General features: G+C 67.8%; 50 protein-coding genes and 1 pseudogene (2 of these 51 running past the window's edge). 12 read left to right on the plus strand and 39 right to left on the minus strand.

The genetic code is table 11. The annotated features are described in order from the left end of the window. Positions 1-179, minus strand: partial view of a primosomal protein N' gene (locus tag AC5Y7D_RS07020; protein ID WP_499922711.1) — the 5' end (the start) only. Its footprint begins 1,765 nt before the window's first position; only the first 179 of its 1,944 coding nucleotides appear in the window; it begins with the start codon at positions 177-179; the stop codon falls past the left edge of the window. Positions 180-298: 119 nt separating this feature from the next. Then, entirely contained in the window at positions 299-1,024 is a 726-nt protein-coding gene (locus AC5Y7D_RS07025) for a lysoplasmalogenase (protein WP_499922578.1), read from the minus strand. Between AC5Y7D_RS07025 and lipI the strand changes: the two genes are divergently transcribed. The 5 genes from lipI (at position 1,023) to AC5Y7D_RS07050 (ending at position 7,469) form a co-directional block, all read left to right on the plus strand. Next, the gene (gene lipI, locus AC5Y7D_RS07030) at positions 1,023-1,988 is read left to right on the plus strand and encodes an esterase LipI (protein WP_499922579.1); all 966 of its coding nucleotides are present in this window, start codon (positions 1,023-1,025) and stop codon (positions 1,986-1,988) included. The two genes, AC5Y7D_RS07025 and lipI, sit on opposite strands and share 2 nt — an antisense overlap. Before the next feature lie 25 nt (positions 1,989-2,013). Next, positions 2,014-2,970 carry an alpha/beta hydrolase gene (locus AC5Y7D_RS07035; RefSeq protein WP_499922580.1) on the plus strand — a complete coding sequence of 319 codons (957 nt, stop codon included), beginning with the start codon at positions 2,014-2,016 and terminating at the stop codon, positions 2,968-2,970. Between the two features lie 114 nt (positions 2,971-3,084). Beyond that, positions 3,085-4,788, plus strand: coding sequence for a PE family protein (locus AC5Y7D_RS07040; RefSeq protein ID WP_499922581.1), 1,704 nt, complete (start codon positions 3,085-3,087; stop codon positions 4,786-4,788). 272 nt (positions 4,789-5,060) lie between these two features. Beyond that, positions 5,061-6,545: a flavin-containing monooxygenase gene (locus tag AC5Y7D_RS07045; protein WP_499922582.1), complete on the plus strand. Its 1,485-nt coding sequence runs from the start codon at positions 5,061-5,063 to the stop codon at positions 6,543-6,545. A gap of 357 nt (positions 6,546-6,902) precedes the next feature. Then, on the plus strand, positions 6,903-7,469 hold the full coding sequence (locus AC5Y7D_RS07050; protein WP_499922583.1) for a pyridoxamine 5'-phosphate oxidase family protein: 567 nt from the start codon (positions 6,903-6,905) through the stop codon (positions 7,467-7,469). A gap of 70 nt (positions 7,470-7,539) precedes the next feature. Here AC5Y7D_RS07050 and metK read toward each other — a convergent pair whose 3' ends face one another. The 14 genes from metK to AC5Y7D_RS07120 all read right to left on the minus strand — a co-directional run bounded on the left by metK (position 7,540) and on the right by AC5Y7D_RS07120 (position 23,474). Continuing rightward, positions 7,540-8,751: a methionine adenosyltransferase gene (gene metK / locus AC5Y7D_RS07055; protein WP_499922584.1), complete on the minus strand. Its 1,212-nt coding sequence runs from the start codon at positions 8,749-8,751 to the stop codon at positions 7,540-7,542. A 138-nt stretch (positions 8,752-8,889) separates the two neighbouring features. Continuing rightward, entirely contained in the window at positions 8,890-10,170 is a 1,281-nt protein-coding gene (gene coaBC / locus AC5Y7D_RS07060) for a bifunctional phosphopantothenoylcysteine decarboxylase/phosphopantothenate--cysteine ligase CoaBC (RefSeq protein WP_499922585.1), read from the minus strand. A gap of 17 nt (positions 10,171-10,187) precedes the next feature. Further along, positions 10,188-10,511: a DNA-directed RNA polymerase subunit omega gene (gene rpoZ, locus AC5Y7D_RS07065; protein ID WP_499922586.1), complete on the minus strand. Its 324-nt coding sequence runs from the start codon at positions 10,509-10,511 to the stop codon at positions 10,188-10,190. Positions 10,512-10,599: 88 nt separating this feature from the next. Further along, on the minus strand, positions 10,600-11,193 hold the full coding sequence (gene gmk, locus AC5Y7D_RS07070) for a guanylate kinase (protein WP_499922587.1): 594 nt from the start codon (positions 11,191-11,193) through the stop codon (positions 10,600-10,602). Between the two features lie 25 nt (positions 11,194-11,218). Beyond that, on the minus strand, positions 11,219-11,533 hold the full coding sequence (gene mihF / locus AC5Y7D_RS07075) for an integration host factor, actinobacterial type (protein WP_036355303.1): 315 nt from the start codon (positions 11,531-11,533) through the stop codon (positions 11,219-11,221). A gap of 407 nt (positions 11,534-11,940) precedes the next feature. After that, positions 11,941-12,759 carry an orotidine-5'-phosphate decarboxylase gene (pyrF, locus tag AC5Y7D_RS07080; RefSeq protein WP_499922588.1) on the minus strand — a complete coding sequence of 273 codons (819 nt, stop codon included), beginning with the start codon at positions 12,757-12,759 and terminating at the stop codon, positions 11,941-11,943. Then, positions 12,756-16,100, minus strand: coding sequence for a carbamoyl-phosphate synthase large subunit (carB, locus tag AC5Y7D_RS07085; protein WP_499922589.1), 3,345 nt, complete (start codon positions 16,098-16,100; stop codon positions 12,756-12,758). The genes pyrF and carB overlap by 4 nt, the downstream gene beginning before the upstream one ends. Beyond that, a complete protein-coding gene (gene carA, locus AC5Y7D_RS07090; RefSeq protein ID WP_499922590.1) occupies positions 16,100-17,218 on the minus strand; it encodes a glutamine-hydrolyzing carbamoyl-phosphate synthase small subunit in 1,119 nt (372 codons plus the stop codon). The genes carB and carA overlap by 1 nt, the downstream gene beginning before the upstream one ends. Positions 17,219-17,230: 12 nt before the next feature. Further along, positions 17,231-17,731: a PH-like domain-containing protein gene (locus AC5Y7D_RS07095; RefSeq protein WP_499922591.1), complete on the minus strand. Its 501-nt coding sequence runs from the start codon at positions 17,729-17,731 to the stop codon at positions 17,231-17,233. Further along, complete coding sequence (locus tag AC5Y7D_RS07100; protein WP_499922592.1) at positions 17,728-19,020, minus strand: dihydroorotase; 1,293 nt, start codon at positions 19,018-19,020, stop codon at positions 17,728-17,730. The genes AC5Y7D_RS07095 and AC5Y7D_RS07100 overlap by 4 nt, the downstream gene beginning before the upstream one ends. Continuing rightward, positions 19,017-19,964 carry an aspartate carbamoyltransferase catalytic subunit gene (locus AC5Y7D_RS07105; RefSeq protein WP_499922593.1) on the minus strand — a complete coding sequence of 316 codons (948 nt, stop codon included), beginning with the start codon at positions 19,962-19,964 and terminating at the stop codon, positions 19,017-19,019. Before AC5Y7D_RS07105 ends, AC5Y7D_RS07100 begins: the two co-directional genes overlap by 4 nt. Then, positions 19,961-20,512: a bifunctional pyr operon transcriptional regulator/uracil phosphoribosyltransferase PyrR gene (gene pyrR, locus AC5Y7D_RS07110; protein ID WP_499922594.1), complete on the minus strand. Its 552-nt coding sequence runs from the start codon at positions 20,510-20,512 to the stop codon at positions 19,961-19,963. The genes AC5Y7D_RS07105 and pyrR overlap by 4 nt, the downstream gene beginning before the upstream one ends. Before the next feature lie 125 nt (positions 20,513-20,637). Then, the gene (locus AC5Y7D_RS07115) at positions 20,638-22,008 is read right to left on the minus strand and encodes a PPE family protein (RefSeq protein ID WP_499922595.1); all 1,371 of its coding nucleotides are present in this window, start codon (positions 22,006-22,008) and stop codon (positions 20,638-20,640) included. A gap of 50 nt (positions 22,009-22,058) precedes the next feature. Further along, positions 22,059-23,474 (minus strand): PPE family protein, SVP subgroup, encoded by a 1,416-nt coding sequence (locus AC5Y7D_RS07120; protein WP_499922596.1) that lies wholly within the window; start codon positions 23,472-23,474, stop codon positions 22,059-22,061. A 286-nt stretch (positions 23,475-23,760) separates the two neighbouring features. On the opposite strand from AC5Y7D_RS07120, the gene AC5Y7D_RS07125 reads away from it, so the two are divergent. After that, a complete protein-coding gene (locus tag AC5Y7D_RS07125; RefSeq protein WP_499922597.1) occupies positions 23,761-24,423 on the plus strand; it encodes a class I SAM-dependent methyltransferase in 663 nt (220 codons plus the stop codon). Here the strand turns inward: AC5Y7D_RS07125 and AC5Y7D_RS07130 are convergent. The 5 genes from AC5Y7D_RS07130 to AC5Y7D_RS07150 form a co-directional block, all read right to left on the minus strand. Continuing rightward, on the minus strand, positions 24,412-26,688 hold the full coding sequence (locus tag AC5Y7D_RS07130; RefSeq protein ID WP_499922598.1) for a PE family protein: 2,277 nt from the start codon (positions 26,686-26,688) through the stop codon (positions 24,412-24,414). The genes AC5Y7D_RS07125 and AC5Y7D_RS07130 overlap by 12 nt on opposite strands. A gap of 306 nt (positions 26,689-26,994) precedes the next feature. Next, complete coding sequence (locus AC5Y7D_RS07135) at positions 26,995-27,936, minus strand: sulfotransferase domain-containing protein (protein ID WP_499922599.1); 942 nt, start codon at positions 27,934-27,936, stop codon at positions 26,995-26,997. A 26-nt stretch (positions 27,937-27,962) separates the two neighbouring features. Beyond that, complete coding sequence (locus AC5Y7D_RS07140; protein WP_499922600.1) at positions 27,963-29,150, minus strand: type III polyketide synthase; 1,188 nt, start codon at positions 29,148-29,150, stop codon at positions 27,963-27,965. After that, complete coding sequence (locus AC5Y7D_RS07145; RefSeq protein ID WP_499922601.1) at positions 29,147-30,628, minus strand: fatty acid desaturase; 1,482 nt, start codon at positions 30,626-30,628, stop codon at positions 29,147-29,149. Before AC5Y7D_RS07145 ends, AC5Y7D_RS07140 begins: the two co-directional genes overlap by 4 nt. Positions 30,629-30,956: 328 nt before the next feature. Continuing rightward, positions 30,957-31,817, minus strand: coding sequence for an LppX_LprAFG lipoprotein (locus AC5Y7D_RS07150; protein WP_499922713.1), 861 nt, complete (start codon positions 31,815-31,817; stop codon positions 30,957-30,959). Positions 31,818-32,207: 390 nt separating this feature from the next. On the opposite strand from AC5Y7D_RS07150, the gene AC5Y7D_RS07155 reads away from it, so the two are divergent. Both AC5Y7D_RS07155 and AC5Y7D_RS07160 read left to right on the plus strand, forming a co-directional pair. Continuing rightward, positions 32,208-33,413 (plus strand): serine hydrolase domain-containing protein, encoded by a 1,206-nt coding sequence (locus AC5Y7D_RS07155; RefSeq protein WP_499922602.1) that lies wholly within the window; start codon positions 32,208-32,210, stop codon positions 33,411-33,413. Beyond that, positions 33,413-33,964, plus strand: coding sequence for a GNAT family N-acetyltransferase (locus AC5Y7D_RS07160; RefSeq protein ID WP_499922715.1), 552 nt, complete (start codon positions 33,413-33,415; stop codon positions 33,962-33,964). Before AC5Y7D_RS07155 ends, AC5Y7D_RS07160 begins: the two co-directional genes overlap by 1 nt. A gap of 152 nt (positions 33,965-34,116) precedes the next feature. On the opposite strand, the gene AC5Y7D_RS07165 is transcribed toward AC5Y7D_RS07160, so the two are convergent. From AC5Y7D_RS07165 to AC5Y7D_RS07195, 7 genes and pseudogenes are all read right to left on the minus strand, one after another. Continuing rightward, the gene (locus AC5Y7D_RS07165) at positions 34,117-35,457 is read right to left on the minus strand and encodes a DUF3592 domain-containing protein (RefSeq protein WP_499922603.1); all 1,341 of its coding nucleotides are present in this window, start codon (positions 35,455-35,457) and stop codon (positions 34,117-34,119) included. 125 nt (positions 35,458-35,582) lie between these two features. Further along, positions 35,583-38,321, minus strand: a pseudogene (locus AC5Y7D_RS07170) (aminotransferase class I/II-fold pyridoxal phosphate-dependent enzyme); the annotation flags it as partial. A gap of 17 nt (positions 38,322-38,338) precedes the next feature. Next, positions 38,339-38,776, minus strand: a complete 438-nt coding sequence (locus AC5Y7D_RS07175; protein ID WP_499922604.1) for a DUF6636 domain-containing protein — start codon at positions 38,774-38,776, stop codon at positions 38,339-38,341. Between the two features lie 106 nt (positions 38,777-38,882). After that, entirely contained in the window at positions 38,883-39,287 is a 405-nt protein-coding gene (locus AC5Y7D_RS07180) for an antitermination protein NusB (RefSeq protein WP_499922605.1), read from the minus strand. Beyond that, positions 39,284-39,817: a transcription antitermination factor NusB gene (nusB, locus tag AC5Y7D_RS07185; protein WP_499922606.1), complete on the minus strand. Its 534-nt coding sequence runs from the start codon at positions 39,815-39,817 to the stop codon at positions 39,284-39,286. Before nusB ends, AC5Y7D_RS07180 begins: the two co-directional genes overlap by 4 nt. A 2-nt stretch (positions 39,818-39,819) precedes the next feature. Further along, complete coding sequence (gene efp, locus AC5Y7D_RS07190; RefSeq protein WP_205877699.1) at positions 39,820-40,383, minus strand: elongation factor P; 564 nt, start codon at positions 40,381-40,383, stop codon at positions 39,820-39,822. Positions 40,384-40,397: 14 nt separating this feature from the next. Beyond that, positions 40,398-41,516, minus strand: a complete 1,119-nt coding sequence (locus AC5Y7D_RS07195; protein ID WP_499922607.1) for a M24 family metallopeptidase — start codon at positions 41,514-41,516, stop codon at positions 40,398-40,400. Positions 41,517-41,549: 33 nt separating this feature from the next. Between AC5Y7D_RS07195 and AC5Y7D_RS07200 the strand changes: the two genes are divergently transcribed. Next, positions 41,550-42,323 carry a B-4DMT family transporter gene (locus AC5Y7D_RS07200; RefSeq protein WP_499922608.1) on the plus strand — a complete coding sequence of 258 codons (774 nt, stop codon included), beginning with the start codon at positions 41,550-41,552 and terminating at the stop codon, positions 42,321-42,323. Here the strand turns inward: AC5Y7D_RS07200 and aroQ are convergent. The 10 genes from aroQ to AC5Y7D_RS07250 form a co-directional block, all read right to left on the minus strand. Next, complete coding sequence (gene aroQ / locus AC5Y7D_RS07205; RefSeq protein WP_499922609.1) at positions 42,313-42,741, minus strand: type II 3-dehydroquinate dehydratase; 429 nt, start codon at positions 42,739-42,741, stop codon at positions 42,313-42,315. The genes AC5Y7D_RS07200 and aroQ overlap by 11 nt on opposite strands. Next, positions 42,738-43,823 carry a 3-dehydroquinate synthase gene (gene aroB, locus AC5Y7D_RS07210; RefSeq protein WP_499922610.1) on the minus strand — a complete coding sequence of 362 codons (1,086 nt, stop codon included), beginning with the start codon at positions 43,821-43,823 and terminating at the stop codon, positions 42,738-42,740. The genes aroQ and aroB overlap by 4 nt, the downstream gene beginning before the upstream one ends. Then, positions 43,820-44,344 carry a shikimate kinase gene (locus AC5Y7D_RS07215; protein WP_499922611.1) on the minus strand — a complete coding sequence of 175 codons (525 nt, stop codon included), beginning with the start codon at positions 44,342-44,344 and terminating at the stop codon, positions 43,820-43,822. The genes aroB and AC5Y7D_RS07215 overlap by 4 nt, the downstream gene beginning before the upstream one ends. A gap of 2 nt (positions 44,345-44,346) precedes the next feature. Beyond that, entirely contained in the window at positions 44,347-45,555 is a 1,209-nt protein-coding gene (gene aroC, locus AC5Y7D_RS07220; RefSeq protein WP_499922612.1) for a chorismate synthase, read from the minus strand. 118 nt (positions 45,556-45,673) lie between these two features. Then, on the minus strand, positions 45,674-46,081 hold the full coding sequence (locus AC5Y7D_RS07225; protein ID WP_499922613.1) for a prepilin peptidase: 408 nt from the start codon (positions 46,079-46,081) through the stop codon (positions 45,674-45,676). A 10-nt stretch (positions 46,082-46,091) separates the two neighbouring features. Then, a complete protein-coding gene (locus tag AC5Y7D_RS07230; RefSeq protein WP_499922614.1) occupies positions 46,092-46,898 on the minus strand; it encodes a shikimate dehydrogenase in 807 nt (268 codons plus the stop codon). Then, positions 46,895-48,130 carry an endolytic transglycosylase MltG gene (gene mltG, locus AC5Y7D_RS07235; protein WP_499922615.1) on the minus strand — a complete coding sequence of 412 codons (1,236 nt, stop codon included), beginning with the start codon at positions 48,128-48,130 and terminating at the stop codon, positions 46,895-46,897. The genes AC5Y7D_RS07230 and mltG overlap by 4 nt, the downstream gene beginning before the upstream one ends. Beyond that, the gene (gene ruvX, locus AC5Y7D_RS07240) at positions 48,123-48,635 is read right to left on the minus strand and encodes a Holliday junction resolvase RuvX (protein ID WP_499922616.1); all 513 of its coding nucleotides are present in this window, start codon (positions 48,633-48,635) and stop codon (positions 48,123-48,125) included. Before ruvX ends, mltG begins: the two co-directional genes overlap by 8 nt. Beyond that, positions 48,636-51,350 carry an alanine--tRNA ligase gene (gene alaS / locus AC5Y7D_RS07245; RefSeq protein ID WP_499922617.1) on the minus strand — a complete coding sequence of 905 codons (2,715 nt, stop codon included), beginning with the start codon at positions 51,348-51,350 and terminating at the stop codon, positions 48,636-48,638. A gap of 119 nt (positions 51,351-51,469) precedes the next feature. Then, positions 51,470-51,859 (minus strand): secondary thiamine-phosphate synthase enzyme YjbQ, encoded by a 390-nt coding sequence (locus tag AC5Y7D_RS07250; RefSeq protein ID WP_499922717.1) that lies wholly within the window; start codon positions 51,857-51,859, stop codon positions 51,470-51,472. A gap of 122 nt (positions 51,860-51,981) precedes the next feature. On the opposite strand from AC5Y7D_RS07250, the gene AC5Y7D_RS07255 reads away from it, so the two are divergent. Further along, positions 51,982-52,602: an antibiotic biosynthesis monooxygenase gene (locus AC5Y7D_RS07255; RefSeq protein WP_499922618.1), complete on the plus strand. Its 621-nt coding sequence runs from the start codon at positions 51,982-51,984 to the stop codon at positions 52,600-52,602. 127 nt (positions 52,603-52,729) lie between these two features. Here AC5Y7D_RS07255 and AC5Y7D_RS07260 read toward each other — a convergent pair whose 3' ends face one another. Further along, a complete protein-coding gene (locus tag AC5Y7D_RS07260) occupies positions 52,730-54,085 on the minus strand; it encodes a replication-associated recombination protein A (protein WP_499922619.1) in 1,356 nt (451 codons plus the stop codon). Between the two features lie 159 nt (positions 54,086-54,244). Between AC5Y7D_RS07260 and AC5Y7D_RS07265 the strand changes: the two genes are divergently transcribed. Both AC5Y7D_RS07265 and AC5Y7D_RS07270 read left to right on the plus strand, forming a co-directional pair. Continuing rightward, on the plus strand, positions 54,245-55,375 hold the full coding sequence (locus AC5Y7D_RS07265) for a hypothetical protein (RefSeq protein WP_499922620.1): 1,131 nt from the start codon (positions 54,245-54,247) through the stop codon (positions 55,373-55,375). A gap of 170 nt (positions 55,376-55,545) precedes the next feature. Continuing rightward, positions 55,546-57,671, plus strand: the 5' portion of a protein-coding gene (locus AC5Y7D_RS07270; protein WP_499922621.1) for a transglutaminase family protein. It continues 1,192 nt past the right edge of the window; 2,126 of the gene's 3,318 nt are visible here — the first part of the coding sequence; the start codon lies at positions 55,546-55,548; the stop codon falls past the right edge of the window.

Consider the following 57,671-nt stretch of genomic DNA (forward strand, 5'->3'; position numbering starts at 1 on the left):
CGGTCCAGCCAGCCGAGCTTGCCGTGATGATCGGTTTCGTTGCGCCGCTCCAGCACGAACGCATCGACCAGGCGGCCGTGGAAGCGCACCCGCACCCGCACTCCGGGCTGGGCGTCGTCGGACTGCTCCGGTGACACCAGATAGTCGAACTCGCGATCCAGGTGTGGCACCGACAGCATCGGGAGCACCCGGGCGATGGGTTCCACCTCGGCGACCGGGCCGGCGGAGGCGCGAGAGACGTTGCCGGGCAGACTGTTTGTTGTCACGGTGAGTACACCGTAACCAGGGACAGCGACAACTAGCTCCGGGCGGGCGCGGTCACGTCGGTGCGACCGAAGAAGAATCCGGCCGTGATCAGGATCTCGGCCGCGGCATAGGACCACCAGATCGGCACCGCCAGCGACTCGTTGCCCAGGATGAACCGGCTGATCGCGATCATCGAATCGGACGCCGCGAAGCACACCGCGCCCACCGCGGTCCAGATGGTGGGCAATTTGGCCAGCAGCGCCGTGCACACCATCGCCGACAGCACGGTGATATAGACCGTCACCGGGACGGTCAGGTTCTCGTTGCCGTTGTTCAAGTGGGGCCAGAACCAGATGAGCATCGACACCGACGCCACCACCATCACCGCGGCGGCGGCGATGCGTTGCCGCGACGGTGCGACGTGGGGTACCAGCGCACCCAGAAAACATAGGTGCGCCAATAGAAATGAGCCCAGGCCAAGGACAAACGACATGGTCCACCACGGGATCGCCAATAACCAGTCCCCCCCGGCGGAGAACAGCAGCGCCGGCACCAGCCAGCGCCGCTCGCGCGCGACCGGGTGCGCGAACGCCGCGACCATCAGCAGCAGGGCCATCGACGCCTTGAACGGCGGCTGCAGAATCCAATGCCCCGTCAGTTCACTGCCGGGCTGCAGGCGCAGCGCGATGACCGTCAGATAGATGCCGTAGGCGGTTCCCGCCCAACCGGCCGCCACCCAGGCGCCGACCATCACGCGGGATGCGTACGGTACCTCCATGCCGAATTTCGACAACACCGCCTTGGATCGGGGTAACGAGAAGCCCGGAGTCGATCCCATCCTGCTGAAGGTACTGGATGCGGTTCCCTTTCGGCTATCGACCGAGGACGGGATCGATGCGGTGCGACAGCGGCTCCGCGACCTGCCGCGCCGGGCGGTACACCCTGAACTGCGGGTGGAAGACCGTACGATCGATGGGCCGGGCGGCCCCATAGCCATCCGAATCTATTGGCCCCCATCGGGATCCGGTGTACCGGTGGTGCTGTTCTTCCACGGCGGCGGCTTTGTGATGGGCGACTTGGACACGCATGACGGCACTTCGCGGCAGCATGCCGTCGGTGCCGGTGCCATCGTCGTGTCGGTCGACTACCGTCTGGCGCCTGAGCACCCCTACCCCGCCGCCGTCGAGGATGCTTGGGCCGCAACGCGATGGGTCGCCGAGTTCGGGTCTGCGCTCGGCGCCGACACCGGCCGGATCGCCGTCGCCGGCGACTCGGCGGGCGGCACCATTGCCGCCGCCGTGGCCCAGCGGGCCCGCGACGAAGGCGCCCCCGCCATCGCCTTTCAATTGCTGTGGTACCCGTCCACCATGTGGGACCCGGCGCTGCCGTCCTTCACCGAGAACGCCGACGCGCTGATCCTGGATGCGAAGGCCATCGCGGACTTCTCCCGTTGGTACGCAGGCGAAGTCGACATGTCGAACCCGCCGGCGGCCATGGCCCCGGGACGGGCGGACAACCTCGCAGGCCTGCCGGCCGCCTATATCGCCGTCGCAGGTTTCGACCCGCTGCGCGACGATGGCATCCGATACGGCGAGCGGCTCGCCGAGGCGGGTGTCCCCACCGAGGTGCACAACGCCGAGACGATGGTGCACGGCTACGTCGGCTACGCCGGCGTGGTGCCCGCTGCCACCGACGCCATGGACCGGGGGCTGAACGCACTGCGCAATGCTTTGCATGGGTAGCCGTCGAAATGCATACCCTGGTTCCATGACGAGCGATGCCCGACCGGAAATCGATCCGCTGCTGAAGATGTTGCTCGACGCCATACCGCTGACCTTCAAAGCGGAGGACGGCGTGGAGGTTGCCCGTGCGCAACTCGCCGCGCTGAAGGTGCCCCCGGAGTTGCTGCCGGATCTGCGCATCGAGGACCGCAGAGTCGGCTACGGCGAACTGAGCGACATCCCGGTGCGGATCTACTGGCCCCCCACCGCCGCGCAGGACAACCTGCCGGTGGTCGTCTTCTACCACGGTGGTGGGTGGGCGCTCGGGAATCTGGACACCCATGACCATGTCGCACGCGCCCACGCGGTCGGAGCCGACGCCATCGTGGTGTCGGTGGACTACCGGCTGGCGCCCGAACATCCACACCCGGCCGCGGTCGAGGACAGCTGGGCGGCCTTGCAGTGGGTGGGCGAGAACGCCGCTGAGCTCGGGGGTGACCCGAACCGGATCGCCGTCGCCGGCGATTCCGCGGGCGGCAACATCTCGGCCATCATGGCCCATCTGGCCCGTGACCAGGGCGCACCGAACCTGGCCTTCCAGTTGCTGTGGTACCCGTCGTGCATCGGCGACCGGACGCTGCCGTCGTTCATCGAGAACGCCAACGCGCACATCCTCGACGACGACGTGATCGACGCGTTCCTGAGCTGGTATGTCCCGCACATCGACGTCAGTGACTACACCACCCTGCCGATCAGCCTAGCCCCGGGCAACGGCGTCCTGACCGACCTGCCGCCGGCGTTCATCGGCACGGCCCATCACGATCCGCTGCGCGACGACGGAGCGCGGTATGCGGAGTTACTCCGCGAGGCCGGCGTTTCGGTGGAGTTGGTCAACGAGCCGAACATGGTGCACGGCTACGTCAGTTTCGGCCTGGTGGTGCCGGCCGCCGCCGAGGCGACCAACCGCGGTCTGACAGCGTTGAGGAAGTCGTTGTACCCGTGAGAGTTGCTCTCTGACAGTCTCTTCCGCGGATTGCGCGGAAGAGCCCACCCTAACGCGGCGCTGGCAATACGATTGTCCGATCGGGCTTGACGCTACCTGTCGGGAGGTACGCAAATGTCGTATGTGATCGCGGCGCCGGAGTGGGTAACGGCCGCGGCTTCGGACCTGGCCGGCATCGGGTCGACGCTCAGCGCGGCCAACGCCGCCGCAGTGTTGCCCACCAGTTCAGTGCTGGCGGCCGGCGCTGACGAAGTGTCTGTGCTCATCGCCGCGATGTTCGGCGGCCACGCGCAGGCCTACCAAGCGTTGAGCGCGCGGGCATCGGCCTTCCACGCGCAGTTCATCGAGTTGATGAGCGGCGGTGCCGGCGCGTATGCGGCCGCTGAAGCAGCCAATGTCGAGCAGACCCTGCTCAATGCCGTTAACACTCCCACTCAGCTCGTGCTCGGGCGCCCGCTGATCGGCAACGGCGCAGACGGCGCCACGCCCGGGGCGGCCGGCGGGGCCGGCGGACTGCTGTATGGCAATGGCGGCAACGGCGCGGCCGGAGTGAACGCCGGGGTGGCCGGAGGCGCGGGCGGGGCAGCGGGGCTGATCGGCAACGGCGGGGCCGGCGGAGTCGGCGGTGTCGGGGCGGCAGGTGGCGCGGGCGGCAATGGCGGTTGGCTGTACGGCAGCGGCGGGGCCGGTGGTGCCGGCGGGGTGGGCGCGACCGTCACGACCGGGCCCGGCGGTCCCGGCGGCATGGGTGGAGCCGGCGGTGCCGGCGGACTGTTCGGCAATGGTGGGGTCGGTGGACAAGGCGGCCAGGGTGGAACCAATCCGAGCGACGTCACATTGGGTGGCCCCGGTGGCATCGGCGGGGCAGGTGGATCCGCTTTCTTCGGCAATGGTGGGACCGGTGGGTCAGGTGGGCTAGGTGGCGTCGGTCTCGGTGGCGGTGGTCTCAGCGGCGCGGGCGGCGAGGGCGGTTCGGTACAACTCGTCGGCCACGGCGGCACCGGGGGGACCGGCGGGAACGCCGTCGGTGGCGGCGGTGGCGGCGGTGCGGGTGGTGCCGGCGGTTCGGTTGGCCTGTTCGGCGACGGCGGCATGGGTGGTGCCGGCGGAACCGGCTGGTCCAGCAACGGCGGCAGCGGCGGTAACGGCGGCGTCGGCGGCCTGCTGTATGGCGGCGGAGGCGGCGGCGGGTCCGGTGGATCGATCGTCGACACCAGCAGCTATAGGGGCGGCGACGGCGGTGCCGGCGGCGGAGCCCGGCTATTTGGTAACGGCGGGACCGGCGGCGCGGGCGGCAACGGCAACGGCGGGGGTGGTCACGGCGGTGCGGGCGGCGTCGCGGGCCAGTTCGGAAACGGCGGGGCCGGCGGAAACGCCGGGAGCGCAGCCGGCGGACGCGAGGCCGGCGGCATCGGCGGCGCCGGTGGGTCCGCCAAGCTCTTCGGCAACGGCGGGGCCGGTGGCGCCGGTGGGACCAGCGGCTTCGACCCGTGGGTCCTCGCCGGCATCAAGGGCGGGACGGGTGGTGCCGGCGGAACGGCCGGCTTGATCGGCGCGGGTGGGTCAGGCGGTGCTGGGGGTGCCGGAGGAAGTGGCGGCATGTTCATCAATGCCGACGGTGGTACTGGCGGGACGGGTGGCGTTGGCGGGGCCGCCGGGCTGCTGGGCAACGGTGGCGACGGCGGCAACGGCGGTCCGGGTGGGGCCCCGGGGGCTGGAGGCAACGGCGGCGGCGGTGGGGCCGGCGGCAACGCCGGAGCGCGCGGGCAACTGCTGGGCGGCTCCGGCGCCACCGGGCTCCCGGGTACCCCCGGCTGAAACGGACATGGCCAGCGTCAACGTGGATACCCCCTCGGGGTAACGCCATACCAGCGTTTGACCCCGTGCGAAGGTAGAGACTCCGGATCGTCAAGACCCACCGGCGCGCGGTTGGATCCCGGCGGCCGCGCGAATCGGGCCGTACTCGTGATCGCTGCCATCATGAGCCAACGCTTCCGCTTCGCCCAGGAACCTGGCCATCCCGTCGAACTCGAAGCAACATTGAGGTTGCGCCCCAAGTGCGGGGTCCACCTCCTCGCAGAGAGCCGTCCATGACCATCACACCCGATCACCAGATCCTGATCGTCGGCGCCGGATTCTCCGGCATCGGCGCCGCCATCAAGCTCGACGAGGCGGGATTCACCGATTACCTCATTGTCGAAGCCGGCGACGGCGTCGGCGGCACCTGGTACTGGAACACCTACCCCGGTATCGCCGTGGACATTCCGTCGTTCTCCTACCAGTTCTCCTTCGAGCAGAGCCCGGACTGGTCGCGTACCTACGCCCCCGGGCGGGAACTCAGGGCTTACGCCGAACACTGTGTGGACAAGTACCGGTTGCGGTCCCGAATCCGGTTCAACACCAAGGTGATCGCCGCCGAGTTCGATGAGCAGCACGGCCTGTGGCGGGTACAGACCGACCCGGGCGGCGAGGTCACCGCCCGCTTCATCATCAGCGCGAGTGGCGTCCTGACGGTGCCGAAGCCGCCCGACATCGACGGGGTCGACTCGTTTGACGGCATCACCATGCACACCGCGCGCTGGGACCACACCCAGGACCTCACCGGCAAGCGCGTCGCGATCATCGGCACCGGCGCCTCGGCCGTGCAAATCATTCCGGAGATCGCACCAAAGGTCGCCCGGCTCATCGTCTTTCAGCGCACACCGATCTGGTGCTTCCCCAAGTTCGACGTCGCGCTGCCGGCCGCCGCCCGGTGGGCCATGCGGATACCCGGCGGCAAAGCGGTGCAGCGGGCACTCAGCCAAGCCTTCGTCGAGGCGACCTTCCCGATCTCGGCGCACTACTTCAAGGTGTTCCCACTGGCCAGGTGGATGGCCGCGGCGGGACGGCGCTATCTGCGTCAAGAAGTCACCGACCCGGACGTGCGCGAGCGGCTCACGCCGAAGTATGCGGTGGGCTGCAAACGGCCGGGCTTCCACAACACCTACCTGTCCACGTTCAACCGCGACAACGTGCAGCTGGTCACCAGCCCCATCGACAAGATCACCCCGTCGGCGGTGGCGACCGCGGACGGCATCTGCCACGACGTCGACGTGCTGATCCTGGCCACCGGTTTCAAGGTGCTCGACGCCGACGACGTACTGACCTACGCGGTGACCGGCACCGGTGGCCAGTCGTTGAGCCGCTTCTGGGACGAGCACCGCACCCAGGCCTACGAAGGTGTCAGCATCCCGGGCTACCCCAACTTCTTCGCCGTGTTCGGGCCGTACGGGTACGTCGGGTCGTCATATTTCGCGCTCATCGAGACCCAGACCCACCACATCCTGCGTTGCCTGAAAAGGGCCCGCGACCGGGGCGCAACGCGTATCGAGGTCACCGAGGAAGCCAACGACCGCTACTTCGCCGAGATGATGCGCCGGCGCTACCGCCAGGTGTTCTGGCAGGACAGCTGCCGGCTGGCCAACAGCTACTACTTCGACAAGAACGGCGACGTGCCGCTGCGGCCCACCACCACGGTCGAAGCCTACTGGCGCAGCAGACATTTCGACCTGGACGACTACCGGTTCGCCGGTTAGACGCCCGGCGGGCGCGTGGCCGGCGCGTGGCCCGGCGCGACTTTGACACCAGCCACCCGACACGCCGGCGGGGATGTGCGTGGCTTCAATTTCGGCGCACCGGTCGGGCGGCGGTGAACCCCCCCGCTAGGCACCCGGCGGCAACCTAATGGATCGGTGCTCCAACCGGCACGACATCCCATCAGCGCTACAGGTCACCTCACCCACCGGCCAGGGCACGATCTAGCGGTAGGAGTCCAAATCCCACTCCGGGCTCACAAAGTGCTCACTGGCCGGCGGCTCGGTTGATCAGCCTGCCCCGGCGAAAGGAAAATCCCCGTCAACGGCGCGCTGATCGAGACCCATTAGGCTCAGCGCATGGCGAAAGTGTTCTCCCATATCGACGAGTCGCTGCGGGCGTTCATCGGCGAGCAGGCGATGTTCTTCGTTGCCACCGCCCCGTCGGAAGGCGGTCGAATCAACCTGTCGCCCAAGGGATACGCCGACACCTTCGCGGTGCTCGACGACCACACCGTGGCCTACCTCGATCTGTTCGGCAGCGGCGTGGAAACCATTGCGCACCTGCGCGACAACGGCCGCATCACGCTGATGTTCTGCTCGTTCACCCGTAACTCACGCATCCTGCGACTGTTCGGCACCGGGCGGGTGTTGCGCCCCGACGATGACGAATTCACCCGCGTGCGATCCCATTTCGGTGACCTGCGGCCGGGGGTGCGGGCGGCCATCGTCGTCGACGTGGAACGGATTGCCGACGCATGCGGGTTCGCGGTGCCCTACTACGAGCTCATCGAGGACCGGCCGGTGCTCGACAACTACCACGGCAAGCAACCCGACGAAGCCTACGCGCGCATCGTCGGGCGCAATCAGCACAGCATCGACGGCCTGACCGGCCTGGATCCGGATCACCCGTTGCCACCGCGTTAAGGGGCCAGCAGACGCGAAAGCCCCCGAAAACCGCGGTTTTCGGGGGCTTTTGCGTCTGCTCGCGGAGAAACTAGATCGCGCGCTTGAGGTCGTCGACCTTGTTCAGCTGCTCCCAGGGCAACTCGACGTCGGTGCGCCCGAAGTGGCCGTACGCGGCGGTCTGCGCGTAAATGGGGCGCAGCAGGTCGAGGTCGCGGATGATCGCACCGGGCCGCAGGTCGAACACCTCCGGGATGATCTTTTCGATCTTGACCGGGTCGACGGCTTCGGTGCCGAACGTCTCGATGAACAGCCCGACCGGGGCGGCCTTGCCGATGGCGTAGGCGACCTGCACCTCCACCCGCTCGGCCAGTCCGGCGGCTACCACGTTCTTGGCCACCCAGCGCATGGCGTATGCCGCCGAGCGGTCCACCTTGGACGGGTCCTTGCCGGAGAACGCGCCGCCTCCGTGACGTGCCCAGCCGCCATAGGTGTCGACGATGATCTTGCGCCCGGTCAGGCCCGCGTCACCCATCGGCCCGCCCAGCACGAACTTGCCGGTCGGGTTGACCAGTACGCGGGTCGACGACGAGTCCAGGGTTTCGTGCGCCAGCTCCTCCAGAACGCTGTTGAGCACGTGGCGGCGGATGTCGGGGTCCAACGTCTTTTCCAGGTCGATGCCGTCGGCGTGCTGGGTGGAAACCACCACGGTGTCCAGCCGCACCGGGACGTTGTCCTCGTAGGCGATGGTGACCTGTGTCTTGCCGTCCGGACGCAGGTAGTCCAGCGTGCCGTTCTTGCGGACCTCGGTCAGCTTCCGCGACAGCCGATGGGCCAGCGCGATGGGCAGCGGCATAAGTTCCGGAGTGTCGCTGATCGCGTACCCGAACATCAGGCCCTGGTCGCCGGCTCCCTGGGAGTCCAACGGGTCGGCCGCGCCCTCGACACGGGCCTCGTGGGCGGTGTCGACGCCCTGGGCGATGTCCGGTGACTGCGCACCGATGCCGATGTTGACGCCGCAAGACGCGCCGTCAAACCCTTTGTCCGACGAGTCGTAGCCGATGTCCAGAATGCGGGCGCGCACCGTGTTCGCGATGTCGGCGAACGCCTCCTTCGCCGAGGTGGTCACCTCCCCCACCACGTGCACCTGGCCGGTGGTCACCAGCGTCTCGACCGCGACACGTGAGCGCGGGTCGCCCGCCAGCAGCGCGTCGAGGACCGAGTCACTGATCGCGTCACAGATCTTGTCTGGATGCCCCTCGGTCACCGACTCACTGGTAAATAGCCGACCCTTCTCGCTCACCCTGGTCCGTCCTTCCACTGATCTCCACCCAGTTGTTAGCTAGGCGAATTATTATTCGTTGCCCCTTAGCAAACCGGATTTCCTTGCCAGTCTGCAAATTCTCGGGGAGTCCCGAAGGGCTACGCTGCCCGGCACACGTTATCTGTCCTGGCCGACGTCCCCGTGCAGAAACGTGGCGATGGCGTCCACGATACGGCTCGCCATCAACGTCTTGGACCCGTGCTGCAGCGCCGACTCGGTTCCGTCCGCCGCCAGCAGCCAGCCGTCGTTGCTGTCCACCTCGAACGCCCTGCCGTCGCCGACGGCGTTGACGACCAGCAGATCGCACCCCTTGCGCCGCAACTTGGCGCGGGCGTGGAAAAGCACGTCACCGTTGGCGTCACCGGTCTCGGCCGCAAACCCGACGATCGCCCGCATATTGGGCAGCTGGCCGTGCGAGCGGGCCTGCACCGCACCGGCCAGCACGTCGTCGTTGCGGACCAGTTCGATGGGCGGGGGGCCCGCCTGACTGTCCGGATTCTTCTTGATTTTGGCAGTGGCAATCTGGGTGGGCCGGAAGTCGGCCACCGCGGCCGCCATGACCAGCACATTGGCTTCCGGGGCGTGCTTGGACACGGCACTGCCGAGCTGTTCGGCGGAACTGACGTGCACCACGTTCACCCCGGCGGGGTCGATGAGTCCCGCGGTGTGGCCGGCGATGAGCGTCACCTCGGCCCCGCGCTGGGCCGCCACCCGCGCGACGGCATAGCCCTGCTTGCCCGAGCTGCGGTTACCGATGAAGCGCACCGGATCGATCGCCTCCCGGGTGCCACCGGCCGTCACCAGCACCTTGCAGCCCGCCAGGTCGTACGGCAGCGCATCGTGGCGCTCCAGCAGCAGCTGGGCGAAGGTGGTGATCTCCTCGGCCTCGGGCAGGCGGCCGGCGCCGCTGTCCGAACCGGTAAGCCGACCGGACGCGGGCTCGAGCACCACCGCACCGCGCCGGCGCAGCATGGCGACGTTGTCGACGGTGGCCGGATGCAACCACATCTCGGTGTGCATGGCCGGTGCGAACAGCACCGGGCACCGCGCGGTGAGCAGGGTTCCGGTCAGCAGGTCGTCGGCCCGGCCGGCGACCGCGCGGGCCAGCAGATCGGCGGTCGCGGGTGCGACCACCACCAGGTCGGCCTGCTGGCCGAGGCGGACGTGCGGCACCTCCGGCACATCCTCGAAGACCCCGGTGCGCACCGGATGGCCGGACAGCGCCTCGAAGGTGGCGGCGCCGACGAAGCGCAGCGCGGAGTCGGTGGGAATGACCCGGACCTGGTGGCCGGCTTCGGCGAGCTGACGGACAACAGTGCAGGCCTTGTAGGCCGCGATACCGCCGGAGACGCCGACTACGACGCGTCTGGGGCTCCGCTTGCTGCGCTCACTGTCCATGACCGCGCCGGAGCCCGTTACTCGCCCTCGGTGTGCTCGAGCAGGTCGGCGTGGATCTCCCGCATCGCGATCGAGAGCGGCTTTTCCTGCAAGCCGGGCTCGACCAGCGGGCCGACGTACTCGAGGATGCCCTCGCCGAGCTGGTTGTAGTAGTCGTTGATCTGCCGGGCCCGCTTGGCCGCGTAGATCACCAGCGCATATTTGCTCGAGACGCGGTCCAGCAACTCGTCGATGGGCGGGTTCGTGATGCCCAACGGGGTGTCGTAGGCGCCGGCCCCCCGGGCCGACGGATCGAACTGATCCACGGCGGTCAACGACGTGTCGGACTGCGGAATGGTCACGAAATAATCTCCTGGCGGCTCGAACGTTCCTGCTGCGGTGAACTGTCTTGAACGGTGGAAAAATCAGATTCTGAAATTCGGGGAGCCGCTATACAGCGTCGGGGACGGTTCCCACCAGCAAGGATACCAATTCGGCGCACGCAGACTCTAATCGACTGTTCACCACCACCATGTCGAAGTCGCCCTGCGCGGCCAATTCGACCCGCGCGGTCTCCAGCCGGCGGCGGATGACGTCCGGAGTCTCGGTGCCCCGGCCGACCAGCCGGGCCTGCAGATCCGCCCAGCTCGGTGGGGCCAGAAAGACGGTCAGCGCCTCCGGCATGGCCTGCTTGACTGCGCGGGCACCGGCCAGATCGACCTCGATGAGCACCGGAAGGCCGGCTGCCGTGGCTGCGCGCACCGGCTGGGCCAGAGTGCCCGACCGGTGCAATCCCCCGTGGATTTCCGCCCATTCCAGCAGTTCGCCCCGATCGATCAGCTGCTGGAAACGGGCCGGACTGACGAAGTGATAGTCGACGCCATCGACCTCCCCCGGCCTTGGTGACCGCGTCGTGGCCGAGACGCTGAAGTGCAGGTTCGGTATCCGCTCGCGCAGGCATCGAACCACCGTCGACTTGCCGACCGCGGAGGGACCGGACAGCACAACCACCCGTCCTGCGTCCGGTCCCCCGCCGGCGCTCACCGGCGCTCCTGGGTCGGTCGCCCGACTAGGAGCCGAACTTTTCCAGCAGGGCCTTGCGCTGACGGTCACCCAGGCCACGCAGGCGACGGGTCGGCGCGATCTCGAGCTCGGTCATGATTTCCTGCGCCTTGACCTTGCCCACCTTAGGCAACGCCTCCAGCAGCGCAGACACCTTCATCTTGCCCAGAACTTCATCGCTCTCGGCATCCTTGAGCACCTGGGTGAGGTTGGTGCCGCCACGCTTGAGCCGATCCTTGAGCTCAGCTCGTGCTCGACGTGCGGCAGCAGCCTTCTCCAACGCGGCCGCGCGCTGCTCGTCGGTCAACTGGGGAAGGGCCACGATTCCTCCGTCTCTCAGCGATATCTCGTCGGATATCTGTCGATCTACTTTGTCTCGGCCGGGTACTCCAGCCAGCGCAGACGACCGTACTCACGCTTCGGAACGAAATCTAACCCGACCCCCCGGTTCACGGGTCATTTGTCCAGCGTGAGTCCCTCGGCGACGCGCCGGGGGCGGCTGAGCGACGGTCCGCCCGGGGACGTCGACGGGGGCCGAACGGCACTGCGCGAAAGCCCCGGCCCCACCGTCGCCCGGCCTGCAAAAACGCCGTTGAACTGGGACTTTCGTTGACCGCTGGACATCCCTGCCGATCACCCGACCCGGCCTGGGCCGGCGGCGGCAGCGCTCCACCGCGGTCCTAGTGCCGCGGATCACGCATTTCCCCGGCGGCTCGCGCGTGTCGCGGGTCAGTCGGCGGCGAGGTAGGCGACGGCGTCGAGCATGCGTTCGCCCGCGGCACGCAGGTCGGCTAGGCCCGGCCCGGCCCGCAGCACCTCACGCGACACCGCGGGCCACAGCCGGTGCGACGCTGCCCCACCGAGACCGGCCAGTGCCTCAGGACGCCCGCCCTGGGCCCCGACGCCGGGCACCAGGACCGGACCACCCACCTGGCTCAGATCGGGCGGGTCGGGGACGGTCGCACCGACGACCACACCCACCGAGCCCGCGTTGACACCTTGGTTTGCAAGCGCGACGTCGTCGACGATCAACTGGGCGACCGTGCGTCCGCCGGCATCGGCCCGTTGCACCGTCGACCCCTCCGGGTTGGAGGTAGCCGCCAGCACGAACACCCCGCGGTCATGTGCCGCGGCGACGTCCAGCAGCGGCCGCAGCGAGCCGAACCCCAGATAGGGCGACGCCGTCACGGCGTCGGCGGCCAGCGGCGAGTCGCCGGCCCACGCTGTCGCATAGGCGGCCATCGTCGACCCGATGTCGCCGCGTTTGGCGTCGGCGAGCACCAACACGCCGTTGGCCCGCAGCGCGGAGGTGGTGCGCTCGAGCACCGCGAAACCGGCCGACCCGTACGCCTCGAAAAACGCCACCTGGGGTTTGACCATCGCGAACCCGGCGTAGGCCTCGACGCAGACATCGCAGAACGCGGCCAGGCCGTCGGCCGTCGCCGGCAGCTCCCAGGCCCGCAACAGCTCGGGGTGCGGATCGATGCCCAGACACAGCGGCCCGCGACCCGACCGTGCCTGCGCCAGCCGGGCCCCGAAACCGGTCACTTCCTGGTACCGATGGCCTGATGCAGCTCCTGCAGTGACTGCACCCCAATGTCGCCGCGGATCCCGGCCTCGATGCCCTGCACCGCGGCCGAGGCGCCCTGAACCGTGGTGATGCACGGAATGTTGACCGCCACGGCGACCGACCGAATCTCATAGCCGTCCACCCGTGGCCCGGAGTTGCCGTAGGGCGTGTTGATCACCATGTCGACTTCGCCGGCCCGGATCGCGTCCACCGCCGACATCGGCGGGCGGCCCTCCTGCGGATCCTCGAAATGCTTCCGCACCTCGTCGCACGGAATTCCGTTGCGGCGCAGCATTTCTGCTGTACCTTCGGTGGCGAGAACGCGAAATCCCAAGTCGGCCAGCCGTTTCACCGGGAACACCAGTGATCGCTTGTCCCGGTTGGCAACCGAGACGAACACGGTGCCCCGCACCGGCAGCGAGCCGTAGGCGGCGGTCTGGCTCTTGGCGAAGGCGCTGCCGAAGTCGCGGTCGATGCCCATCACCTCGCCGGTCGACTTCATCTCCGGACCGAGCAGCGAGTCGATGGCCGCGCCGTCGGCCCGCCGGAACCGGTTGAAGGGCAATACCGCTTCCTTGACCGCGATGGGAGCATCGGGCGCCGCCTTGCCGCCGTCGCCCGCTGCGGCCAGCATCCCCTCCTCGCGCAACTGGGCGATGGTGGCACCCAGCATGACGCGGGCACAGGCCTTCGCCAGCGGGACGGCAGTGGCCTTGGATACGAAAGGAACGGTACGGCTCGCCCTGGGGTTGGCTTCCAGCACGTACAGCACGTCGTCCTTGAGGGCGTATTGCACGTTGAGCAGGCCCACCACGCCGATACCGTGCGCGATGGCCTCGGTCGCGGTGCGCACCTTCTCGATATCGCTGCGGCCCAACGTCACCGGCGGCAGTGCGCACGCCGAGTCGCCGGAGTGGATCCCGGCCTCCTCGATGTGCTCCATGATTCCGCCGATGTAGACCTCGGTGCCGTCGCACAGCGCGTCGACGTCGATCTCCACCGCGTCCTCGAGGAAGCGGTCGACAAGCACCGGATGTTCGGGTGAAAGTTCGGTGGCCCGGGTGATGTAGCCCTCGAGGGTCTCCTCGTCGTAGACGATCTCCATGCCGCGACCGCCCAGCACATAGGACGGGCGCACCAGCACCGGATAGCCGATCCCGGCGGCGATGCGCCGGGCTTGCTCGAATGTGGTTGCGGTTCCGTACTTGGGCGCGGGCAGCCCCGCGGTGTGCAGCACGTCGCCGAACGAGCCGCGGTCCTCGGCCAGGTCGATGGCTTCCGGCGGGGTACCGACGACGGGGACCCCGGCGTCGGCGAGCCGTTGCGCCAGGCCCAACGGAGTCTGGCCGCCCAACTGGACGATCACCCCGACCACACCCGGACCGCCGGTGCCGGACTGTTCTTCGGCGTGGTAGACCTCGAGGACGTCCTCGAAGGTCAGCGGTTCGAAGTACAGCCGGTCGGCGGTGTCGTAGTCGGTGGACACCGTCTCCGGGTTGCAGTTGATCATGACGGTCTCGAAACCGGCCTGGCTCAACGTCGTTGCCGCATGTACGCAGCTGTAGTCGAACTCGATGCCCTGCCCGATCCGGTTGGGGCCAGAACCCAGGATCAGCACCTTGGGCCGCTCGGTCTGCGGGGCCACCTCGGTCTCGGCGGCCGGATCGAGTTCGTAACTGCTGTAGTGATAAGGCGTCTTGGCCTCGAACTCGGCGGCGCAGGTGTCCACGGTCTTGTACACCGGATGAATGCCCAGCCGCTCGCGCAACGACCGCACGCCGCCTTCCCCGGCCAGTTCCGGCCGCAGGGCGGCGATCTGGCGATCGGACAGACCACAGTGCTTGGCATGCCGGAGTAGCTCTGCGTCCAGCACCGGGGCGTCGACGAGTTCGGCACGCAATGCCACCAGTTCGTCGATCTGGGCGACGAACCACGGGTCGACGCCGCTGGCCTGCGAAACCTGTTCCACCGAGGCGCCCAGCCGCAGTGCCAGTTCGATGTCGTAGAGCCTGCCCTCGGTCGGGGTGTGCAGTCTGGTCAGCACGTCGTCCACGGAACCTTCGGTGTCCGGCTTCGTCCAGAACCCGGCCCGGGTGGTTTCCAGCGACCGCATCACCTTGCCAAGCGCCTCGACGAAGTTGCGGCCCAACGACATTGCCTCGCCGACAGACTTCATGGTGGTGGTCAGGGTGGGGTCGGCACCGGTGAACTTCTCGAAGGCGAAGCGCGGCGCCTTGACCACGACATAGTCCAGCGTCGGCTCGAAGCAGGCCGGCGTTTCCTTGGTGATGTCGTTGACGATCTCGTCGAGGGTATAACCGATCGCCAGTTTGGCGGCGATCTTGGCGATCGGGAAACCGGTCGCCTTGGAGGCCAGGGCGCTCGAGCGCGACACCCGCGGGTTCATCTCGATGACGATGAGCCGACCGTCCTTGGGGTTGACCGCGAACTGGATGTTGCAGCCGCCGGTGTCGACCCCGACCTCGCGCAGGATGGCGATGCCAAGATCACGCATCCGCTGGTATTCGCGGTCGGTCAGCGTCATCGCGGGCGCCACGGTGACCGAGTCGCCGGTGTGCACGCCCATCGGGTCCAGGTTCTCGATCGAACACACCACCACCACGTTGTCGTGGCCGTCGCGCATCAGCTCGAGCTCGAATTCCTTCCAGCCGTAGATCGATTCCTCGATCAGCACGTTGGCGCTGGGACTGGCGGCCAGCCCGGCGCCGGCCATCCGGTCGACCTCGTCGACCGATCGCGCCATGCCCGAACCCAGCCCGCCCATCGTGAAGCTGGGCCGCACGACGACCGGCAGGCCGAGTTCGGCGACCGTTTCCCGGACTTCTTCCATGGTGAAACAGACACGGCTGCGGGCGGATTCGCCACCGACCTTGGCGACGATGTCTTTGAACTTCTGGCGGTCCTCACCACGCTGGATGGCGTCGAAGTCGGCGCCGATGAGTTCGATGTCGTAGCGTTCCAGCGCCCCGTTCTCGTACAGGGCGACCGCGGTATTGAGGGCGGTCTGCCCGCCCAGGGTGGCCAGCACCGCATCGATCTTGTTGCCGCGCTCGGCCTGCTGGGCGATCACCCGCTCGACGAAGGCCGCGGTGATAGGTTCCACGTAGGTGAAGTCGGCGTACTCCGGGTCGGTCATGATGGTGGCCGGGTTGGAGTTGATGAGGCTGACCTGCAGCCCCTCCGCGCGCAGCACCCGACAGGCCTGCGTGCCGGAGTAGTCGAATTCGGCAGCCTGTCCGATGACGATCGGACCCGAGCCGATCACCAGCACGTGGTTGAGATCAGTGCGCCTCGGCACTAGCGATTCCCTTCCATCAGGTCGACGAACTGGTCGAACAGGTATTCCGCATCGTGGGGCCCGGCGGCGGCCTCGGGGTGGTACTGCACCGAAAAAGCGCGCCCGTCAACGAGTCTGACGCCTTCCACCACCCCGTCGTTGGCGCAGGTGTGGCTGACCTGCGCCCGGCCGAACGGTGTGTCGAAGGATTGACCGGCCTCCCCTTCCAAGGCGAAGCCGTGGTTCTGGGAGGTCACCGCGACTCGCCTGGTGGCATGGTCGATGACCGGGATGTTGATGCCGCGGTGGCCGAACACCATCTTGTAGGTGGACAGGCCCAGCGCACGGCCCAGGATCTGATTGCCGAAACAGATTCCGAACAAAGGCATTCCGGCACCGAGTACCTCGCGGGTGAGCGCCACGGTGTGGTCGGCGGTGGCCGGGTCGCCGGGGCCGTTGGACAGGAACACACCGTCGGGTTTGATCGCGGCGATCTGGTCGAAGGTCGCCGAACTGGGCAGCACATGGCTGCGTATCCCGCGACGGGCGAAGTTGCGCGGCGTGTTGGTCTTGATGCCCAGGTCCAGGGCGACCACGGTGTAGCGCGCTGTGCCGTCGGGTTCGACGACGTAGCTCTGCGGCGTGCTGACCTCACCCGCCAGATCGGCACCCAGCATCGGCCGCTGCCCGCGCACCCGCTCGACCAGCTGCTCGGGCTCGGCCAGCGCCGGACCGGAGAACACACCCGCCTTCATCGAGCCGCGACTACGCAGGTGGCGCACCACCGCCCGCGTGTCGATTCCGGCGATTCCGACGATGCGCTGGCGGACCAGCTCGGCCTCCAGCGTGCCGGTGGCCCGCCAGTTGGAGGCGCGCGGCGACGGGTCGCGCACCGCGTAACCCGCCACCCAGATCCTGTCGCCCCGGCTCTCGGCGTCCTCGTCATTCCAGCCGGTGTTACCGATCTGCGGGGCGGTGGCCACCACGATCTGGCGGTGGTAGCTGGGGTCGGTCAGCGTTTCCTGGTAGCCCGACATGCCGGTGCTGAAAACGGCTTCGCCCAGCGTCTGACCGATCGCGCCGAAGGTGGTGCCGGTGAAGACGCGGCCGTCCTCGAGTACCAGCAGAGCCTTACTCATCTGCGCCACACCTCACGCGGCCTCCTCCTGTGTCCAATTGACGTACTCGTCCCGGTTGTTGGCCCGGAACCCGGTGTCGATCTCGGTGCCCGACGGCAGCCGCCACCGGATAACCAGAATGCCGTGGCGCGGCACCACCTTCCCGGCGATTCCACGTTCGGTGCGAATGGCAACGATGGACGTCTCGGGAATCCAGATCGGCTGAGCGCGAATGCGTTCGAGCAATATTCCGTCGGTGTAACGGGTCAGCACCGCCCTGCTGCGATAACCGAGATCACCCACGGCGACCCGGTCGTTCCATTCCGGCGCCAGGGTGCAGCCGCAGTAGAGGCCGCGGGTGGTGACGGAGGCGGCGCCCACCTCGTCGGGCACGGCCGGCAGCGACCCGACCATCTCGACCTGCGCCGCGGCCCGTCGCCGCCAGCCCCGCATCATCAGGTGGATCGCCACCGCGAGCGCCACCACCAGCACGGCCGCGAAGATCAGCGATCCCACCAGCGTGCCTGAATTCATACCGGACTCTTCCCGTCCCGGGCGGTGATCTTGCCGCGCAGCAGCGTCGCCGTCACCGTGGCCGGCAGTGTCATCGACTCGAAAGGGGTGTTGTCCGATCGGCTCGCCAGCTCGGACCCGATGACCGTCCAGCGGGCTTCGGGGTCGACGACGGTCAGATTCGCCGGCTCGCCCACTTCCAGGGGACGGCCGTGGTCGGGCAAACCGACGATGCGGGCGGGGTTCTCGCTCATCACCCGGGCCACATCACGCCAGCTCAGCAGGCCCGGCTGCACCATCGTCTGCACGACCACCGAGAGCGCCGTCTGCAGCCCCAGCATCCCGGGGCGCGCGGCGGCGAACTCGCAACACTTCTCGTGCTCGGCGTGCGGGGCGTGATCGGTGGCCACACAGTCGATGACCCCGTCGGCCAGCGCCTGGCGCAGCGCCAGCGTGTCGGAGGGCTCGCGCAACGGCGGGTTGACCCGGTTACGCCCGTCATACCCGAACAGCCGCCCGTCATCGAGCAGCAGGTGATGCGGTGTGACCTCGGCGGTGATCGAAATGCCTTGCTGTTTAGCCCATTTCAGGATCTCAACGGTGCCCGCGGTGGAGGCGTGGCAGATGTGCACCCGGGCGCCCGCGTCGCGGGCCAGCAGGGCGTCGCGGGCGACGATGGACTCCTCGGCGGCCCTGGGCCATCCGGCGAGCCCGAGGCGCGCGGCGGTGGGTCCTTCATGTGCCACGGCGCCCACCGTCAGCCGGGGCTCTTCGGCGTGCTGCGCGATCAGTACCCCCAGGCCGGTGGCGTATTCCAGAGCCCGGCGCATCACCAGGGGATCGTGGACACAGATACCGTCGTCGGAGAACATCCGCACCTGGGCGACACCGGCGCTCATCATGCCCATCTCGGTCAACTCGACACCGGCCAACCCGACGGTCACCGCCCCCACCGGATGCACGTCGACCAGACCCACCTGGCGCCCGCGATGCCATACATGGTCGGTGACCACCGGGCTGTCGGCGACCGGGTTGGTGTTGGCCATCGCGAACACCGCCGTATAGCCGCCCAGAGCGGCTGCCGCCGAACCGGTTTCGATGTCTTCGGCATATTCGCGCCCGGGCTCGCGCAGGTGGGTGTGCAGGTCGACGAACCCGGGTAGCAACACCTGACCGGTGGCGTCGATCACGTGGGCGGTATCAGGAATGTCCAGACCGGCACCGATCTGGGCGATCTGGCCGTCATCGACCAGTACGTCGACCCGGTCCCCTTCGCCGTACAGCCGGACGCCCCGAATCAGCACGCTCATGCCGCGACTTCCTCCGCCCCCACCAGCACATGGAACAGCACCGCCATCCGCACGTGCACTCCGTTGGAAACCTGTTGCAGGACAGCCGATTGCGATGAATCGGCTACCGAGGACGAGATCTCCATGCCGCGCAACATCGGCCCCGGGTGCAACACCACGGCATGGCCTGGCAGCAGCGCCTGGCGGCGGGCGGACAGGCCGTACAGCGTCGAGTATTCGCGCACCGACGGGAAGAACCCGCCGTTCATGCGTTCGGCCTGGACCCGCAGCATCAGGACTGCGTCCGCGGCCGGCAGTTCCGCGTCGAAGTCGTTGGAGACGGTGACCGGCCAGCCCTGCACGCCGCGCGGCAGCAGGGTGGGCGGGGCCACCAGCACAATCTCGGCGCCCAGCGTGTGCAGCAACATGACGTTGGAACGGGCGACCCGGCTGTGCAGGATGTCTCCGACGATCACGACGCGCCGTCCCTCGATTGCGCCGAGCCGCTGCCGGATGGTCAGTGCGTCCAGCAGCGCCTGGGTGGGGTGCTCGTGTGTGCCGTCGCCGGCGTTGATCACCGAGGGCGCCCCATCGGCAACACTGGTCCACTCGGCCAGCAGGTGCGCGGCACCGGAGGCGGGATGCCGGATGATCAGCGCATCGGCGCCGGCGGCCCGCAGCGTCAGCGCGGTGTCGCGCAGCGACTCGCCTTTGCCCACCGACGACCCGGAGGCGCTGACGTTGACCACGTCCGCGCTCATCCACTTGCCCGCCACCTCGAACGACACCCGGGTGCGGGTGGAGTTCTCGTAGAACATCGTCACCACGGTGCGGCCGCGCAGCGTCGGCAATTTCTTGACGTCGCGCCCCACCAGCGCCTGCGCGAAACGGTCGGCGTCATCGAGGATCGCGGTGGCCTCGTCGCGGGTCAGATCGCCGGCGGCCAACAGGTGCCTTGGGGTCATCGGGTGATCACCACGCCGTCTCGTCCGTCGTCTTCCTTGAGTTGCACGTGCACGCTTTCGTTTCGAGAGGTGGGCACGTTCTTTCCGACGTAGTCGGCGCGTATCGGCAGCTCGCGGTGGCCGCGGTCGACCAGCACCGCCAGCTGTATGGCCCGCGGCCGGCCCACGTCACGCAGCGCATCGAGAGCGGAACGGGTGGAGCGCCCGGAGTACAGCACGTCGTCGACGAGGATCACCAGCGCATCGTCGATGCCGCCGGCCGGGATCGAGGTGGTTTCCAGCGGTCGCGGCGGTTTGATCATCAGGTCGTCGCGGTAAGGCGTGATGTCCAGGGAGCCGTGGCCGACTTGCACTCCGCTGTATTCCGCGATGTTGGCGGCCAGGCGGCTGGCCAGGGTCACCCCGCGCGTCGGAATCCCGAGTAGTACGACTCGCGGGGAGTCCGGGTTGTCCAGCGCGGTCTTTTCGATGATCTGGTGCGCCATGCGGGAAATGGTGCGACCGACATCGGCCGCTGACATCAATTCCCGCGGATCACTGGCACCCATGCGAGATCTTGACCTCCTTCTCCGCCTCTCCGGACGGATCGTTAAAGGATGTCGACTGCCGGGCAGCCTAACACGGTTTGGGGATGGGTATGCGAGGCGCTCAGCGCTGTCGATCGCCGACTGACCTACTGGCCGAACGAAATTTCGAGCAGGATCTTCTTCTGCTCGGTGTATTCCTGTTCGCTCAGCAGTCCCGCGGCGCGCTGTGCGGCGAGGTCGCGGATCGCGGCGGCGACGCCGGTCATGACGGTCCGCGGCGCGGGCACTACCTCGACGTCCTCGGCCGGCGCATCCTCGGTGCGACCGGTGAGCCGCGCCGGCCCGGCGTTTGTCTGACCGTTCCCGGCAGCCGGTGGGCCGGCCCCCGCCTGTCCGGCCATAGCGGCAGTTCCCATCTGGTTCAACGTGTTCGCCGCGCCCAATTCTGCTGCCGGCCCCGCTGCCGCGTTCGCGCTCGACAACGGAGTGGCCAGTGCGGTCGAACGTATTTCGGTTGCGGCAGTAGCGATTTGGGTCCAGCTCGGCGGCACAGTCAATTTCCCGACCATGTTCGCCTCGCCGAAGGCCGCTGACATCGTCGGCGTAGGAATCCCGCCAGGGGATAGTCCCGGAAGGCGCTTCAGAAACGGCTGCACGGGCGCCGGCCCGGTACCCGGATAGGCCTCTATTCCGTCCCAATCGCTGAAATTCTCATCCTCATCGACACCCGAAATAGTGGAGTACGCGGCGAAAGGAAAATCCCCGAATGAACCAACCACATCTGCCGGTATGACCGCGACGAGGGCCGTTGTGTCGATTGGTGCAACGAAAAGGAGGTCGACGAAGAGCACCAGGAGTTCGAACTGTTCGAACCAGGCAGGTACCGCCATCGCGGACAACGCCTGCGGCACAACCGATATGGCATCCTGCACATTGCCGGCGAGGGTGCCGATTTGGCTGATCGCGGCGGCTTGGCCGGCCGTCCCGCCCGGGTCGGTGTTCTGGTGCGGAGAGGTAAACGGAGTCAGCACGACCGCGGCTGCTGAGGCAGCTGCGTAGTTGTACATCGCCAGGCTGTCCTGCACCCACATCTCGGAGTAAAGCGCCTCGGTGGCCGCGATCGCCGGCGTGTTCTGTCCCAAAAAATTAGTCGCCACCAGCGCTGCCAGCAGGCTGCGGTTGGCGGCTACCTCCGGTGGCGGCACCGTGGATGCGAACGCCGCCTCGTAAGCGGCGGCCGCCATCCATGCTTGGGCGGCGGTTTCCTCGGCTTGCGCGGCGGTGGCGCTCAGCCATTCCACATACGACCCGGCCGCTACGTTCATCGCCGCGGACGACGGACCCGACCAAGCCCCCTCGGTAAGTTCGGACACCGCCGACTGATATCCAGACATCGCCATATACAACCCGTCGGCCAAACTGTCCCAGGCCTGCGCAGCGGCCAGCATCGGCCCCGGTCCCGGACCGGCGTACATCCGACCGGAGTTGATCTCCGGCGGATAGATCCCGAAATCCACTGCTGCGCATACCTCTTCTCAATTACCACGACAGGTGCCCGACGGGAGGTTCAGCGACCGAGCAGACGGTTCTTCTGCTCGGTGTATTCCTCGTCGGTCAAAATCCCCTCGTCGCGGAGCTTGGTGAATTCACGTAGCTCGGCCGCGACTCCGGTGACCACAGCCCGGGGCTTGTCGTTGGGCACCTCGCCGTTTTCGCCAGCTGCCGCTTTGTCACCGGCGGTCGCTGCGGTTCTGGCGCGAGCGGGCGCGTGTGCTTTATCAGCCGCCTTGCCGCCACCCCGGCCCCTGCCGGTGCCAACGGTTCCGGCCATGGCTCGTCCGGCCAGTCCCGCCAGTGCCATCTGAGCCAGCGTGCTGCCCGAGCCGGCTTCCGCCGCCGGTGCGGCGGTGACCTTCCCTGCGGCTTCACTCAACGCCGGCAGCGTGTAGGCGACGGGGCGCACGGCCGGGGTGGCAACGGTCCACGCCGGCGGCACGGATAACACCCCGACGATGTTCGCCTCACCCAGACCGGCCGACAGCCTCGGCGGCGGCACCGTGCCCGCCGGCGGGTTGAGCGGCGCCGCCGGGAACGGCTTCGCTGGCGCCAGCTCAGGGCCCGGAAAGGCCTCCACGTCATCCCAGCCGCTAATGATCTCGTCGGTGTGCAGACCCACCAGGGTGCCGTAGACGGCCACCGGAAAAGCTATCACCCCGAGCGCAGCGGCAGGCACGCCGATAGCGAGGGTAGCGATGCCCGCTGATACGCCGAAGATAAGGGCGGACAGATCGGCCAGCAGGCCCAGCAGGAACAATGGGTCGTCCATGGCCGCTGCCGGGGCCGCCGCGCTCTGCAGCGCGCTGGGCACCGCGGTGAAGGCTTGCTGGACCGTGTTCGCCACGGTGCCGATGCTGGTGGCCTGGCCGGCGGCGGCGGCTTGGTCGGCCAAGCCGCCCGGATTAGTGGTCGGCGCGGGTGGGTTGAACGGCGTCAGCGCCGTCGCCGCGGCTGATGAGGCGGCGTAGCCGTACATCGCCGCCGCGTCCTGGGCCCACATCTCCGCGTACTGCGCTTCGGTGGCCGCGATCGCCGGGGTGTTTATTCCGAACACATCGGTCGCGATAAGGATCATCAGTTGACTGCGGTTGGCCGCCACGATCGGCGGCGGAACCGTCGCGGAAAACGCGGTTTGATAGGCAGCGGCCGCGGCCTTGGCCTGCGCAGAGGTTTCTTCGGCCTGTGCGGCGGTGACTCGCAACCACGCCGCATACGACGCCGCTGCAGCGCTCATCGACGCCGACGACGGCCCCAACCAGGGGCCGGCAATCAATCCCGATACCACCGCTTGGTACGAATCAGCCGCCGAATTCAGGCCGGCAGCGAGCGCAGCCCACGCCTCGGCCGCGACCAACAACGGTCCCGACCCAGCACCGGCAAACATACGGGCCGAATTGACCTCCGGCGGATAGCTCCCAAAATCCATGGATGGTGTCCCCCTATAGTGCACCAAGGTTAACGCGAGCTTATCGGCACCGCTGATGGTTCGCGACCGGACGGCGAAACCCGCGCGAGTCCGCTACATTGGCTGGACGGGTGGCGCAGTGCATTCGGTGACGGTTGCGCCGCAACCATTTTCGTCACTTCACCAACTTCGCAACATCAGTCTCTCGGTTGGTAACACATGCGTGGTGTGCGCCATGACAAGGAACGGCCGCGCTCTCAACGCGGAGAAGGGCGCCGCCCGCCCAAACGGGCCTACCCTGGCGGGAATGAGCTCTCCTGGTTCCTCTCCACACATCGATTTCGACGCCCTCTACCGCGGCGAGAGTCCGGGCGAAGGCCTCCCCCCGGTGCCGACCCCTCCGTGGGATACCAAGGCGCCCAAGGAGAATGTCATTGCGTGGCACACCGCCGGATGGGTGCACGGTGACGTGCTCGACGTCGGCTGCGGGCTGGGTGACAACGCGATTTATCTGGCACAGCACGGATACCCGGTGACGGGCCTGGACATCTCCCCGACCGCCCTGCAGACCGCGCAGCGGCGCGCTCACGACGCCGGCGTCGAGGTCAGGTTCGCGGTGGCCGACTCGACCCGACTCGGCGGCTATACCGGTGCGTTCGACACCGTCATCGACAGTGGCATGTTCCACTGCCTCGACGACCACGGCAAGCGCAGCTACGCCGCCGCGGTGCACCGCGCCACCCGGTCGGGCGCCACCCTGCTGATCAGCTGCTTCTCCGACGCAGATCCTGCCGACGAGGAGTGGCCGCGCCCCTCGGTATCCGAGCAGACACTGCACGACGTGCTCGGCGGGGCGGGTTGGGACATCGAGTCGGCCGATCAGGTCACGCTGAGCCGCGAGATGCACGGCGCCGAAGTCGAGATGACGTTCTGGTATGTGCGCGCGCGGCGACGCGATTCAGCCGGGTAAGCCAACCGCCCCAGAGCTGCCGAACAGCGCCCCGCTGGCGCCGCCGATTCCGCCGGCGGCGTCAGCCCCGTCCGGCCCACCGCTGTTGCCGGCACCACCAGAGCCGCCGGCACCGCCAGCGCCACCGTTGCCGATGTATTGAGCACTGCCGCCGTTGCCCCCGGCGCCACCATCGCCGCCGTCACTCTGGGCGCCGACGCCGTTGTTCCCGCCACCACCACCGGCACCGCCAGCGCCACCATTGCCGCCGTTGCCGTACAGCATTCCGGCGCCGGCACCTTGGCCGCCTTTGCCGCCGGCACCGCCGTCGCCGCCGGCGATTCCGAGGGCGTTGCCTGGGCCGATGCCGATCCGGCCGCCGTTGCCGCCGCCCCCGCCGGACCCACCGGCGCCGCCATTACCGATCAATGTGCCGGCGGCACCGCCGCTGCCGCCGGCCCCGCCCCTACTGCCGTTACCACCGGCGCCATTGTCACCACCGCCTCCGGGTCCCCCGTCACCACCGTTGCTGCCGGCCCCGCCGGAACCGCCCGCCCCACCATCGCCGAACAGCCGAGCCGAACCGCCGTTTCCGCCACCGCCCGCGGCGCCGGCGGAACCTCCGGCGGCACCCGCGCCGCCCGTGCCGGGGCCGTTGCCAAGCCCACCGGACCCGGCGTTGCCGCCCTGCCCGCCGATCCCGCCGGCCCCGCCGGCCCCGCCGTTGCCGTACAGCATTCCGCCGTCGCCGCCTACGCCACCGGTGCCGCCCACCCCGCCGATACCACCGGCCCCGGCGGCTCCGCCGACGTTTCCTCCGGTGCCGGTGCCACCCAACCCGCCGACCCCGCCGGCGCCACCGACTCCACCGACCCCGCCGTGTCCGGACAGCAATCCGCCACGAGCACCGGCCCCGGCGGCCCCCCCAGCGCCGCCGTCGCCGGCAGCCCCGCCAGGCGAGCCCGCTCCGAACGGGTCACTACCGGCGCCACCGGCCCCGCCCTGCCCACCGGCGCCACCGACCCCGCCGTTGCCGATAAATCCGGCGACTCCACCGGCCCCACCAACACCGCCAACGCCGCCGTCCCCACTGGGTATTGCGAAATCATTTGCGGCGACCGCCCCGCCGGCCCCGCCGGCCCCCCCAGCGCCGCCTGCCCCACCGCTGCCGAACAACGAACCGCCAGAACCGGCAGCACCACCCGCACCGCCCAGGCCCCCGATACCGCCCGAAGACCCGACTATCGCCCCTTGACCGCCGACCCCGCCCTGTCCGCCGGCCCCGCCGTTGCCCCACAGGCCCGCATTTCCGCCGGCGCCGCCTATTCCGGCGGCTCCGCCAGCAGCGCCCGGCATATTGCCATCGCCGCCCAAACCGCCTCCGCCGCCGTCACCGCCCACCCCCCCGTTACCCCATAGCTGCCCGCCGTGCCCGCCCGCACCACCGGCCCCACCGGTACCACCAGTGCCGCCAAACCTCAACGGGTCTTGAAAACTCGCGTTTGTACCGCCGAGGGCACCGACCCCGCCTATGCCTCCTGCCCCACCCTTACCGATCAATCCGGCCGCACCACCGTTGCCACCGTTTCCCCCGGCCCCACCAGTTACCGCAGGGTTGGGACCCACTTCACCCTTAAAGCCGGCACCGCCGAAGCCGCCGGTGCCGCCGTGACCGAGAAGCCAGCCGCCGGCACCGCCATTGCCGCCGGCGCCACCGGCCATACCGAACTCTGAGTTCGCGCCGAGCCAGCCGTTCCCGCCATTACCGCCCGCCCCGCCATTGCCGATCAAGCCCGCGGCACCACCATTGCCGCCTTTCTGACCTGCCCCGCCGGACCCACCGGCCCCACCGTTGCCGTATAACAGACCACCGGCCCCACCGTCGGCCCCGGTCCCCGGCGCGCCGTCGGCACCGTTGCCGATCAGCGGCCGGCCCAGCAACGCCTGGGTGGGCGCGTTCACCGCGTTCAGCAGATTTTGCTCGAGACCCTGCAGCGAGAACAGATTAGCCGACTCGGCGGTCGCATACGACTCCGCACCGGCCGCCAAGAGCTGAACAAATCGCGCATGAAACGCCCCGGCCTGCGCGCTGAACGCCTGATACGCCTGGCCGTGCGCCTCGAACAATGCCGCGATGGCCGCCGATACCTCGTCGGCGCCCGCAGCCAGCACGCCGGTGGTCGCCTCCGCCACGGCCGCATTGACAGCGGTTACCGCCAACCCGATCCCGGCCGAATCCACCGCCGCCGCGGATAACGCCTGTCCTACGGCCACCACGTACGACATTGCTGTCCTCCAATCCATTCACCGGCGACATTTAGTTAGCGATATTCACTTTCACACCACAATCAGTGAAGGCGAATCCCCACGGCGTTGACACGCATGCGATCAGTGCAGCGTATAAATATACGCACCAATTGGACCATGCGTTATATATCAGAAATTGAAGTGTTATAAAAAAGTTATAATCACAAAGGCCCCTGCCAACTCGCTTTACAAAATGGCCAAAATGCCATTTGGAAGTATTCCAGTTTCCGCGTTGCCGCAAGAATGGCGCGGCCGCGCATTCACTCAACCGCTCAACCAGCTTGGTCAGCGGTCAGGGTCGCACCCCCGCCGGCCTTCGTGCGCCCACGCGAGCAGATCAGGCGGCGCCAGCTGGTTGATGCGGTCGTTGTAGCGCCGGTACTCGGCGTGCCCGAAGTACTGCTGCCACTCCCCGCAGCCACCCCTGCGGAAGAATCGTTCGTTGCTGCGCCAGATGCCGTCGGTGGTGTTGGGTGCCACCTCTGCGGCGTGTGACCGCATCGCGCCCAGCGATGCGTACCCGGCCAACTCCTGAGCGCGGGCGGGGCTGACGTCGATCCCGAGGACCCCGGCCAGTTTCTCCAACTCGCCCACCAGGTCCCGCTGATAGTCGGCGTAGTGGAACAACGCGACATTGGGCAGGTGCCGTCGCTCCCAGGTCTTGCCGAACTGGTCGAGGATGTTGGCGAGCGTGCCGATTCCCCTGGGCGGCGCGAAGCCCACCCCGGGGGGCGGGTGCGCGGGCCCTTCCATCCAGTCCCGAAACTCCTCGACCGGGCCACGCTGGGCCGGCTCGTGGACGGGTTCCGGTCCGGGCGGCCCAGGCCGGTGCCGCGCGGGTACGGCAGCGTCGTGTAGAGCCCGCACCCGGTCCCGGTCCATGTTGGCGGTCTGGTGATACATCGACACCGCGGCATCCCTGGGATCGCGCCCGACGCAGATGTAGGTGACGCGGTCGTCGAGTTCGAGTCCGTCCAGAGGGGTGTGGGTCTTGATGAATCGACGGTGGGTCTGGGCCTCCAGGACGGCGACCACGTCGTGCAGCGGGCGGATGGTCTGGTCGAACCACGGCGACACCGTCGACAGCGGGCCCGGTAGCTCCGGCCCGTCGAAGACGAGCAGGGACACCAGGCGCTGCGTCCAGGTCATGCCGCACTTGGAGGGGGTGGTGATGATGATGTCGCCGGCACGCAACGACAACGCGTCCCACCGCGTGTTGTCGGTCATCAGCGATCGATACAGGACACGGTTGATCACGACGGCCTCCGGATGATGTCGAACAGGATGCCCTCGACGGTGACCCCCGGCGCGAAGGCGAAGGCCACGCCCGTGGAGATCGGTTTGGTCGATTCCGTCTGCAGCACCATCATTTCCAGCACGAAGATCAGCGATACGCTCAGCATGTTGCCGAACCGGGCAAGCACCTCCCAGCTCTGTGCGGCCGCTTCGGCGGGTATGCCGAGCGAGCCCACGGACTGTTCGATGATCTTGGGGCCGCCCGGATGGACCGCCCACAGATCGACGTCGGATTTCGCCAACCCGTTGTCCCGCAATACCTCCGCGACCACGGGTTCGACTCCGCGGTAGATGTACTCGGGCAGCTGCTCGGACAGCTCACAGGTGATGCCATTGTGATTGACCCCGAGCACGATGCCGTCCTCGGCGTCGTCGAGCAATCGGGTGAAACTGCTGCGGATCACCACACTGCCCGCAGGCAGCGGGCACTGCACCTGACCGGCGCCGATCACCATTGCCCCGCAGCCGTCGCCGAACAGGCTGTGAATGACGGCGTCGTTGACGTCGTCGGCGAAAACGGCGTTCACCGAACATAATTCGATGCACACCACCAACGCCTTCATACTCGGATGGGCACGCACGTACGTCGCGGCGGTACGGACGGCGTTCATGGCGGCCGCGCACCCCATGAAGTTGATGACGACGCGCGACACCGACCGGGACAGACCCAGTTGCTTGACGACCGCGACATCGACTCCCGGGGCGACGAACCCGGTGCTGGTGACGAGTACCAGCAGCCCGATCTCCTCCGTTCCGTACGGCAGGCCGGCCAAGGCCCGCCTGGCGGTGTCGACCGCCAGCGGAACCGCGTTCTCGAAGAACAGGTTCATCCGGTCCCGGACCGTACCCGGAGTGCGCCGGAACGCGTCGAAGCCGGGGTCCAGTGGATCGACCGCCATTCGGCGGGTCTGGATCCGCGTATGCCGGTAGAGCCGTGGAATCCGTTCCCGCTGCTGCGGATTGATGAACAGTCCGGCCACATGATCGGCGGCCGCCGCCTGCGTAACCTCACGCTGCGGGCCACCGGTCGCGATGCCCTCGATGACGGCCACCGTGGTCGGTGGGGCCGGCGGCAGCTGGGCCAGGCCAACCTCAGCGTGGCCTGCGTTGGGCAGCACGGTGCCGCCCTCGGTGGCGGCGCTCATACCGACCCGATTCCGACGAATCCGCCGATGACGTAGTCGACGCTCGCCTTCCAGGCCGCAGGCGAAAAGTGCTCGCGGAGCACGCCCCAGTGGTGTTCCCTGGCAACACGCGACGGTGACAGCAGATATGTGCGGCACAGTTTGGGCAAGCGGTCGGTGACGAAGCTCTTGGCCGGCAACCACTCGACGCCGGACTTGGCCGCCTCTTCGCGCAACACGTCCTCGGTGACGATATTCGCGAACCCACTGCGCTGGAACGGAAGAACGTGATGGACCCGGTGCGAACTCAGCCCGGCCGACAGAAAGCAGTCCACGTAACGGTTGCCGATGACCGTCAGGTCATTGGCGTGCTCGACCTGGTCGACGCCCCAATCCGTGCCCACCTTCGGCACGGCCGCGTCATCGCCGTCCTCATCCTCGAACTCGTGGCTGGCCACCACCAGGAAGGTGCTGATCCACAGAGTCGCCACGAATTGCAGAGCCCAGGCCCAGAAGTCGCCGACAGCAAGGAAAACCACCATCTCGGTCACCAGCAGCAGCCGCACCCCGGATGACCCGAGGAAGTGTGGCAACGCGTTGCGCCAGCTTCCATACCCCTCTTCGACACCGACCTTGCGCGTCATGTTCCAGACGTCGGCGATGCGGATGGCCATGCCGGTCACCAGGTGACCGAACTTGTGCAGGGTATGCACCGGAACCCGATAGAGCCGAGGCAGCCGCATCATCATCGTGAACACGTTCTTCTTGATGTCGACGTCGCTTTGGGTATACGGATGATGCAGCAGGGTATGTCCGTCTGCGACCACCAGTGCCAGGGCCACATAGTTCAAGTCAAAGGTATTGGACAACACCCGATTCAGCCCTCGTTGGGCACGGTGCAACGCGTAGTGGCCATACCCCACCAGCGAGCTGCGCAACAGCACCATGGCAATCACGAAGGCCCACAGGGGCATCCACCGAGGTTCGGACAGTCGCACGCCCTGAACCGCGAAATAGGCGACGGCGAGGGTGGCCACCACAATGTTGAAAAGCCGGTCCATCCGCTTGATTCGGGCGGCCAGCGCGGGCTCCGTCAGCCGCGCCTTGACGCGGTGCATCAGGTCTTCTTGGTCGTCGAAGCGATACTTCGGGGTGTCGCGCCAGCTGTTGAAGTCGTCCTTGAAGAGAAACGGCGGTGCATTGTGCTTGGGGTGGATGTCGCGCGGTTTCGCGTCGCGACCCAATGAGTATCTCTGTTCCAGGATTCGCTCGACGACCGTCGGGTCGCGATGATATGAGGCGATAATCGCAGTGATGTCACGGTTTTTGGTGCGCCCGATGAAGAAGGCGCCACCGGGATGCTTGGCTATCCAATCACTGAGGTCATAGGCTCGCCCGTTGTACACCCACACATCGGGAAGCACCGGCGGCCTGCCGGGCGGCGGACCAGGGTGTGGGCCGGGGCCACGCTCCTGAACTTCAGGGAGGTCGTTGGTCATTCGTGCTCCTCCAGCTCTGTTGGGGTGCGATCGGCTGCGCGCCGGCGTGTCCGGCGAGCTGGCCCCAATAGTGGGAGCGCGGCCTCAAAGGATTCTCGTCGGATTCTCAACGGACTGCGGATCGCGAAAACACCGCTGTCTCAAACACGCTCACCCGAACCCGAGCGTGGTCCCAATCCCCCGCACCACCTCAAGGCCGCCACCCACCGGTCGAACAACGGACGAGAACCGGCCCGGAGCACGAGCGTCGTCGTGCGCGTTCGGGGCCGGCTCTCAATCCGGTGTTCACTTCGTCTAGGTCTGGTTCAGAGGCCTGATGCAGAGCCCGCTATCCGGTCGGGTTCGGGATGGTCACCGGGGCACCCCAATTGGACAGGGTGATGGTGACGTGGCCCTGGTCCTTATCGAGCACCATGCGCACCAGGTAGGGGCTCGGCGGCGTTCCCGGCGCTCCCGGCGCCTTCACGTCGGCGATGTACAGGGTGATGGGCAGCGCTCCGCCGCCCTTGCCGATCTGCGGCACCAACGGGTCGATGACCGCCGCGTCGATCATTCCCGTGACCTTGATGGTGGCTACCCCGTCGATCGTTTCACTGCCACCGGACTGCGGGTTGGTGACCTTGCCGATGACGGCGCCGATGCCCTTCTCCTTGTCCAGGACGACACCCGGGTCGTAGATCTTGTCCGCGGGCCCCATCGACGTGTAGGCCCCGGCCTCGTTCTTGGTGTACATCGTCTTGTTGGTGACGACGAATTGCTTCGGCACCGCCGGTGTCTTCGGCTGCAGCCTGATCATCGCGTCGCCGACGGCCTGGCCGTTGCCTTCCGGTTGGTTGGTCACGTCAGCGTTGACGGCCTCCATCGGCAAGGTGGTGATGTTGGTGGTCTGCAAGTTGACGTGCAGTGAGCGCAGCCCGGTAGTCGCCTTGGATGCGTCCTGCAGGAGTTGCTGTGCTTCCGGTGAAGGGGCCGCAGAGGTCCCGGATGCACCGGAGGTCGCCGCGGACGACGTCGCCGCGGAGGTTGCGGAGGTACCCGAAGTCTGGGGGGATCCCGTCGAGGACTTGTTTCCGCATCCGGCGACCGCCGCGACGACTGCCGCCGCGAACACGATCGCCACAACTGGTGTCGAGGGTCGGCGGGAGACAGGTCGGTGTGAGATTTGCGCTTGTGACATCAAGCCATTCATGGCCAGCCTTTGCTGAGTTGTCCAACCGGTGGTGATGAGCAGCGAGCCGCGACCGAAGCGGTGCGGCCTGAACGGGCGCAGCATCCAGGCCTCGTTCAGCGGTTGCGGACCTCGGTGACTGCACACCCGCACCCTGGTTCACCAGCAGCGACGATGCGCCCAACGGCACGCCGCCACCCACCCAGCACGTTCCCCAGATTGCTTTTGCCGGAAACGCGACATTAACACGCGGCGGGAACGCTGCAAACCGATTCACCGAAGTAACTGCGCGCCGGTTGCGGTCCGGTGCGCCGGTCCTCCCGGAACTTTGCGGCGTTCACACATTTTTCACATCCCGTACGGGGTGGTCCCGCCGCCGTGCCGCTACTTCGACGGGCTAACCTGTCCACGGTGAATCTCGACGGCAATCAGACGACCCTGCGTGAGGTCTGCGACGCCGGACTGCTATCGGGAGCGGTCACGGTGGTATGGCAACGCGGAGAATTGTTGCAGGTCAACGAGATCGGTTACCGTGACGTCGAAGCGAAACTTCCGATGCAACGCGACACTCTGTTTCGCATCGCATCCATGACCAAACCCGTCACCGTGGCCGTCGTCATGAGCCTGGTCGACGAGGGCAAATTGGCCCTCACCGACCCGATCGCGCAGTGGGTTCCAGAACTCGCCGGTGTGCGGGTACTGGACGACCCGCACGGCCCACTGGACCGCACCCACCCGGCCCGGCGTCCCATCCTGATCGAGGATCTGCTCACCCATACCAGCGGCCTGGCCTACGGCTTCTCGGTGTCCGGTCCGATCTCCCGGGCCTACCTGCGGCTGCCGTTCAACCAGGGCTCGGACGCATGGCTGTCCGAACTGGGCGCCCTGCCCCTGGTGCACCAGCCCGGCGAGAAGGTGACCTACAGCCACTCCATCGATGTGCTGGGCGTAATCGCGTCCCGCATCGACGGGAAGCCGCTGCACGAGGTGTTTCAGGACCGGGTGCTGGCCCCGGCGGGGATGCCCGACACCGGGTTCTTTGTCACGCCCACCGCGCGAGCGCGCGCAGCGACCATGTACCGGCACGACGAGCACGACCGGTTGCGCCACGACGTGATGGGGCCACCGCATGTCAAACCTCCGTCGTTCTGCAACGCCGGCGGTGGGCTGTGGTCCACGGCCGACGACTACCTGCGCTTCGCGCGAATGTTGCTGGGCGACGGTTCGATCGATGGTGTCCGGGTGCTGTCCCCGCAGTCGGTGCGCCTGATGCGCACCGACCGGCTGACCGGCGAACAGAAGCGGCACAACTTTCTCGGCTCGCCGTACTGGGTGGGTCGCGGATTCGGCTTGAACCTGTCGGTGGTGACCGATCCAGCCAGGGCCACGCCGTTGTTCGGGCCGGGCGGCGTCGGCACATTCAGTTGGCCCGGCGCCTACGGAACGTGGTGGCAGGCCGATCCGGCCGCGGACCTGATTCTGCTGTATCTCATCCAGTACTGCCCCGACCTGACGGTGAACGCGGCCGCAGCGGTTGCGGGCAATCCGGTACTGGCCAGACTGCGTACCGCGCAGCCGAATTTCGTCCGCAACACCTACCGTGCGCTCGGGCTGTGATGGGCGGCTATTCCTACTCGCGACCACCAACCCATCTGGAAAGCCCGCGGCTGTTGCTGCGCCCGGCAGCGGTTGAAGACGCCGACGAGATATTCGCCAGCGTGGCAGGCGATCCCGAAGTCACCCGGTTTCTGCTCTGGACGGCCCATCCGGATGCGCTCGAGACCCGGCGGGTGCTCGTCGAACAGCTGATGTCGCCGAAGAACGACCGCAACTGGGTGATCACGTCGCGCCGCAACGGCGAAATCGTCGGTTTGATCAGCTGCCGCCGCCCGGTGAGCCACTCGGTCGAGATCGGCTATTGTCTCGGTCGGCAGTGGTGGGACATGGGTTACATGTCCGAAGCGCTCAAACTGGTGCTGACCGGGCTCGCAGCCGATCCCTCCGTGTACCGGGTCTGGGCGACATGTCACGTCGACAATGCGCGGTCATCGCGGCTGTTGCAACGAGCGGGATTCGCTTTGGAAGGGCGGCTGCGGCGCCACGCCGTCTACCCCGCTATGGGACCTGATCCGCACGACAGCCTGATTTACGCGAGGATTCTGCGCTGAACTCTCAGGCCACATCGAAATTCTGACCGGTGGTGCGGGAATTGTAAGGCCTGCCATGACCTTCTGCCTGGCCGCAATGGATGTCGCCCGCTGGGGGGTCGACATCCCGACGGTTCACACCTGACGGACACGGCGGTCGACCTGGCCCACCATCAACGAGGGGCGAACTTCAGTAGCCGTTTGCTGGCCCGGTCGGTGACGAATACGTTGCCCACAGCATCGACGGCCACGTCGTAGGGATCCGTCAGCCATTCGAACAACGGATCGGTGGATGACTGCGCGCCAGCAGCCAACATCATGATCCGGTGATTACCGCTGTCGACGACGTAGACGGTGCCCTGGGAATCCACCGCCACCCCTTCCGGAGCCGAAAGTTGCGAGAAAGGAAGTTCCACCGGCCCGCCACCGGCCGCGAGCTTGAACACGCGATTGTTGACGCGGTCAGAGACATAAACGTTGCCGGAATTATCGATGGCGACGTCGGCGGGCGAACCGTTGTCCGGAAGCTTGAATATTTCGGTAGCCGTCTCGGCTCCGGCTGGGAGCCGCAACACCCGTCCGGAAGCCGGTTCGGTGACGTAGACCGTGGCCGCCGAGTCCACCGCCACGCCGCCGGGTGTCACGCCGCGCAGCGGCGTAGACCCGGTGACCTCGGTGCGCCGACGGTCGGGTTGGTCTCTCACCTCATACACCCAGAGTTGACCACGGTCGGTGACATACCACTTACCAGGGCCGCCGACCGCCACGCCGTTGGGCGCCGCGAGCAGCCGGGGCAGCATGTCGGTGACGCCGACCAGGTCCGGACTGATGCGCAACAGGCGCCCGGACATGGCGGTCGAACCCGGCAGCAGCGGCCCCGTCGGCAACTCGGGAATGGCTGGTGGGCCTATCGTCAGTTCCGGGAGTGAATGCGTCGACGGGGCCGGGGGCGGTCCGTCGCAAACATAGACGTTGCCGTCTGCGGCCACCGCCACACCGCGCGGACTGTCGAGGTCGACGAAAGGCACCTGCGGCAGCGCCGGCGCAGCCTCCACCGCCTCCGCCTCACCTGCCTTGTCGCTTTGCACCACCACGACCGACAGCCAGAGACCGAACGCGATCAGCACCGCCGTGGACAGCATGGACTTCGCCGACTTCGACCCGCCACCGGGGATCAGGACCGCCGTCGCGGGGTCGGCCGGATCATAGTGAACCTGCACTTCGGCGCCGGCGGGATAGCGATCCGCCAGCTCCATCGCCTGCTCCCGGGAGCCGGCGGATTGCTCGAGTTGCAATACGTCGCCCTGGTACGCCACCCCGTTCACTTCGTACCGGTAGCGAACGGCCAAGTCTCGATCGCCGTAAACTTCGGAGCGAGCCACACTGCCGGGCACTGTTGGCCAGGTGCGGCTGCGCTGACTCCGCCGCCATCGGCGAATGTCCTTGACCGCGGCGAAGATCCCGGATCCGACGCACCCGACGCCGACCACTAGGTACGGCCAATGATCGATCATCTCCGAGCCCTCAGCAATTCAGGTGCCTAATTTACCTGGACCGTATGCTCGTTGGCCAACATCGGAGCTTCCGGCGCACGTGTGGGCTCGGACGAGCCGTTGCCCGACAACTTGGCGGCGTGGGTGACCGCGGCGCGGGCCGCCTCCATGCGGGCCAGCGCCTCCTGGGTGAAGACCGACAGCCCGAGCTCGTGGTTGTAGCCGTGTATCTCCTTGACATCGAGCTGGGCCAGGAAGTAGACGATTTCCTTGGACACCACCTGGCCCGGTACCAGCACCGGGAACCCCGGCGGGTAGGGCACCACGAATGTGGTGGACACCAAGGTCTTTCCCTCGGCAAGACGCCGACCCGCGGTGCCGATCAGCACGTACTCGCGGTCCTTCTCCTCATACCCGGCGTAGAACGCTGATCGGGTGTCGCCGTAAACACTGCCCTCGTCCGGACGGAACGCCACGTCGAATTCACTGAAGTCCGGCAGGTGGGGCAGATCCTCGGTGATCTCCTCGACGCGACGCTCATGCAGTGCCCAGTCGGCGGCGCTGGCCGCCTTCTGGGTGCGGTCGAAATCGGTTGCCACCCGGCGCAGTACGTCGAGCAGATGATGCACGCTCGACCACGTGACGCCGATGGTGAAGATCAACAGCACGCTGTTGATCGAGGTCTTATTGATCTGAATGCCGAATCGGTCCATCAGGATCTTCTCGCGGAAGTCATAACCGTTCATCCCGGTCTTGCCGAGGAACAACGTGACTCGCGTGGGGTCCAGCACGAACTGATCCGAGCGCCACGCCTCGTTCCACTCGTCCAACGCGCCCTGCCGGACCTCGCGGTAGGAGCTGACAGATGCCCGGTACTCCTCGGGCACCAGATCGGACTCGTCGAGAATGCGGAACCACTTGCTGATCAACCTGTCCTTGCGGACCCGGTGGCGGAAAACCAACGCCATGTCATAGGTCTGCCGGACCAATTGGAAGCCCTCGATGTCGACCTGCCGGCGCGCCAGATCCAGCGAGGCGAGCAGTTGCTGGTTGGGCGACGTGGAAGTGTGGGTTAAGAAGGCCTCACCGAACGCGTCGCGGGCGAGTGCGTTGAAGTCCTGGTCGCGCACGTGGATCATCGACGCCTGCCGGAACGCCGACAGCGACTTGTGGGTGGAATGGGTCGCATACACCCGCACCCGAGCCCGGGCAGGGTCGGGCAGCAGCCGGTGGTCACCCCACTCCGAGCGCGGCACCCCTGCCATCGAGGCCTGCCAATTGCGATATTCCTCAGCATATTCCGGCGACGCCAGCATCTGCTCGAGACGCTCGGCCGCGACCATCGCGGTGCGCTGACGGGCCCACGGCACGGCGGTCGCGAAGGCATACCAGGCCTCATCCCACAGGAAGACGATGTCGGGCTTGATCGCCAGCACCTCCTCCATCACCCGCCGCGGGTTGTAGACGACACCATCGAAAATGCAGTTGGTGAGCAACAACATCCGCACCTTGTCCAGGTGGCCGGCCGCCTCGAGGTCCAGCAGGGCCTTCTTGATGGTGCTCAGCGGCACCGCCCCATAGATGGCGAACTGCGGCAACGCATAGGACTCCAGATATCGCGGGTAGGCGCCGGCGAGCACCAGGCCGTAGTGGTGCGACTTGTGGCAGTTGCGGTCGATGAGCACGATGTCACCCGGCCGGGTCAGCGACTGCACGACGATTTTGTTTGCGGTGGAAGTGCCGTTGGTCACGAAGTAGGTGTGGTCGGCGTTCCAGGTGACCGCGGCCTTGTCCATCGCTTTCTTGATGTTGCCATGGGGATCCAGCAGCGAGTCCAATCCTCCTGAGGTGGTGGAGGTTTCGGCCATGAAGATGTTGCGCCCGTAGAACTCGCCCATGTCTTGCAACGACTTCGAGTTGAAGATGCTGGCGCCGCGCGCGACGGGCAGCGCGTGGAACTGGCCGACCGGCGCCGCCGCGTATGCCCGCAGCGCGTCGAAAAACGGCGTGGAGAACCGGTTTCGCAACCCCGCCACGACCGTGCTGTAGAGGTCCGTGACGTCGTTGAGCCGGTAGAAAGTGCGGTCGTAGACATCGGGCTCGTCATCGCCGCCGGCCGCGATCGACTCGTCGGTGAGCAGGTACAGGTCGATGTGGGGCCGCAGTTCGCGAATCCACTCACCGCATTCCACCCAGTCGTGGGAACGGTCGGAGACCCTGGATATCGAAGCGTCGTCGTTGGCGCCGAGCAGCGTGTTCATCAGCGGCACCCGGTCCCGCGAGCGCAGTGGCAGGTCGTGCCGGATGATGGCGGCCTGAATCTCGCCGTTGAGCGCCACGGCAGTGATGGCGTCCTCCACGCTGGGCGCGATCAGGATCTCGAACTGGATGTCGTCGGACGGGCTGCGCAACTCCCGTAGTGCCTCGGCCAGGCAATCCGGGGCCGTGCACGGGGAATCGTCGGCGAGCAGCACGGTGTAGAACTGCTGCTGTTTGGCCTGGGCCACCAACTCCTGGTCGGCCAGCGGCGCCGAAATGTCGAATAGTGCCGTGCGATCGCCGTATTCGGACAGCAAGCGCACCGCCAACGACACCTCCTCGGCGAGGCGGACCGTGGACAGGCTTTCCAGATGGGCGCGGAAGGTCGCCAGATTCGCCGCACCGGGGTACAGCCAGTACCGCTCATAGGCGCCGATGCGGTCCATCAGCCGCTTCACCTTGGCCAAATCGTGCGTCTTGTCCAGCCCCGCGAGGTCGACCTCGGCCAGGTGACGGCAGGCATCGTCGAGCAGATTCCAGGTATCGACGCGCGTGTAGGACGGGTTGGCCACCGCCGCCAGTGCGGAGACCCGCAGTCGCCGCGTCCGGGCACTGTCTCGATTCATGTTGTCCCCCTCCGGAGTCAGTGCAGTTCGTAGGTATCGCGAGAAAGTCTGAAGTAATGGCCGCTACCGGTGTCGGTACAGATGACGCCGGTTTGCTGGCTTTCGCACGTTACCGAGGCGACCGAACGGGTCTGGCCGTACTGCAACACCGGGTATCCGGTGCCCCGGACGGTATCGCTGTGGCAGGTCAGCCTGGGCGGACTGCCCTGGCGCATGCTGATCCGGTCGCCGAACGCTCCCATGCAGGGCGTCGGAGGCGCCGGTGCCGCCCAGGTGTGGTCGCTGATCTCGCAGTCGACCAGGGCCGAGCCGTCCAGCACCCCCATCGCGCAGTCGATGTTCCCCGACGGCGTCTGGAAGAAGTCGAAGCCGTCGGCAGCCGCGGTTGCCGGGGCCAGAACCGCGACCGCAGACCCGGCGCAGGCCAGCACGACCACGGCGTTGATTGACTTCACTGTCGACAGCTTTCCATTGGTAACCAACGGCCATTGTGTCGCGCCCGCGCACAATCCGCGATCATTTCGACCTGGAATTTTGACTGCGGCAACGCCGCGGGGCTTCTCAGCCGTCCAAATCGGGGTCGCTGTCGATGATTTGCTTGTTGCCTTTGCTCAGCGGATTTTCCATCCACTTCAACAGTGGTAGCTGCGGAAGCTCGAAGCGCCGCCCGGGAAGGTCGGTGACGTCGCCGAGTGAGCGCACCACACCCTGGGTCAGGCCCATGATGGCGGCCATCACCGGCAGCAGGGGCTGCAACGGCTTTGCTGCGGTGCGCACGGTACTGATGCGGCGGGCGAGGATCAGCCGCTCGACCGTGTGGTAGACCGCGGCGCCCACGCCGAGGCCGAAGATCGCCAGCACCGAGGCGACGATGGTCCAGCCGAAGGCGGCGCTGATCACCGCGCCGACCACCACCGTCACCGCCGCCAGCACGGCCATGACGACGCGTAACTCGAGTCGGGTCATGAGGCACCCCCTCGCACGGCTTGCGCGGCCGCGCGGATCTGCGGCGTCACCAGCATGACCTGGCCCAGCACGCCGTTGATGAAACCGGGCGAGTCGTCGGTGGACAGTTCCTTGGCCAGCTCGACGGCTTCGTCGACGGCGACCGGCTCCGGCACGTCGTCGGCGTACAACAGCTCCCACACCGCCACCCGCAGGATCGCGCGATCCACCGCGGGCAGGCGGTCCAGCTTCCACGACTGCAGATGCGAGGTGATCAGCTCGTCGACGTGCGCGGCGTGCTCGGCCACCCCGCGAGCGACGGCGGAGGCGTACGGAAGCGGCGGTGTCACGTCGGCGTTGGCTTCGGCCAGCGCGGTGCGCGTATCGACCATCTCCACCGGGCTGAGGCCGCGCGCCTCCGCTTCGAACAACAGATCCACCGCGCCTTTGCGCGCCAGATGCCGCCCTTTGAAGGGACGCGAAGGGCGCGAGGGGCGCGAAGTGCGCGCGGGCCGCTGCGGCGGCTGATTACTGGCTGTTCCGTCAGGCATGGTCAGGTGTTGACCCGCCCGAGGTAGCTGCCGTCGCGGGTGTCGACCTTCAGCTTGTCGCCGGTGTTGATGAACAACGGCACCTGGATCTCCGCGCCGGTCTCCACGGTGGCCGGCTTGGTGCCCGCACTGGACCGGTCGCCCTGCAAGCCGGGCTCGGTGTGTGAGACCACCAGTTCGACCGACACCGGCAGCTCGATGTAGAGCGGCGCGCCGTTGTGGAACGCGACCTGCACCGGCAGCCCCTCCAGCAGGAACCGGGCGGCGTCGCCGACCAGCGACTCCGGCAGCGGGTGCTGCTCGTAGTCCTGGCTGTCCATGAAGACGAAGTCGGAGCCGTCGCGGTAGAGGTAGGTGGTGTCGCGCCGGTCGACCGTGGCGGTGTCGACCTTAACGCCCGCGTTGTAGGTCTTGTCGACGACCTTGCCCGACAGCACGTTCTTCAGCTTGGTGCGCACGAATGCGGGGCCCTTGCCGGGCTTGACGTGCTGGAACTCGGTGATGGTCCACAGCTGGCCGTCGATCACCAGGACGAGTCCGTTCTTGAAGTCAGCAGTGGTCGCCACGTCTTTTCGGTCTCCTACAAAATGGCCAGTTCCTTCGGGAACCGGGTCAACAATTCCGGGGTCTGCCCGGGGTGGTGCGGGGTGTTGCTGGGCACCACCAGGGTGTCCTCGATGCGGACACCGCCACGGCCGGGTAAATAGACGCCGGGCTCCACGGTCACCACGGAGCCCGCAAGTAGTGTACCGGCGGACGTGGCCCCGATGCCCGGCGCTTCATGTATCTGCAGGCCAACGCCGTGTCCCAGACCGTGACCGAAGTGTTCGCCATAGCCCGCGTCGGCGATGATCCGCCGCGCGGCGCCATCGACGTCACGCAGCCCCGCTCCCGGATGCAGCGCCTCCCGCCCGGCCCGCTGCGCCTCGGCGACCAGCTCGTAGATCTCCAACTGCCAGGCCTCAGCTTTACCGGCCTTGCCCAGCACGAAGGTGCGGGTCATATCGGAGTGATAGCCCGCGACCAGCGCGCCGAAGTCGATCTTGACGAAATCGCCGACCGCGAGCACCGCGTCGGTAGGCCGGTGGTGCGGGACGGCCGAGTTCGGCCCGGTCGCCACGATCGTCTCGAACGAGATCGCATCGGCGCCGTGGTCGAGCATCAGACCCTCCAGCTCGCGGCTCACCTCCCGTTCGGTGCGTCCCGGCCGCAGACCGCCGCGCTCCACCAGGTCGGCCAGCGCGGCGTCGGCCGCCTCACACGCCAGCCGCAACAACGCCAGCTCACCGGCGTCTTTCACCTCACGCAGCGCCTCGACCGTGCCCGATGCCCGCACCAACTCGGTGTGCAGGCCCGCTAATTCCCCGGCCAGCGCGTCCAGGCCGTCGACGGTCACCACGTGGCTCTCGTAGCCCAGCTTTGCCACGCGGTCCTGCCCCGCCCGCCCGGCCAGATAGCGTCCCACCGCCCGCTCGATGGCAACTTCCAGATCAGGTGCCTGCTGCGCGGCCTGGGTGCGGTAGCGGCCGTCGGTGGCCAGCACGGCCTCACGCTCGTCAGCAAACACCAGCAACGCGCCGTTGGACCCACTGAAGCCGGACAGATACCGGACATTTATCAGGTCCGTGACCAGCATCGCGTCTAGTCCGGCGGCGCTGATTCTGGTTTTCAGGTTGTGTCGGCGCTGGGAATGTGTCACGACCCTTGACCGTACTCGCTACGCTGTTTGCCCATGAACAAGTGGATGCTGCGTGGATTGGTCTTTGCCGCCGGAATGGTCATTCTTCGCCTGGTTCAAGGGGCGCTGATCAACGCGTGGCAGACCCAGTCGGCGCTGATCAGCGTGGTGCTGTTGTCGATCTTCACCATCTGCGCAATCGTGTGGGGTCTTCGGGACGGCCGCGCCGACGCCAGAGCCAATCCCGACCCGGACCGTCGCGAGGACCTGGCCATGGTCTGGTTGCTGGGTGGACTGGTGGCCGGCGTGGTCAGCGGACTGGTGGCGTGGCTCATCGCCCTCTTCTACAAGGGCATCTACACCGGCGGTTTGCTCAACGAGCTAACAACGTTCGCCGCATTCACCGCGCTGATCGTCTTCGTGTTCGCGATCATGGGCGTGGCAGTAGGCCGCTGGCGCATCGACCGCAACGCTCCGCCGGTCGAGAGGCCCGACCATGACCCGCACCGCGACCGCTCCGCGGACACCGACGTGTTCACCGCCGTGCGCGCCGACGACAGCCCCACCGGGGAGATCCGGACCGGTGGCGCCCAGACCGAGGAGCGGACGTCGTCGGTGGCCACCGTCGAGCGTGAGCGCGAAACGCCCACCGAGGTGATCCGCACCGGCGACCACGGCGACGACGCCAAGACCGAGGTGATCCGCACCGGCGACTACAGCGACGACGCCAAGACCGAGGTGATCCGCACCGGCGATCACAGCGGCGAGGGCAAGACCGAGGTGCTCAACGTGGACGAGACCAAGCCGCAGCGGAAACCTAACGCGTAGCGGCCAGGTAGCGCAGCGCCAGCAGGTAGCCCTGGATTCCCAGTCCCACGATCACCCCGGTCGCGACGGGGCTGAGGTAGGAGTGGTGCCGGAACTCCTCGCGCGCATGCACATTGGAGATGTGCACCTCGATCAACGGTGCGCTCAGCTCCGCGCAGGCGTCGCGCAGCGCCACCGAGGTGTGGGTCAGACCGCCGGCATTGAGTATCACCGGCTCCGAAGCATCGGCGGCCCGGTGAATCCAATCCAGCAGTTCGGCTTCGCTGTCACTCTGCCGCACAACGACTTTCAAACCCAGTTCGGTGGCTTCCCGCTCGATCCGGGCGACCAGGTCGTCGTGGGTGGTGCTGCCGTAAACCGCGGGTTCGCGCTTACCGAGGCGGCCCAGGTTGGGTCCGTTGATCACATTGATGGTCATGGGGCACACACTCCGGCGTACGCGGTGACCAGCAGACCCGGGTCGGGTCCCACCAGCCGGCCCGGCTTGGCCAGCCCGTCGAGCACCACGAACCGCAGCACACCGGCGCGGGTTTTCTTGTCCCCGGCCATGTATTCGAGCAGTTGGGGCAGCGCGTCGGGGTCGTAGCTGACCGGCAGGCCCAGCGACGCCAGAATGTCGCGGTGACGTTGTGCGGTGGCGTCGTCGAGACGGCCGGTCAGCCGGGCCAGCTCGGCGGCGAACACCAGTCCCACCGACACGGCGGCCCCATGCCGCCACTGGTATCGCTCGCGGCGTTCGATCGCGTGGGCCAGCGTGTGGCCGTAGTTCAGGATTTCGCGCAGCTCGGACTCTTTCTCGTCGGCCGCGACCACTTCGGCTTTGACGGCGATGGCCCGCCGGACGAGTTCGGGCAGCACTTCGCCTTCGGGGTCCAGCGCCGCCTGTGGATCGGCCTCGATGAGGTCGAGGATCACCGGGTCGGCGATGAACCCGGCTTTGACGACTTCGGCCATGCCGGCGACGATCTCGTTGCGCGGCAACGTCGTCAGCGTCGAGAGATCCACCAGGACGGCCAGCGGCTGATGGAACGCGCCGACCAGATTCTTGCCCGCGTCGGTGTTGATGCCGGTCTTGCCTCCGACGGCCGCGTCGACCATGCCGAGCAGCGTGGTCGGCACGTGCACGATCGAGACACCCCGCAACCAGGTGGCCGCGGCGAAACCGGCGACGTCGGTGGCCGCCCCGCCACCCAAGCTGACAAGTGCGTCCTTGCGTCCAATCCCGATGCGGCCCAACACTTCCCAGATGAAGCCCACGACGGGCAGCTCTTTACCCGCTTCTGCGTCCGGAATTTCGACGCGGTGCGCGTCAACACCGTTGTCCGCCAAGCGGGTTCGGATCTTCTCTGCGGTGTGCGCGAGCACCGGCTGATGCAGGATGGCGACCTTGTGACGGCCGGCCAGCAGCTGCTGCAGCTCGTCGAGCAGCCCGGTGCCGATCACCACGGGGTACGGCGGGTCCACGGCAACCTCGACGGTGACCGGTGAGTTCTCTGTCATGTGGCGGCCTCTACCTGGTTCTGCAGTCGCGACACGATGTAGCGGACGACCGCGCCGGGGTTGCGCCGGTTGGTGTCCACCCGGATCGTGGCGACCCTGCGGTACAGCGGAATACGCTGGGACATCAGCTCACGGAACTTCTCGGCGCGGTCGGGACCGGCCAGCAGTGGCCGCACCGTACTACCGCCGGTGCGCCGCACGCCTTCGGCGGCACTGATCTCGAGGTAGACCACCGTGTGGCCGGCCAGCGCCGCGCACACCCCGGGGCTGGTGACCGCGCCGCCGCCCAGCGACAGCACGCCGTCGTGCTCCTCGAGCGCCGCGCGGATCACGTCCTCCTCGATGCGCCGGAACTCCAGCTCACCGTCGGTGGCGAAGATGTCGGCGATGGTACGGCCGGTCTGCTGCTCGATGGCGGTGTCGGTATCGAGCAGGCTGACCCCCAGTGCTTTGGACAGCCGACGCCCGATGGTCGACTTGCCCGAACCCGGCAAGCCCACGAGTACCGCCCTGGGAGCCACGGTCAGCTTCCGGCAGCCCGGGCCGACGGCGCCTCGCGCTCGGCGACCGTGCGCTGATAGGACTCGATGTTGCGGCGGGTTTCGGCCAGCGAGTCGCCGCCGAACTTCTCCAGCGCCGCGCGCGCGAGCACCAACGCCACCATGGTCTCGACGACGACTCCCGCGGCCGGCACCGCGCACACGTCCGAGCGCTGGTGAATGGCGACGGCCTCGCCGCCGGTGGCCATATCAACGGTCGCCAGTGCCCGCGGAACCGTGGAAATCGGTTTCATCGCCGCACGCACGCGCAACGGCTGCCCGTTGGTCATCCCGCCTTCCAGGCCGCCGGCCCGGTTGGTGGAGCGCACCACGCCGTCCGGACCCGGGTACATCTCGTCGTGGGCGCGGCTGCCGCGCCGGCGGGCGGTTTCGAACCCGTCGCCGATCTCCACGCCTTTGATCGCCTGGATGCCCATCACCGCGGCGGCCAGTTGACCGTCCAGCCGGTTGTCGCCACTGGTGAACGAGCCCAGGCCGACCGGCAGTCCCAGCGCCACCACCTCGACGACGCCGCCCAGCGTGTCACCGTCTTTCTTGGCCGCCTCGATCTCGCCGATCATCGACTTCTCGGCCGCTTCGTCGTAAGCGCGCACCGGGCTGGCATCGATGGCGGGCAGGTCTTCGGCCCGCGGCGGGGGGCCTTCGTACGGAGTTGAGGCGCCGATGGAGATCACGTGCGAGAGCACCTCGACGCCCAGCGCCTGGCGCAGGAACGCCCGCGCGACGGTGCCGGCCGCGACCCTGGCCGCCGTCTCGCGGGCGCTGGCGCGCTCCAGCACCGGCCGCGCGTCGTCAAAGCCGTACTTGAGCATGCCCGCGTAGTCGGCATGCCCCGGCCGCGGCCGGGTCAGCGGTTCGTTGCGCGCACTGTCGGCCAACTGCGACGGGTCGATCGGGTCGGGTGCCATCACGGTTTCCCACTTCGGCCATTCGGTGTTGCCGATCTCGATCGCGATGGGGCCACCCAGCGTGACACCGTGCCGCACTCCGGACAGCATGGTCACCGCGTCCCGCTCGAACTTCATCCGGGCGCCGCGACCGTAACCCAGGCGGCGGCGGGCCAACTCATCGGCGATCTCGGCGGACGTCACCTCGACACCCGCGACCATGCCCTCGACCAAGGCCACCAACGCGCGGCCATGGGATTCCCCAGCAGTGATCCAGCGCAACACCCGAACATCTTCCCACGTCCGCGGGCATGAGCTTGCACGCCCTTGAGCCTGCGGCCAGGGCGAAGAAGTTCGAGTAGGCAGCGCCACAGGGGCAGAGCCAGTGCGGGGCCGCGCGGCGCTAACCGAGGGCCAGCGCCGTTGCCAGGCCCGTCGCGACACACATCGACGGCCCGTGCGGCACGGCGTGCAACCGCCACACCAGGCCGACCGCTGCAGTCAGCAGCGGCGCGACCAGCGCGGCCAGGAACCACACCTCGACACCGAAACAGCCGCTCAGCCCGCCGAGGCCGATTGCGAGCTTGACGTCCCCGGCCCCCATCGCCGTCGGCGCCGCCAGATGCACCGCGAGGTAGATCGCGGCCAGCGCCGCTGCGCCCGCCAGCGCCGGCCCCGCGCGACCGGCCAGCGCCGCCGCGATCAGGATCACCACGCCGCCGGGCAGCGTCAGAAGGTTGGGCAGCCGTCGCTGCCGAATGTCATAACAACTCAGGGCGATCAGCCAGGCCGCGACCATCCCGATCCGCATGCGCGGCAGGCTAATCGAGTTCCGCCAGTGCGCAAGTCATCGCTTCGCGCGGCGCGGGCAGCCCGGTGAACTGTTCCACCTGTGCAAAAGCCTGGTGCAGTAGCATCTGCAGGCCGCTGACCACCCGGCCACCGGCGGCCTGCACCGAGGCGGCCAGCGGCGTGGGCCACGGGTCGTAGATGGCGTCCAGCAGCACCGGGATGGCGGCGAAGGTGCCGGCATGGCGGGCGGCGACGTCGGCCGGCAGGGTGCTGACCAGCACCTGCGCGGCCGCCACTTCGTCGGTCAGGACGTCGTCGTCCAGGTTGCGGTACCGGGCCGGCACCCCGACGCGCGCGCCCAGTTCCACCAGCCGGGCGGCCTTGTCCGGGTTGCGCGCCACCACCGTGATGCCGGTGACACCGAGCGTGGCCAACGCCACCACGGCCGCCGGAGCGGTACCGCCGGATCCGGCCACCAGGGCGTGTCCGGACGCCCGCCCAAGTGCACCCGCAACGCCGTCGATGTCGGTGTTGTCGGCCCGCCACCCCCTGGCCGTGCGCACCAGCGTGTTCGCCGACCCGACCTGTTCGGCGCGCGCGGTGCGTTCGTCGGCGAACCGCAGCGCGGCGAACTTGCCCGGCATGGTCACCGACACACCCACCCACTCCGGGCCGAAGCCACTCACCAGATGCGGCAGCTCCTCGGCGCCGCACTCGATGCGGTCGTAGGTCCAGTCGTGCAGTCCCAGCGCCCGATAGGCGGCCAGGTGCAGTTGCGGCGACTTGGAATGCGCGATCGGCGAGCCGAGCACGCCCGCTCTACGGCGAACGCTCATCGCGCGGAGTCGAGGACACCGTTGCGCTTGGCCAGCTCGATGTTTGCCAGATGCTGCTGATAGTCCCGGGTGAACAGTGTCGTCCCCTGGGCATCGATGGTGACGAAGTACAGCCAGTCCCCCACCGCCGGATGCTCGGCCGCGCGCACTGCATCCAGCCCGGGCGAACAGATCGCGGTGGCCGGCAACCCTTCGGCCATGTAGGTGTTCCACGGTGTCCGCAGCGCCCGGTCGGCGTCGCTGGTGGCGACCTCCCGGCGGTCCAGCGGATAGTTCACCGTCGAGTCGAACTCCAGCTTCCGGTGCTCGTGCAGCCGGTTGTAGATGACCTGGGCCACCTTGGTGAAGTCCGGCACGTTGGCTTCCTGTTGCACCAGCGAGGCCACTACCAGAATGTCGTAGGGCGACAGGCCTATCGCCTTCGCGGTGTCTTCGAGTCCGGAGGTGAGATATACCACCGTTCCGGCGCTGACCAGATTGGCCAGGATGGTCTCGGCCGACGCCGCCGGGTCGATGTTGAAGGTTCCGGGCGCGATCAGACCCTCGAGCCGGCGGTGGTCGTCGCCCAACTCGGCAACCGGTTCCAGCGCCCACTTGGGCACCTGGAGCGTGGCCGGTGAACTCTTGCTCGCCGAGGTGCGCAGGTCGGCCACCGACACACAGCGCTGGTTGCCGTCGAGGTCCACACAGGTGGCTCGCGAGATCAGGGTGAGGATCCCGGGGGTGGTCTTGTTCGTCTTCATGTCGGTGGTGTCGTCGAGCTGGCGCCCTTCCGGGATGACCAGCCTGCCCACCCGGTTGTTCGGATCCGCCAAGCGCGACACCGCGCTGGCTGCCGGAATCTCGGTGCGCATCCGGTAATACCCGGGCTGGATCGCTGATATCGCCGCGTTGCCGTGGGCGGCGTCGACGAACGCCCGCACGGTGCGCACCACACCCCGCTTGAGCAGCGTCTCCCCTACCGCGGTGGTGGAATCGCCGGCCTGGATCTGGATCACGACGTCATGCTTGCCGTTACCGGTGTAGTCGTCCTCGTTGCCGGAGAAGACGCCCCACAGCTTGGCCCCGACGAGCACCGCGGTCACCACGACCACCACCAGCAGTCCGGCCGCGAAACCACCGGCCACCCGCCGGCGACGGCGGCTGCGCTGCGCCTTTTTACGGTCGGCCCGCGTTGCGCGGTGCCGGCTCGGGCCGACCGCCACCGGCTCGGCCCGCCGGCGCTCAGACATCGGAGGCCTCTCTGCCGGCCAGGCCCGGCACCGAGGCGCGGCGCTGGTCGAGCCAGCCCTGCAGAATCGCCACCGCGGCGGCCTGGTCAATCACCGAACGCTGCTGTTTTGCCGGGATGCCCGCCTCGCGCAGCGACCGTTGCGCGGTGACGGTGGTCAGCCGCTCGTCGGCGAGGCGGACCGGGGTGGGCGCGATGCGTTCGGCGAGCGCGTCGGCGACTTCGATGGCGTCTCGGGCCGACTGACCGATGCGGTCCGCGAGGGTGCGCGGCAGTCCGACGATCACCTCGACGGCCTCGAATTCGGCGGCCAGCGTGGCCAGCCGGCGCACGTGTCGGCCGGACCGGTCGCGGCGCACCGTCTCCACCGGGGTGGCCAGGATGCCGTCCGGGTCACTGGCGGCGACACCGATGCGCACCGTGCCGACGTCGACGCCGAGGCGCCGCCCTCGGCCAGGGTCGGAGTCGGCCGGCCGGTCGGGCCGGCGCTGCGGTGATTCGGCCACTCAACCGACCCGCGCTATCACGGCGATCTCGGAGCGCAGGGCGTCCAGTGCGGCGTCGATGCCGGTCGGGTTCTTCCCGGAACCCTGGGCCAGGTCGGCCTTGCCGCCGCCGCGGCCCTCGACCGCCACCGCCAGCTGTTTGACCAGCTCGTTGGCGTTCAAGCCGAGATCCTGCGCGGCCCGATTCGCCGCCACCGCGTAGGGGACGGTGGGGCCGTCGCCTTCGGCGATCAACGCCACTACCGCGGGATCGTTGCCCAGCTTGCCGCGGATGTCACCGACCAGCGACCGCAGGTCACCCGCCGTCATGCCGGCCGACATGCGCTGCGCCACCACCCGCACGTTACCGATGCGCTCGGCTCCCGCGGCGGCATTCGTCGCAGCTGCCTTGGCACCGGCCAGCCGGACGCGTTCGAGCTCCTTCTCGGCCGCCTTGAGCCGCTCGACCAGGCCGGCCACCCGGGCCGGCACCTCCTCGGACGGCACCTTCAGCGTCGACGCCAGTCCGGCCATCAGCGCACGTTCCTTGGCCAGGTGCCGGAACGACGCCAGCCCGACGTAGGCCTCCACCCGTCGCACCCCGGAACCGATCGACGATTCGCCGAGAATGGTCACCGGTCCGATCTGCGCCGTGTTGTGCACGTGGGTCCCGCCACACAGTTCCAGCGAGAACGGGCCGCCCATCTCGACCACTCGCACCCGATCGGGGTACGCCTCGCCGAACAGCGCCATCGCGCCCATCGCTTTGGCCTTGTCGAGTTGCTCGATGAAGGTGTGCACCTCGAAGTCGGCCTGGACGGCCTCGTTGGTCACTTCTTCGATCTGGGTCCGCTGGTCCTCTGACAACGGTCCCTGCCAGTTGAAGTCGAAGCGCAGATAGCCCGGACGGTTCAGCGATCCGGCCTGAACGGCGTTGGGGCCCAGCACCTGGCGCAGCGCGGCGTGCACCATGTGGGTGCCCGAGTGCCCCTGGGTGGCACCCTTGCGCCAGCCCGGGTCCACCGCGGCCACCACATGGTCGCCCTCGACGAATTCGCCGGACTCGACGTTGACGCGGTGGGCGTGCAGCGTCTTGGCGATCTTCTGCACATCGGTGACCGCGGCGCGGGCGCTGCCGCCCGAGCCGGTGCCGCTGATGCTGCCGGCGTCGGCGATCTGGCCGCCAGATTCGGCGTAAAGCGGCGTGCGGTCGAGGATCAGTTCCACGCGATCGGCGTTGACGGCATCGGCGTGCGCCACCACCGGGACCCGCTTACCGTCCACGAAGATTCCCAGAATCTTTGCCTCGGAGGTCAATTCGTCGAAGCCGGTGAACTCGGTGGGGCCGGCGTCGACCAGCTCCCGGTAGGCGGTCAGGTCGGCGTGCGCATGCTTGCGCGCGGCGGCGTCGGCCTTGGCGCGCCGGCGCTGCTCGGCCATCAATTTACGGAAGCCCGCTTCGTCGACGGTCAGGCCGGATTCGGCGGCCATCTCCAGGGTGAGCTCGATCGGGAAGCCGTAGGTGTCGTGCAGGGTGAACGCATCCGAGCCGGAGACGACGGTGGCGCCGGAGGATTTGGTGGCGCCGGCCACGTCGTCGAACAGTTTGGAGCCCGAGGCCAGCGTGCGGTTGAACGCGGTCTCCTCCGCGACGGCAATCCGGTTGATCCGGTCGAAGTCATTTACGAGTTCGGGATACGACGGGCCCATCGCGTCGCGCACGGTCGCCATCAGGTCCGCGACGATCGGAGTGTCTGAGTCATCCACGCCAAGTAGCTTGACGGAGCGGATGACCCGTCTCAGCAGCCTGCGTAGGACGTAGCCGCGGCCGTCGTTGCCGGGGCTGACGCCGTCGCCGATCAGGATGGCTGCGGTGCGGCTGTGATCGGCGATGATGCGGTAGCGCACATCGTCGGCATGGTTGCCGGCGTCATACGGGCGCGGCGCGCGGGCCGCCACCAGGTCGATGACCGGACGCAGCAGGTCGGTCTCATAGACGTTGTGCACGTCCTGCAACACCAGCGCGATGCGCTCGACGCCCATTCCGGTGTCGATGTTCTTGCGGGGCAGCGGGCCGAGAATTTCATAGTCCTCTTTCGAGGTGCCCTCACCGCGCTCGTTCTGCATGAACACGAGGTTCCACACCTCGAGGTAGCGGTCCTCGTTGGCGATGGGGCCGCCGCCCACCCCGAACTCGGGACCACGGTCGTAGTAGATCTCCGAGGAGGGCCCGCACGGGCCGGGAATGCCCATCGACCAGTAGTTGTCGGCCATACCGCGGCGCTGAATACGCTCCGGCGGCAGACCCGCGATTTCCCGCCACAGCTCAGCGGCCTCGTCATCATCGAGATAGACTGTGGCCCAAAGCTTTTCGCGATCCAACCCGTAACCGCCGTCGGCTACCGGGTTGGTCAGCAGGGCCCAGGCCAGCTCGATGGCACCGCGCTTGAAGTAGTCGCCGAAGGAAAAGTTGCCGGCCATCTGGAAGAACGTGTTGTGCCGGGTGGTGATGCCGACCTCGTCGATGTCCGGGGTGCGGATGCACTTCTGGATGCTGGTGGCGGTGGCGTAGGGCGGGGTGCGCTGGCCCAGGAAGAACGGCACGAACTGCACCATGCCGGCGTTGACGAACAACAGGTTGGGGTCGTCGAGGATCACCGAGGCGCTGGGCACCTCGGTGTGCCCTGCCTTCACGAAATGATCAAGGAACCGCTTCCTGATCTCGTGTGTCTGCACTGTGCTACTTCCTTAAGGTTCCTGTGCTCGCGCGCACGCGCGCGGGCGGGAGTCGGGTATCAGCCTATTAGCCGCGACTGCCCACCGGACACGCAATTCGGCCCCGCTCAGCCTTCCATCTAGCCTTCGACGAAGCTCAACCGGACCGACCGCCGCGGGTTGTCGCGGTTCAGGTCGACCAGAACGACGCTCTGCCAGGTGCCCAGCAGCGGCTCGCCGCCGCTGACCGGAACCGTCACCGAGGGCGAGACGATCGCCGGCAGGACATGGTCGGCGCCGTGGCCCGGTGAGCCGTGCGAGTGCCGGTAGCGGTCGTCGCGGGGCAGCAGCCGTTCCAGGGTGTCGATCAGGTCGTCGTCCGAACCGGCGCCGGTTTCGATGATGGCTACCCCGGCGGTCGCGTGCGGGACGAACACATTGCAGAGGCCGTCGGAATGCTCGCCGCAGAAAGCGCGCACCGCGTCGGTCAGGTCGACGATGCGGCGACGCCCGGTATCCACCTCCAGCACATCGGTATCCATCCGAACCAGCCTACGGGCTTGATCACCTGCCGATGCCGGAGGAAGGTGGTGGGTGGACCCGGCGGCGCGCCACCCGGGGGCGCTGCCCCGACTCACGGGAGGGGTCGATCGTGTTTGCACGCTCTACGACCATCCAAGCGCAGCCCTCGTCGATCAACATGGGTATCGCACACGTACGCGACGTGGTGATGCCGGCCCTCGGTGAGATGGACGGATGCCTCGGCGTTTCGCTGTTGGTCGACCGCGGTTCCGGTAGATGCGTCGCCACCAGCGCCTGGGAAACCGAAGCCGCGATGCAGCGCAGCGCCGAGCGGGTCTGGCCGGTGCGTTACCGGACCGTCGAGGTCTTCGGGGGCAGCGCCGTGGTGGACCAGTGGCGGATCGCGTTGCTACACCGCGACCACCGCTCTGCGCCGGGCGCCTGCGTGCGGGCCACCTGGCTGCGCGCCCGGCCCGAGCAGTTCGAGCGCGGCATCGACTTCTACCGGTGGGCGGTGCTGCCGGCCATCGAAGAATTCGACGGCTTCTGCAGCGCCAGCCTGATGGTCGACCCCTCCTCGGCGCGGGCCGTGGTCTCGGTGACCTATGACACCCCCGAGGCGATGGAGCGCTGCGCGGAGTCGGCGCGCTCACTGCGGACTTCGATGCTCCGCGATCTGGGTTTCGACCAGGAAGACGTCGGCGAATTCGAGCTGGCGCTGGCTCACCTTCGGGTGCCGGAGCTGGTCTGACCGGTTGGTGGGGCGGCTGTTGACCCAGCCTGCAAATTTGTAGACAAAGTGCGAGTAGCGCCCACCAAAAACGCAGGTTCGGCGACGAGCGGCAGCAGTTGATTCATCTCGTCATCGGTGAATGTTTTCACGACCTCCCCCGCCTCCCACGAATAATCGCGCGCAACCTGTCCAGGCGGCCGCCGATCTCCCGTTCGGCACCCCGCCCGGTCGGCCGGTAATAATCGGTATTCACCAACTCGTCCGGCGGATACTGTTGCGCCACAACACCGTCGGGGTCGTCGTGAGAATACTTGTAGCCCTGCGCATTACCCAGCGCCGCGGCGCCGGAATAGTGCCCGTCGCGCAGATGGGGCGGCACCAGGCCGGCCTTGCCCGCCTTGACGTCGCCCATCGCCGCACCCAGCGCCGTCGTCACCGCGTTGGATTTCGGGGCGGTGGCCAGATGGATGGTCGCGTGCGCGAGCGTCAACTGCGCCTCGGGCATGCCGATCAACGCGACCGTCTGCGCCGCGGCGACCGCCACCGGCAGCGCCGTCGGATCGGCCAGGCCGATGTCCTCGCTGGCCAGGATCATCAGGCGTCGCGCAATGAACCGCGGGTCCTCCCCGGCCACCAGCATCCGGGCCAGGTAGTGCAGCGCTGCATCGACGTCCGAACCACGAACCGACTTGATGAAGGCGCTGACGACGTCGTAATGCTGGTCGCCGTCCCGGTCATAGCGGACCGCGGCCCGGTCCAGGGACTGCTCGATGGTTTCGACGGCTACGTGATCCGAAGCCTCGGCGGCCACTTCCAGGGCGGTGAGCGCCCGCCGGGCATCACCGGCGGCGAGTTGCACCAGCAACTCGACGGCCTCGGGCGCCACCGCCACCTTGCCGCCCAGTCCGCGCGGGTCGTCGATTGCCCGCTGCACCACGGTCCGGATGTCGTCGGCGGTCAGCGGCCGCAACTGCAGGATCAACGATCGCGACAACAACGGCGCGACCACGGAGAACGACGGATTCTCGGTGGTCGCCGCCACCAACAGCACCACCCGGTTCTCCACCGCCGCCAGCAGGGCGTCCTGCTGTGTCTTGGAGAACCGGTGCACCTCGTCGATGAACAGCACCGTCTGCTCACCGCGCAACAGCGCCGTTCGCGCTGAATCGATAACGGCCCGGACATCTTTCACGCCGGCCGACAGTGCCGACAGCGCCTCGAACCGCCGGCCGGTGGCCTGCGAGACGAGCGCGGCCAGGGTCGTCTTCCCGCTACCCGGAGGTCCATAGAGGATGGCCGAGGCGACACCCGACCCCTCCACCAGGCGCCGCAACGGGGACCCGGGCGCCAGTAGGTGCTGCTGCCCCACCACTTCCTCGAGCGAGGCCGGACGCATCCGCACCGCCAGCGGCGCACCGGCACCCGAAACGCCCGAGGCCTGGTCGGCCGGTGTCGGTGCGCCGGGCAGGTCGAACAGACCGTCGGACACGACTTCAGGCATACCACGCAACGCAGACACGTCGGGCCATCGGACGCCAACCCCCGATCGCCTGTCCAACCCGGCCGCCACCAATGCGCGCATCACGGGCGGACATTTGCTAAGTTCCCGTTTGCTACGCCCGGATCGGACCAGAGCGAACTACGAGGCACAAGGAAAGCCATGAGCCAGCCGCCAGAATATTCAGGCAACCCGGCCGACCCACAGGGCGGCAACCCGCAGGGCTACCCGCCCCCGCCACCTCACGGCTCGCCGCCACCGCCGCCTCCCGGTTACGGCGCCCCGCCACCACCCCCGCCCGGTTACGGCGCGCCTCCGCCGCAGCCGGATTACGGTCAGCCGCCAGGTTCCGGCGGCTACCAGGCGCCCGGCTACGGCACCCCGCCGCCGCCTCCGCCACCACCGGGTTACGGCGCCCCACCACCGGGTTACGGCGCCCCGCCGCAGGGGTACGGCGCCCCGCCGCAGGGCTACCCGCCCCAGGGTTACCCGCCCCAGGCAGGGTTCGGCGGCGGGCCGGGGGGTCCCCCGTTCAGCGTGGGGGACGCCTTCAACTGGTCGTGGGGCAAGTTCAAGAACAACGCCGCGGCGCTGGCGGCGCCCGTCGCCATCTACTTCCTGATCCTGGGTGCCGTGATCGGCATTCCGCTGGCGATCGCGTTCGCGACCTCCGAGACCACGACCACCACCACCGACTACGGGTATGGCGTCAGCTACGAGGCGACCAGCACCAGCTTCGGGGTGATCAGCTGGATCGTGATGACCCTCGGCATCATTCTCGCGCTGCTTGTCGCAACGTTCTTGCAGGCCGGACTCACCACCGCGGCCCTGGACCTCGCGGACGGCCGTCCGGTGAGCATGGCGACGTTCTTCAAGCCACGCAATGTGGGCGGCGTGCTGCTGACCTTCCTGCTGATAGTCGTCGCCTCCTCGCTGTTGTCGTGCACCGTCATCGGACCGCTGGTCATCGCCTTCTTCACCCAGTTCGCCGTGGCGTTTGTCGTCGACAAGTCCCTGTCGCCGATCGACGCCATCAAGGCCAGCGTGGCGACAGTGCGGGCCAACCTCGGGCCCAGCGCATTGTCCTGGCTGGTGCAGTACGCGGCGGTGGCAGTAGGCCAGCTCGCCTGCTACGTCGGCCTGGTTGTGGGAGCCCCGGTGGCGGCGCTGGTCCAGGTCTACACCTACCGCAAGCTGACCGGTGGCCAGGTCGCCGAGCTGGAACAGCCCGGAACGGGCGGCTACCCGTCGGGCCCGCCGCCCGGGCAGTATCCGCCGCAGCAGTACGCCTAACCGCGCTCGCCGGCCACAGCGGGGTCGCGACCAAGCTGTGACCAGCGGTAAAGCGATCGAAACAGGAAGTTCACACGCCGCGGCCGAAACTGCGAACAACAGCCGCCCGCAACGCAAGCCACCCCGGCGCGCGCTGCGGGCGGCTGTCTCTTGTGATGGGATCAGCACTTATGAGCATCAAAGTTGCACTGGAGCACCGCACCAGTTACACCTTTGACAAGCTGGTCCAGATCTACCCGCACGTGGTGCGGCTACGCCCGGCGCCGCACTGCCGCACGCCCATCGAGGCCTATTCCCTGCGGGTCGAACCGGCTGAACATTTCATCAACTGGCAGCAGGACGCGCTGGGCAATTTTCTGGCGCGCCTGGTGTTTCCCAAGCCCAGCCGCGAGCTGACCATCGCCGTGGGCCTGATCGCCGACCTCAAGGTGATCAATCCGTTCGACTTCTTCATCGAAGATTGGGCCGAGACGTGGCGTCCGGACAGGTCGCTGTATCCCAAAGCGCTGGCCGACGACCTCGAGCCGTACCTGCGGCCCGTCGACGAAGACGGTGACGGTTCCGGACCGGGCGACCTTGCACAGGCCTGGGTGCGCAACTTCTCGGTCCCCGACGGCACGCGCACCATCGACTTCCTGGTCGCACTGAACCGGGCGATCAACGTCGACGTCACCTACAGCCTGCGCATGGAGCCGGGTGTCCAGACACCGGATTACACGCTGCGCAGCGGCGTGGGTTCGTGCCGCGACTCGGCATGGCTGCTGGTGTCGATCCTGCGACAGCTGGGGCTGGCCGCCCGGTTCGTCTCGGGCTATCTCGTCCAGCTGGCCTCCGATGTGGAGGCTCTCGACGGGCCGTCGGGTCCGGCCGCCGATTTCACCGACCTGCACGCGTGGACGGAGGTGTACATCCCCGGCGCGGGCTGGATCGGGCTGGACCCGACGTCGGGACTCTTCGCCGGCGAAGGACACATCCCGCTGGCCGCCACACCGCACCCTGCCTCAGCGGCGCCGATCACCGGAAACACCGGGCCGTGCGCGTCGGTGCTGGAGTTCTCCAACACGGTCACCCGCATTCACGAGGACCCGCGTGTCACGCTGCCCTACACCGACGCCGCGTGGGACACGATCTGCGCGGTGGGCCACCAGGTCGACGAGCGACTGGCGGCCGGGGACGTGCGGCTGACCATCGGTGGTGAGCCGACCTTCGTGTCGGTGGACAACCAGGTAGACCCGGAATGGCGGACGGCGGCGGACGGCCCGCACAAGAGGGTGCTGGCATCGGATCTGGCCGCCCGGCTGAAGGCGCAATGGGCGCCGCAGGGCCTGGTGCAGCGCAACCAGGGCAAGTGGTATCCCGGGGAACCGTTGCCGCGCTGGCAGATCGGCCTGTACTGGCGGACCGACGGACGCCCGCTGTGGACCGACGAAGCGCTGTTGGCCGACCCCTGGAGCACCGCTGAAGCCGACCCGGTCGACATCGAAGCCGCACACGACGTGCTGGCCGGGATCGCCGAGGGCCTGGGGCTGCCCCTATCGCAGGTACGTCCGGCCTTCGAAGACCCGCTGGCCCGGCTGGCCGCCGCGGTGCGGTTGCCGGTGGGCGACGCCGTGGCTCCCGGGGACGACCTGGCTGACGACGGTGCCGCTCGCCGGGCCGAGTTGCTGGCACGCCTGGACGCAGCGGTCACCAACCCGTGCGCCTACGTGCTCCCCCTGCACCGCCACGACGACGGCAGCGGCTGGGCCAGCGCCGACTGGCGACTACGCCGAGGCCGCCTGGTACTGACCGAGGGTGATTCGCCGGCCGGTTTACGGCTGCCACTGAACTCGATCAGCTGGGACCCGCCGCCGGCCACGTTCCACGTCGATCCGCTGGCGATCGAAGACCCACTGCCACCGACGGCAACCGGCGCGGCTCTGCTGGTCGACCCGCACGACGCGCCGACTACCGCGCTGGTCGCCGAGGTCCGCGACGGAATGCTCTACATGTTCATGCCGCCCACCGAGGCGCTGGAAGACTTCGTCGACCTGATCGCCCGCATCGAGGCGGCGGTGGCCAAGGTCGACGTCCCGGTGGTAATCGAGGGGTACGGCCCGCCCCCGGATCCCCGGCTGACGTCCACGACGATCACCCCGGACCCGGGCGTCATCGAGGTCAACGTCGCACCGACCGCCAGCTTCGACGAACAGCGCCGACAACTGGAAACCCTCTACGCGCAGGCTCGGCTGGCGCGGCTGTCCACCGAGTCGTTCGACATCGACGGCACCCACGGCGGCACCGGCGGCGGAAACCA

This window comes from Mycobacterium sp. NGS49, from assembly GCF_059812565.1.

Bases quoted from the DNA above. Each gene is read 5' to 3' on its own strand.
- AC5Y7D_RS07040 (WP_499922581.1), top strand. From the start codon at position 3,085: ATGTCGTATGTGATCGCGGCGCCGGAGTGGGTAACGGCCGCGGCTTCG.
- carA (WP_499922590.1), bottom strand. From the start codon at position 17,218: ATGAGTAAGGCTCTGCTGGTACTCGAGGACGGCCGCGTCTTCACCGGC.
- AC5Y7D_RS07160 (WP_499922715.1), top strand. From the start codon at position 33,413: ATGGGCGGCTATTCCTACTCGCGACCACCAACCCATCTGGAAAGCCCG.
- aroB (WP_499922610.1), bottom strand. From the start codon at position 43,823: ATGACAGAGAACTCACCGGTCACCGTCGAGGTTGCCGTGGACCCGCCG.
- AC5Y7D_RS07050 (WP_499922583.1), top strand. From the start codon at position 6,903: ATGGCGAAAGTGTTCTCCCATATCGACGAGTCGCTGCGGGCGTTCATC.
- AC5Y7D_RS07180 (WP_499922605.1), bottom strand. From the start codon at position 39,287: ATGACCCGACTCGAGTTACGCGTCGTCATGGCCGTGCTGGCGGCGGTG.
- AC5Y7D_RS07165 (WP_499922603.1), bottom strand. From the start codon at position 35,457: ATGATCGATCATTGGCCGTACCTAGTGGTCGGCGTCGGGTGCGTCGGA.
- AC5Y7D_RS07200 (WP_499922608.1), top strand. From the start codon at position 41,550: ATGAACAAGTGGATGCTGCGTGGATTGGTCTTTGCCGCCGGAATGGTC.
- AC5Y7D_RS07130 (WP_499922598.1), bottom strand. From the start codon at position 26,688: ATGTCGTACGTGGTGGCCGTAGGACAGGCGTTATCCGCGGCGGCGGTG.
- AC5Y7D_RS07035 (WP_499922580.1), top strand. From the start codon at position 2,014: ATGACGAGCGATGCCCGACCGGAAATCGATCCGCTGCTGAAGATGTTG.
- AC5Y7D_RS07120 (WP_499922596.1), bottom strand. From the start codon at position 23,474: ATGGATTTTGGGAGCTATCCGCCGGAGGTCAATTCGGCCCGTATGTTT.
- AC5Y7D_RS07265 (WP_499922620.1), top strand. From the start codon at position 54,245: ATGAGCCAGCCGCCAGAATATTCAGGCAACCCGGCCGACCCACAGGGC.
- coaBC (WP_499922585.1), bottom strand. From the start codon at position 10,170: ATGGACAGTGAGCGCAGCAAGCGGAGCCCCAGACGCGTCGTAGTCGGC.
- AC5Y7D_RS07260 (WP_499922619.1), bottom strand. From the start codon at position 54,085: ATGCCTGAAGTCGTGTCCGACGGTCTGTTCGACCTGCCCGGCGCACCG.
- AC5Y7D_RS07100 (WP_499922592.1), bottom strand. From the start codon at position 19,020: ATGAGCGTGCTGATTCGGGGCGTCCGGCTGTACGGCGAAGGGGACCGG.
- lipI (WP_499922579.1), top strand. From the start codon at position 1,023: ATGCCGAATTTCGACAACACCGCCTTGGATCGGGGTAACGAGAAGCCC.
- AC5Y7D_RS07140 (WP_499922600.1), bottom strand. From the start codon at position 29,150: ATGAGCGCCGCCACCGAGGGCGGCACCGTGCTGCCCAACGCAGGCCAC.
- AC5Y7D_RS07105 (WP_499922593.1), bottom strand. From the start codon at position 19,964: ATGACCCCAAGGCACCTGTTGGCCGCCGGCGATCTGACCCGCGACGAG.
- AC5Y7D_RS07225 (WP_499922613.1), bottom strand. From the start codon at position 46,081: ATGCGGATCGGGATGGTCGCGGCCTGGCTGATCGCCCTGAGTTGTTAT.
- AC5Y7D_RS07095 (WP_499922591.1), bottom strand. From the start codon at position 17,731: ATGAATTCAGGCACGCTGGTGGGATCGCTGATCTTCGCGGCCGTGCTG.
- AC5Y7D_RS07145 (WP_499922601.1), bottom strand. From the start codon at position 30,628: ATGACCAACGACCTCCCTGAAGTTCAGGAGCGTGGCCCCGGCCCACAC.
- mltG (WP_499922615.1), bottom strand. From the start codon at position 48,130: ATGTCTGAGCGCCGGCGGGCCGAGCCGGTGGCGGTCGGCCCGAGCCGG.
- AC5Y7D_RS07025 (WP_499922578.1), bottom strand. From the start codon at position 1,024: ATGGAGGTACCGTACGCATCCCGCGTGATGGTCGGCGCCTGGGTGGCG.
- AC5Y7D_RS07045 (WP_499922582.1), top strand. From the start codon at position 5,061: ATGACCATCACACCCGATCACCAGATCCTGATCGTCGGCGCCGGATTC.
- AC5Y7D_RS07230 (WP_499922614.1), bottom strand. From the start codon at position 46,898: ATGAGCGTTCGCCGTAGAGCGGGCGTGCTCGGCTCGCCGATCGCGCAT.
- aroQ (WP_499922609.1), bottom strand. From the start codon at position 42,741: ATGACCATCAATGTGATCAACGGACCCAACCTGGGCCGCCTCGGTAAG.
- AC5Y7D_RS07125 (WP_499922597.1), top strand. From the start codon at position 23,761: ATGAGCTCTCCTGGTTCCTCTCCACACATCGATTTCGACGCCCTCTAC.
- nusB (WP_499922606.1), bottom strand. From the start codon at position 39,817: ATGCCTGACGGAACAGCCAGTAATCAGCCGCCGCAGCGGCCCGCGCGC.
- AC5Y7D_RS07150 (WP_499922713.1), bottom strand. From the start codon at position 31,817: ATGAATGGCTTGATGTCACAAGCGCAAATCTCACACCGACCTGTCTCC.
- AC5Y7D_RS07135 (WP_499922599.1), bottom strand. From the start codon at position 27,936: ATGACCGACAACACGCGGTGGGACGCGTTGTCGTTGCGTGCCGGCGAC.
- pyrR (WP_499922594.1), bottom strand. From the start codon at position 20,512: ATGGGTGCCAGTGATCCGCGGGAATTGATGTCAGCGGCCGATGTCGGT.